The sequence below is a fragment of the Actinoplanes sp. TBRC 11911 genome (assembly GCF_012933445.1).
GTDB lineage: Bacteria > Actinomycetota > Actinomycetes > Mycobacteriales > Micromonosporaceae > Actinoplanes.
On the sequence record NZ_JABBNC010000013.1, the window covers coordinates 1 to 57,671 of the forward strand.

At 68.1% G+C, this 57,671-nt stretch carries 49 protein-coding genes and 1 pseudogene (1 of these 50 running past the window's edge); 26 read left to right on the top strand and 24 right to left on the bottom strand.

Annotation, left to right across the window (positions count from 1 at the left end):
- Positions 1–483 (bottom strand): substrate-binding domain-containing protein (locus HH310_RS19340; protein WP_169176992.1); only part of this gene is annotated, 483 nt, incomplete at its 3' end.
- Between the two features lie 276 nt (positions 484–759).
- Here HH310_RS19340 and HH310_RS19345 point away from each other — a divergent pair.
- From HH310_RS19345 to HH310_RS19355, 3 genes are all read left to right on the top strand, one after another.
- Positions 760–966 carry a hypothetical protein gene (locus HH310_RS19345; protein WP_169176993.1) on the top strand — a complete coding sequence of 69 codons (207 nt, stop codon included), beginning with the start codon at positions 760–762 and terminating at the stop codon, positions 964–966.
- Positions 967–1,443: 477 nt separating this feature from the next.
- Positions 1,444–1,779: a hypothetical protein gene (locus tag HH310_RS19350; protein WP_169176994.1), complete on the top strand. Its 336-nt coding sequence runs from the start codon at positions 1,444–1,446 to the stop codon at positions 1,777–1,779.
- Positions 1,780–1,902: 123 nt separating this feature from the next.
- A complete protein-coding gene (locus HH310_RS19355) occupies positions 1,903–2,100 on the top strand; it encodes a hypothetical protein (RefSeq protein ID WP_169176995.1) in 198 nt (65 codons plus the stop codon).
- A gap of 57 nt (positions 2,101–2,157) precedes the next feature.
- Here HH310_RS19355 and HH310_RS19360 read toward each other — a convergent pair whose 3' ends face one another.
- Positions 2,158–2,607 carry a MarR family winged helix-turn-helix transcriptional regulator gene (locus HH310_RS19360; protein ID WP_169176996.1) on the bottom strand — a complete coding sequence of 150 codons (450 nt, stop codon included), beginning with the start codon at positions 2,605–2,607 and terminating at the stop codon, positions 2,158–2,160.
- A 166-nt stretch (positions 2,608–2,773) separates the two neighbouring features.
- On the opposite strand from HH310_RS19360, the gene HH310_RS19365 reads away from it, so the two are divergent.
- The 3 genes and pseudogenes from HH310_RS19365 to HH310_RS43870 all read left to right on the top strand — a co-directional run.
- Positions 2,774–3,346 (top strand): SMI1/KNR4 family protein, encoded by a 573-nt coding sequence (locus HH310_RS19365; RefSeq protein WP_169176997.1) that lies wholly within the window; start codon positions 2,774–2,776, stop codon positions 3,344–3,346.
- 337 nt (positions 3,347–3,683) lie between these two features.
- Entirely contained in the window at positions 3,684–6,530 is a 2,847-nt protein-coding gene (locus HH310_RS19370; RefSeq protein ID WP_248294164.1) for a M36 family metallopeptidase, read from the top strand.
- Positions 6,531–6,608: 78 nt separating this feature from the next.
- Positions 6,609–6,770 (top strand): annotated as a pseudogene (locus HH310_RS43870) (DUF742 domain-containing protein); the annotation flags it as partial.
- Positions 6,771–6,848: 78 nt separating this feature from the next.
- On the opposite strand, the gene HH310_RS19380 reads toward HH310_RS43870, so the two are convergent.
- Positions 6,849–7,865: a TIGR03619 family F420-dependent LLM class oxidoreductase gene (locus HH310_RS19380; RefSeq protein ID WP_211192363.1), complete on the bottom strand. Its 1,017-nt coding sequence runs from the start codon at positions 7,863–7,865 to the stop codon at positions 6,849–6,851.
- A gap of 383 nt (positions 7,866–8,248) precedes the next feature.
- Here HH310_RS19380 and HH310_RS43875 point away from each other — a divergent pair, with 383 nt between their 5' ends.
- Complete coding sequence (locus HH310_RS43875; protein ID WP_248294165.1) at positions 8,249–10,435, top strand: ricin-type beta-trefoil lectin domain protein; 2,187 nt, start codon at positions 8,249–8,251, stop codon at positions 10,433–10,435.
- A 30-nt stretch (positions 10,436–10,465) separates the two neighbouring features.
- On the top strand, positions 10,466–11,473 hold the full coding sequence (locus tag HH310_RS19390; RefSeq protein WP_169176998.1) for an LLM class flavin-dependent oxidoreductase: 1,008 nt from the start codon (positions 10,466–10,468) through the stop codon (positions 11,471–11,473).
- 157 nt (positions 11,474–11,630) lie between these two features.
- On the opposite strand, the gene HH310_RS19395 is transcribed toward HH310_RS19390, so the two are convergent.
- The 12 genes from HH310_RS19395 to HH310_RS19445 form a co-directional block, all read right to left on the bottom strand.
- Positions 11,631–12,647, bottom strand: coding sequence for a hypothetical protein (locus HH310_RS19395; protein WP_169176999.1), 1,017 nt, complete (start codon positions 12,645–12,647; stop codon positions 11,631–11,633).
- A gap of 187 nt (positions 12,648–12,834) precedes the next feature.
- Positions 12,835–13,953, bottom strand: coding sequence for a CapA family protein (locus tag HH310_RS19400; RefSeq protein WP_312034212.1), 1,119 nt, complete (start codon positions 13,951–13,953; stop codon positions 12,835–12,837).
- 137 nt (positions 13,954–14,090) lie between these two features.
- Positions 14,091–14,738 (bottom strand): LmbU family transcriptional regulator, encoded by a 648-nt coding sequence (locus HH310_RS19405; RefSeq protein WP_211192365.1) that lies wholly within the window; start codon positions 14,736–14,738, stop codon positions 14,091–14,093.
- Between the two features lie 162 nt (positions 14,739–14,900).
- The gene (locus HH310_RS19410) at positions 14,901–16,148 is read right to left on the bottom strand and encodes an MATE family efflux transporter (RefSeq protein WP_312034221.1); all 1,248 of its coding nucleotides are present in this window, start codon (positions 16,146–16,148) and stop codon (positions 14,901–14,903) included.
- Entirely contained in the window at positions 16,075–17,340 is a 1,266-nt protein-coding gene (locus tag HH310_RS43880; RefSeq protein WP_248294166.1) for an acyl-CoA dehydrogenase family protein, read from the bottom strand. The genes HH310_RS19410 and HH310_RS43880 overlap by 74 nt, the downstream gene beginning before the upstream one ends.
- Positions 17,337–17,915, bottom strand: a complete 579-nt coding sequence (locus tag HH310_RS19415; RefSeq protein ID WP_169177002.1) for an acyl-CoA dehydrogenase family protein — start codon at positions 17,913–17,915, stop codon at positions 17,337–17,339. Before HH310_RS19415 ends, HH310_RS43880 begins: the two co-directional genes overlap by 4 nt.
- Positions 17,908–18,699: a hypothetical protein gene (locus HH310_RS19420; RefSeq protein ID WP_169177003.1), complete on the bottom strand. Its 792-nt coding sequence runs from the start codon at positions 18,697–18,699 to the stop codon at positions 17,908–17,910. The genes HH310_RS19415 and HH310_RS19420 overlap by 8 nt, the downstream gene beginning before the upstream one ends.
- A gap of 70 nt (positions 18,700–18,769) precedes the next feature.
- A complete protein-coding gene (locus tag HH310_RS19425; protein WP_169177004.1) occupies positions 18,770–19,699 on the bottom strand; it encodes a ketoacyl-ACP synthase III family protein in 930 nt (309 codons plus the stop codon).
- Positions 19,696–19,941 (bottom strand): acyl carrier protein, encoded by a 246-nt coding sequence (locus HH310_RS43885; protein WP_169177005.1) that lies wholly within the window; start codon positions 19,939–19,941, stop codon positions 19,696–19,698. Before HH310_RS43885 ends, HH310_RS19425 begins: the two co-directional genes overlap by 4 nt.
- Before the next feature lie 16 nt (positions 19,942–19,957).
- Positions 19,958–21,664: an acyl-CoA dehydrogenase gene (locus tag HH310_RS19435; RefSeq protein ID WP_169177006.1), complete on the bottom strand. Its 1,707-nt coding sequence runs from the start codon at positions 21,662–21,664 to the stop codon at positions 19,958–19,960.
- A gap of 1 nt (position 21,665) precedes the next feature.
- Positions 21,666–23,354, bottom strand: coding sequence for an acyl-CoA dehydrogenase family protein (locus tag HH310_RS19440; protein ID WP_169177007.1), 1,689 nt, complete (start codon positions 23,352–23,354; stop codon positions 21,666–21,668).
- The gene (locus HH310_RS19445) at positions 23,351–25,099 is read right to left on the bottom strand and encodes a fatty acyl-AMP ligase (protein WP_169177008.1); all 1,749 of its coding nucleotides are present in this window, start codon (positions 25,097–25,099) and stop codon (positions 23,351–23,353) included. Before HH310_RS19445 ends, HH310_RS19440 begins: the two co-directional genes overlap by 4 nt.
- Positions 25,100–25,263: 164 nt before the next feature.
- Here HH310_RS19445 and HH310_RS19450 point away from each other — a divergent pair, with 164 nt between their 5' ends.
- From HH310_RS19450 to HH310_RS19480, 7 genes are read left to right on the top strand one after another with little or no spacing between them, the layout of a single operon-like run.
- A complete protein-coding gene (locus HH310_RS19450; protein ID WP_169177009.1) occupies positions 25,264–26,259 on the top strand; it encodes a beta-ketoacyl-ACP synthase III in 996 nt (331 codons plus the stop codon).
- Between the two features lie 27 nt (positions 26,260–26,286).
- Complete coding sequence (locus HH310_RS19455; protein WP_169177010.1) at positions 26,287–27,222, top strand: 3-oxoacyl-[acyl-carrier-protein] synthase III C-terminal domain-containing protein; 936 nt, start codon at positions 26,287–26,289, stop codon at positions 27,220–27,222.
- 18 nt (positions 27,223–27,240) lie between these two features.
- Positions 27,241–28,068, top strand: coding sequence for a hypothetical protein (locus tag HH310_RS19460; RefSeq protein ID WP_169177011.1), 828 nt, complete (start codon positions 27,241–27,243; stop codon positions 28,066–28,068).
- 27 nt (positions 28,069–28,095) lie between these two features.
- Positions 28,096–29,442: an ATP-grasp domain-containing protein gene (locus tag HH310_RS19465; RefSeq protein ID WP_169177012.1), complete on the top strand. Its 1,347-nt coding sequence runs from the start codon at positions 28,096–28,098 to the stop codon at positions 29,440–29,442.
- The gene (locus tag HH310_RS19470) at positions 29,439–30,776 is read left to right on the top strand and encodes a type III PLP-dependent enzyme (RefSeq protein WP_169177013.1); all 1,338 of its coding nucleotides are present in this window, start codon (positions 29,439–29,441) and stop codon (positions 30,774–30,776) included. The genes HH310_RS19465 and HH310_RS19470 overlap by 4 nt, the downstream gene beginning before the upstream one ends.
- Positions 30,709–30,945, top strand: coding sequence for an acyl carrier protein (locus HH310_RS19475; RefSeq protein ID WP_169177014.1), 237 nt, complete (start codon positions 30,709–30,711; stop codon positions 30,943–30,945). The genes HH310_RS19470 and HH310_RS19475 overlap by 68 nt, the downstream gene beginning before the upstream one ends.
- A 57-nt stretch (positions 30,946–31,002) precedes the next feature.
- A complete protein-coding gene (locus tag HH310_RS19480; protein WP_169177015.1) occupies positions 31,003–32,211 on the top strand; it encodes an acetyl-CoA carboxylase biotin carboxylase subunit family protein in 1,209 nt (402 codons plus the stop codon).
- On the opposite strand, the gene HH310_RS19485 is transcribed toward HH310_RS19480, so the two are convergent.
- The 4 genes from HH310_RS19485 to HH310_RS19500 are packed head-to-tail and all read right to left on the bottom strand — an operon-like array spanning position 32,202 to position 36,087.
- Positions 32,202–33,827, bottom strand: a complete 1,626-nt coding sequence (locus tag HH310_RS19485) for an amino acid adenylation domain-containing protein (RefSeq protein WP_169177016.1) — start codon at positions 33,825–33,827, stop codon at positions 32,202–32,204. The two genes, HH310_RS19480 and HH310_RS19485, sit on opposite strands and share 10 nt — an antisense overlap.
- Positions 33,824–34,843, bottom strand: coding sequence for a 2,3-diaminopropionate biosynthesis protein SbnB (gene sbnB, locus HH310_RS19490; protein ID WP_169177017.1), 1,020 nt, complete (start codon positions 34,841–34,843; stop codon positions 33,824–33,826). The genes HH310_RS19485 and sbnB overlap by 4 nt, the downstream gene beginning before the upstream one ends.
- Positions 34,840–35,820: a 2,3-diaminopropionate biosynthesis protein SbnA gene (gene sbnA / locus HH310_RS19495; RefSeq protein ID WP_169177018.1), complete on the bottom strand. Its 981-nt coding sequence runs from the start codon at positions 35,818–35,820 to the stop codon at positions 34,840–34,842. Before sbnA ends, sbnB begins: the two co-directional genes overlap by 4 nt.
- 15 nt (positions 35,821–35,835) lie before the next feature.
- Complete coding sequence (locus HH310_RS19500; protein WP_169177019.1) at positions 35,836–36,087, bottom strand: acyl carrier protein; 252 nt, start codon at positions 36,085–36,087, stop codon at positions 35,836–35,838.
- 167 nt (positions 36,088–36,254) lie between these two features.
- Between HH310_RS19500 and HH310_RS19505 the strand changes: the two genes are divergently transcribed.
- The 6 genes from HH310_RS19505 (at position 36,255) to HH310_RS19530 (ending at position 45,435) form a co-directional block, all read left to right on the top strand.
- Positions 36,255–36,929: a response regulator transcription factor gene (locus HH310_RS19505; protein WP_169177020.1), complete on the top strand. Its 675-nt coding sequence runs from the start codon at positions 36,255–36,257 to the stop codon at positions 36,927–36,929.
- A gap of 165 nt (positions 36,930–37,094) precedes the next feature.
- Positions 37,095–37,766 carry a 4'-phosphopantetheinyl transferase superfamily protein gene (locus HH310_RS19510; protein WP_169177021.1) on the top strand — a complete coding sequence of 224 codons (672 nt, stop codon included), beginning with the start codon at positions 37,095–37,097 and terminating at the stop codon, positions 37,764–37,766.
- 3 nt (positions 37,767–37,769) lie between these two features.
- A complete protein-coding gene (locus HH310_RS19515; RefSeq protein ID WP_169177022.1) occupies positions 37,770–41,639 on the top strand; it encodes an amino acid adenylation domain-containing protein in 3,870 nt (1,289 codons plus the stop codon).
- A 29-nt stretch (positions 41,640–41,668) separates the two neighbouring features.
- Positions 41,669–43,870, top strand: coding sequence for an ATP-dependent RecD-like DNA helicase (locus HH310_RS19520; RefSeq protein WP_169177023.1), 2,202 nt, complete (start codon positions 41,669–41,671; stop codon positions 43,868–43,870).
- Positions 43,871–44,032: 162 nt separating this feature from the next.
- Positions 44,033–44,689: a fibronectin type III domain-containing protein gene (locus HH310_RS19525; RefSeq protein WP_169177024.1), complete on the top strand. Its 657-nt coding sequence runs from the start codon at positions 44,033–44,035 to the stop codon at positions 44,687–44,689.
- A 35-nt stretch (positions 44,690–44,724) separates the two neighbouring features.
- A complete protein-coding gene (locus HH310_RS19530) occupies positions 44,725–45,435 on the top strand; it encodes a hypothetical protein (RefSeq protein WP_169177025.1) in 711 nt (236 codons plus the stop codon).
- Positions 45,436–45,580: 145 nt separating this feature from the next.
- Here HH310_RS19530 and HH310_RS19535 read toward each other — a convergent pair whose 3' ends face one another.
- Together HH310_RS19535 and HH310_RS19540 are read right to left on the bottom strand one after the other, a co-directional pair.
- Positions 45,581–46,249 (bottom strand): FCD domain-containing protein, encoded by a 669-nt coding sequence (locus HH310_RS19535; protein ID WP_211192366.1) that lies wholly within the window; start codon positions 46,247–46,249, stop codon positions 45,581–45,583.
- Between the two features lie 9 nt (positions 46,250–46,258).
- Positions 46,259–47,428 (bottom strand): CynX/NimT family MFS transporter, encoded by a 1,170-nt coding sequence (locus HH310_RS19540; protein WP_169177026.1) that lies wholly within the window; start codon positions 47,426–47,428, stop codon positions 46,259–46,261.
- 429 nt (positions 47,429–47,857) lie between these two features.
- Between HH310_RS19540 and HH310_RS19545 the strand changes: the two genes are divergently transcribed.
- Entirely contained in the window at positions 47,858–48,787 is a 930-nt protein-coding gene (locus HH310_RS19545) for a hypothetical protein (protein ID WP_169177027.1), read from the top strand.
- Positions 48,788–48,865: 78 nt separating this feature from the next.
- Complete coding sequence (locus HH310_RS19550; RefSeq protein WP_312034213.1) at positions 48,866–49,615, top strand: SGNH/GDSL hydrolase family protein; 750 nt, start codon at positions 48,866–48,868, stop codon at positions 49,613–49,615.
- An 82-nt stretch (positions 49,616–49,697) separates the two neighbouring features.
- Here HH310_RS19550 and HH310_RS19555 read toward each other — a convergent pair whose 3' ends face one another.
- Complete coding sequence (locus HH310_RS19555; RefSeq protein WP_169177028.1) at positions 49,698–49,967, bottom strand: alpha/beta fold hydrolase; 270 nt, start codon at positions 49,965–49,967, stop codon at positions 49,698–49,700.
- A gap of 593 nt (positions 49,968–50,560) precedes the next feature.
- On the opposite strand from HH310_RS19555, the gene HH310_RS19560 reads away from it, so the two are divergent.
- Entirely contained in the window at positions 50,561–51,088 is a 528-nt protein-coding gene (locus HH310_RS19560) for a SigE family RNA polymerase sigma factor (RefSeq protein WP_211192367.1), read from the top strand.
- A gap of 2 nt (positions 51,089–51,090) precedes the next feature.
- A complete protein-coding gene (locus HH310_RS19565) occupies positions 51,091–52,470 on the top strand; it encodes a hypothetical protein (protein WP_169177029.1) in 1,380 nt (459 codons plus the stop codon).
- A gap of 112 nt (positions 52,471–52,582) precedes the next feature.
- On the opposite strand, the gene HH310_RS19570 is transcribed toward HH310_RS19565, so the two are convergent.
- Complete coding sequence (locus HH310_RS19570; protein ID WP_169177030.1) at positions 52,583–55,198, bottom strand: PQQ-binding-like beta-propeller repeat protein; 2,616 nt, start codon at positions 55,196–55,198, stop codon at positions 52,583–52,585.
- A 180-nt stretch (positions 55,199–55,378) separates the two neighbouring features.
- Positions 55,379–56,437, bottom strand: a complete 1,059-nt coding sequence (locus HH310_RS45400) for a cytochrome P450 (protein WP_169177031.1) — start codon at positions 56,435–56,437, stop codon at positions 55,379–55,381.
- Between the two features lie 382 nt (positions 56,438–56,819).
- On the opposite strand from HH310_RS45400, the gene HH310_RS19580 reads away from it, so the two are divergent.
- On the top strand, positions 56,820–57,671 hold the 5' portion of the coding sequence (locus HH310_RS19580; RefSeq protein ID WP_169177032.1) for an NAD(P)H-binding protein. The gene runs 60 nt beyond the window's last position; the window shows 852 of its 912 coding nt (coding positions 1–852); its start codon is at positions 56,820–56,822; its stop codon lies off the right edge, out of view.

Consider the following 57,671-nt stretch of genomic DNA (forward strand, 5'->3'; position numbering starts at 1 on the left):
GTCGGTGAGGCACTGCACCAGGCCCTGGCCCTGCAGCTCGCCCACCTTGACGTTGTCGAACGACACATAGTAATCCGCGCCACCGTTGAGGGTGAGGCGGTCGTAGTCGATCGTGGCGATACCGGCCTGCTTGGCCTTGTCGAGCACGGCCTTACCGGAACCCGAGTCCAGGTTCACGATGATCAGGACCTTCACACCGCTCGAGATCATACCGTCGGCGATGGTCTGGAACGTGGTCCTGTCGCCCTGCGCGTTCTGGATGTCGACCGGTACACCGGCCGCGTCGAACGCGCTCTTCAGATCCGTGGGGTCGAAGGTGCTCCAACGCTGCGAGCTCTTCGTGTCCGGAAGGATCACACCGACCTTCCCGGCAGCGGCGCCACCTCCGCCGTCGCTGCCCGAGTCACTGCCGCCGCCACAGGCGGCGAGACCACCCGCGGTGAGGACGCCGGCGACCGCCACGGCGAGAAATCTTTTATGCATTACAGGATGTCCTTTCAATGCGACCGAAACCCTGCTCGCATCCGCCGCGGCGGGAGCAGCCGGTCGTTAAGCGCGATAAGCTTGAGGAACGGTAAACCGTGTCACGATGAACTGCCACATATGAGTTGTAGGAGTCAGGAACTGTATTTATTTAATTGCATGGACAAGCAATCATACTGAGTGTTCTCTGTCACCTTCGCTAGGTGGACTTACAGGTCCGGTTACAATTAGGCGGCGCCATATTCGAGTCGGAATCAACGGCGCGGTGTGGGTTGGGTGTTCGCTGGGCAACGGCCGACAGTCACGCGTGCCGAGAAGCTCAAACCACAGGCTGGGCTGCGCTTCGAGCTGCCCGGCGTTCGCTTGAGCAAGGCGCTGCCGGCCATCCAGGTACTGGTTTCTGGATGGCCGGCGGCGATCAACCAGAATCTCCCCGATAACACATGGAAACAGTCCCGCAACGCCGAGATAGGTGACGTGTGACCTCTTCTCCTGGGGAGGGGTCTATTCGTCTCCGTGCTTCGATCTGTAACCGATGAGATCAGCCGCTGCCCTCGCAGAAACGGTACATGCGCAGACCCGGAACTCGGCAGAACGTTGGACGCCGGCGAGAATGTAGTCTCCAGCGACCGGGGGTTACGCCGAGCGAGATATACGCTCCGGCAGCAAGCCACGGCCGACCCCGAGTTGCGTGAGCAGGCGGCCCGCCGGTACCCAGCGTCCCCGGCGGCGGCTGTCCGGGCGGTCGCCGATCGCGGGTTCATCCCGAGGCGTTGCGGTTTGGATGACTCAGATCGAGACAGACCCCAGGCACCTACGCCGTATTCAAAGCTGGTCGAACGCCGCAATGACCGAGCACAAGCAACTGTCTACTGTGCCACAAACGTGAAGAACCGTGCTTCGAGCGCGTCTACGAAGGTCTCCGTCACCACGTAACGGCAGCGAACGAAGGGCCTACCAATGACAACGCATGAATCCACCTCAGCCGGGAGCCGACCGCGCAAGCACTTCGGCCGAGCCTTTGGAATCGGCATCCTCACCGAAGTCGCCGCCGCTGTTGTGACAGTCATCTCTGTCATAGTCAACTTCGACGAAGAGTTCGCGCTGCTGGATGATTTTCAGTACGCGCTGCTGGCGAACCTCATCGCACTTGTCATCGATGTCGTTCTCGCGGCGGTCCCGGCACTCCGCAGAGGCGTAGGGTCAGCGCCGGGGGTGCTGCTGGGCTGGCTGGTCGGTCTCATCCTGCAGGTCGTCGCGCTGGTGATTTTGGTGCTGGCGGGGAGCTTCACCTGAGAGTTCGTCACGCTGTGGGATAAAGCGCGCGGACCACACCCCAATACCTAACTGCACGCCCTGCATCGCTCCTGGACACCCGAAAAGCTCGTCGCCGACCTGCTGGACGCTTGCCAACCCGTCGTGCTGATCGCCTCCGGCACCGGCGCAGACGGCCAATTCGCCGAAAGGCCGGCGATTATCGGTTCGACGGGCGACGGGTTCTTCCACCGACCGGGACATGGCGGGATTCTCTCGACGGCGCCGCGGGTCGATGTGGACGAGGCCGAGTGGCTGTTGCGAGACGCGAGTAACGGCACCGAACCACCGCCGCACCTCTAGGCAAGAAGGGTCGGTGCCATGGACGTCTTCGGCGTCGCGATCGGCTGAATGTTCTGATCAGTTCGCCGTGATCGAGGCCAGCAAGCTCGACAGGAAGCGTAGCTGCTGGTCGTTCAGATGATCGAAGAAATTGCGGCGAGCACTCGCGACATACGCATGCTCACTTTGGGTCAGGCAAGTACGGCCCACACCCAGGAGGACGGCGTTCCATCCACGGTGGTCGTCGTCATCCGGTTCCCGGACGACGAAACCACGCTTTTCGAGCTTCGCCACCACCCGGGAGATCCGGCCCGGAGTCACCCTGAGCGACGACGCCAATTCCGCCAGTCGTAGGCGTCCGTCGACTGCCTGCGACAGCCGCCACAGCGCGACATACTCCGACAGGCTCAAGTCGCTTTCCTGGCTGAGGTCGTGATCGACCATTCGCTGAACCGCCTGCGCGACTTGGACAAAGCGCCCGAGAACGGCCCGTTCCTCGGAAGTCAGCAAAGACCTGTTTTGCGTCACTGCCAACCGACCTTGGACCGAGCTTCGAAATCCATGATAATAGTCCTCAGAACGTGAGAAAGAATCGGGCTTCGAAGTTTTCTATCGTGTTACTGCGGCCATTGTCAAGGGCAGACGATCTATGCCACCTCGGTGAATCATCGAGGGCGTCAAGCGTTCGGACGGCATGACCGAAAAACATTTCTCAGCGATCAGCATGACGTCGGAGCAATGGCAAATATGGATCACCGACTACAGCGATCAATGGTTTGAGACGGCGGACGATGACGACCTCGAGCGTGCCGACCTGACGGCCACGGGACTCACCAGCCCCTCGGCCGGAGATGATGCCATCGCGAGGGTCGAAGCTCGGCTTGGGCAGCGGCTGCCTCCGTCGCTGCGGTCCTTCTATCAGGTGACCGACGGGCTGCTTGAAGCTGATGCGTTCGGTGAACGGGTCCTGTCGCTGACGGAAGTAGGCTGGATGCGCGACAGGTATGCCGATCTGCTCGACACATGGCCCAGCAGTAGTTCGGACGTCGAACCCGATACGCTGGAACTCATGCGGCGGGCGCTGCAGATCGGTGACGACGACGACGGCGCCTACTGGCTCCTCGACCCCGAAGAGCGGACCGGCGATGAATGGGTCGCCTATGCTTTCCGAACCACTGACGGCACTGAACCGGAACGCTACGACAGCTTTGCCACCATGATGTTTGCGCAGCGGACGGCGCTCGACGAGCTTCGCAACCGGGAATGACCCGTGAAGGCGATTACCGGGAAGCTGGCGGTCACCAGAGGACGACCCCGCCGCGCTCACCGTATTCCACACATATGACTAAAACCACAAGGCGTTCCTGCCGGCACCACGCCCATCAGATGACCTGCACGAATGCGGTGCGAGATCGCTTTTCTTGACTCCTACATTTCATCAGTGGCTGTTTTCGGGGAGTAGGCGTAAAGCCCTCGACATGGACACTGATGGGTGTCCTTTGTGGTGAGTAGCCCCACAGAGATGCTGCTGAGTTTCTAGCTTCAATGTACGTCTCCTTCTCGCCGGGACGGCTTGAGTCGTTCCGAGCGAGAGGAGATGAGTCTTGAAACCGTCATCCGCAGCACGGTTGCTCGGCGTTGCGACGGCAAGTGCCGTCCTCGCGACGAGCACCGTGTCCACACAGGCGTTCTCCGCGCCGCCGAAACCCGGATCGGGCGGCACGAATGCGCAACGCCATGCCGATTACGACAGCCGCGAGTTCGTCCGCGTCGCAGAGGCCCCGGGGCCGACGGGCCGGATCGTCCCGTGGCCGTCCGCGACCGCCGTCACGACACTGCATGACCAGCTCGGTGTACAGGGGATCGTCGCGATCGACCACGCGACTGATACTCCCCGCCAGGTGGCACGACTGGACGGGTTCCTGACCGGGCCCAGCAAGAAAACGCCGGTCGACGTCGCGCTTGGCTACATCGCCGCACACCAGGACGTCTTCGGTCTCGATAACGCGGGGATCGCCGCCCTCAGGTTGCGGGATGACTACACTGACATCGAGGGCACTCACCACCTCAGCTTCGTCCAAGAAGTCGGCGGCGTGCCCGTCTTCGGCAACGGTTTGAAGGCGCACGTCGTCAAGGACGGCAGCCTGCTCCAGATCGACGGGGCTCCACTGAAGTCGCTGCCCGCGGCTGCCGGCAGCCCCATGCTCAGCGCCACGGCCGCCCACGCGAAGGCTGTCGCCGACGTGTCGGGCAAGGCCACCGCCACGGTTACGAGAACCTCCTCCGACGCAACCCGGGCTGCCAGCTTCAGTGACAGCGGCGCGACGTCGCTGGTCTACTTCGCGACCGCGGCTGGGCCGCGGCTGGCGTGGCAGACGCTCGACCTGGCCAACGGCTACCAGGAGGTGATCGATGCGACGTCCGGCGACACCCTCTACCGTCACGACCTGACCCAGGCGGACGCTGCGGACGACGGCAGTGTGTGGGCCGACTACCCCGGTTCGCCGCGCGGCGGCACCCAAACCACGGTTGACCTTAGCCGCTGGCTACCACCCCGTGCTACGACTCTTGACGGCAACGTCGCGCACGTCTACTCCGATGTGAACGACGACAACGTTGCGAACCCGAACGAAGAGGTTCAGACGCAGGGTCGGCGGGAGTTCAACTTCCCGTTCCAGAGCTTCGCCAAGACTGTGGGACAGCCATGCTCTGCGGCGTTCGAGTGCTCCTGGAACTCGACCGTCCCGAAGTCGTGGCAGGCCAACCGCCAGCAGAATGCTGTGCAGTTGCTCAACTACGTCGGCACCTGGCATGACCACCTGGCGGCCGCGCCCATCGGCTTCACCCGGGCGGCCGGCAATTTCGAGGCGATCGACGGTGACGCCCTGCAGGCCCAGTCGGATGACGGCGCGAACACCGCGAACGGTCTGCCGGATGCCGCGCATGCGGACAACGCCAACATGATGACCCCGCCCGACGGTGTCTCTCCAGTCATGCAGATGTACCTTTTCCGGAGCCAAGACGGTTTTCTGGCCGGCAACGGGGGCGACGAGGCCGACGTGGTCTTCCACGAATACACACACGGTCTGTCCAACCGTCTCATCATCGACGCGGAGGGCAACTCCACTCTCTCCGGCAGCGAGTCTCAGGCGATGGGTGAGGCCTGGGGGGACTGGTACGGCCTGGACTACCTCGTCGATCAGGGACTGGAGAGGGATACCGCGACGATCGGCGACCTGCGCGAGGGCAAGTACCTGACGCACGGCGGCACCGTCCGTAGCGAACCGACCGATTGCACTGTCGGCTCGCCGGCGAGTGCCTGCCCAGGGACGCCGGCAGCGGGACCGGGCGGATACACGTACGGGGACTTCGGAAAGATCTTCTCCGGTGGGCCGGAGGTACACGCCGACGGTGAGATCTGGGCGCAGACCCTGTGGGACCTGCGCACGGCAGTCGGCAGCACGAAGGCCGAGTCGCTGGTGACCCGAGCCATGGAGCTCTCGCCGTCGAACCCGTCATTCCTCGACGAGCGCAATGCGATTCTCGCGGCCGACCTGGTGGTCGACAACGGTAAGCTGCAGAAGACAATCTGGTCGGTGTTCGCCAAGCGCGGCATGGGCTACTTCGCCGCGAGCCTGGATGGCAGCGACTCCCAGCCGGTCGAGGATTTCTCGATGCCGCCGGCGCCGAACACGCCGCGCGGAACCGTGACCGGCAAGGTGACCGACGAGGACAACGGCAAGCCGGTCGACGGACTCACCGTCGCCTTCGCCGGGCACAACTCGGGCTTCGCCGGTGACTATGCTGCCGCCACGACTGCCGATGGCACCTACCGGATCGCCGGCGTCCTTCCCGGCACGTACGGGAAGGTCTTCGCGCGCGGCGCCGGATACGACCTGACGACCAAGACCTTGACGATCAAACCAAACGCCACGCTGCGTACGGACTGGCAGGTGCGTAAGGATTGGGCCGGATCCAGCGGCGGGGCCTCGGTGGTCAGTGCCACCGGCACCGATGCCACGGCGTTCGGCTGCGGCCCGGGCCAGCTGATCGACCAGTCGCAACAGAGCGGATGGAGTAACGATGCCACGCCGACGGGTCAAACCGTCGTGCTGCACCTGTCCGGCACGATGAACGTATCCGAATTGATGATCAACCCGTCCGCAGTCTGTGGTGACGACCAGACGGCCGCTACCGCCGGCTACCGTGTGGAGACCTCGGCCGACGGGACCAACTGGACGGTGGCCGCCGTCGGCACCTTCCCGAACGGCGCGGCGACGCCGACTCCCATCACCTTGGCGGCGGGTACCGGTAATGCCATCGGGTTTGTCCGGTACACCGAGGTGACTTCGCAGGCTCAGGCCGCCGGCCAGTGCGCCACCGACCCCGGGCAGAGCGGTTGCCTGTTCGTGGACTCCGCGGAGCTGTCCGTCTACGGCACCGCTGCCTGACCGTACGACCGTTTCTCCGGCCGTCTCCAGCGGCCGGAGAAACGTCGAGCGCGGTTTGCCACGTAAAACGACATCAGCAAGCTTGAGATAGCGCTCGAAACCCGGGTCGAGACCACTGTGCGCGGCCGAGCGGGCAGCGGCGGCAGACGGGGTGGAAGCGAGCATCAGTACATCGCGGCGATGGGTGACGGCGGCCGAGTGCAGTCGCTCGCGGAAATCGCCGCACGCATGCAACTGCCGTCCCGCTGCGCGACGCGTGACAGCTGAACGTGCGGGATTCTCGGTACCGCGAGGAGCCAGTCGTCCGCCGCCGGTCAGTCACCAGGACGACGTGGGCAGCCAAGGGCGGAACTCGAGACTCTGTTCGCGCGTTGGGCCTCCGTTGGGTATCTGGCCGGCGAGGTCACGACCTCGCGGGACGACACCAGCGTTCACGGCGTACTCGTGCAACTTCTCAGCCGCATCGATCAGTGCCCTGACATCCGTCACCGCATCCGAGAGAGTCACGTAGGCGTGGTCGACGCCGCCGTCAGCAAGGGTCACGAGGTCTTCCGTAATCTGCGCCAGGCTTCCGGTGTATGGCGAACGTCTGCTGGTCGCGACCTCCACGGTGCCGGAGTAATTCACCTGCACCAGACATTGCACCGCGAATCCGGCCTGTTCCCGTATTTCGCCGAGCATCCGAACGATCAGATCCGGCGGAATCACGTTCGGCAGCCAGCCGAGCCGTCGCCGCACGACCCGGCGGAGCACCGGCGGCGTAGCACCACCAAGAAAGATCGGGATTGCTCCGACCGGCTTCGGACCGACGCGGCTCGGAGCAAGCTCGAACACGGAACCTTGGTATGACACCGGATCCGGGCCCCAGATCACGCCCGCGACGTCGAGGAACTCATCAAGGGCCTTGCCACGCTCCCGAAATGGTCGAGGCGCGACCGCGGCGTACTCATCCGGCGACCAGCCAGAGCCGATCCCGGCGATCAATCGTCCGCCCGAGGCGACGTCAAGCGAGGCCAAGCCCTTAGCCAGCCACACCGGGTGGTGCAGCGGCGCCGGGATCAATCCCGTCCCCAACGCGATTCGGGACGTTACCGCAGCCGCCTGAGCGAGCGTGACCAGTGGGTCGGAGACACGGTCGTAGTAGTCGGGCCATGGCAAGTCGGGTATGCCGTAAGCGCCGTGCTCGCCGCTCTGGTCGACAGGGGCAAGCAAACGCTCCAGCGCCCACAGACTGTCGTAGCCGATGCGCTCCGCCGCGGCCGCGAACACCGGCACATCGGCTGCAAGCCGGTATGGGGCCGCCTGAGGAAGGCTGACGCCCAGCTTGATCGACATGTTTGACGGCTCCTCGAACAACTACTGGCCTGGCTTCGCGCCAAACAATTTCTGGTGTTGGCCACGACGGCATTGCTGGGTTTCTGCCCGCACGACGGGACCGGGCCAGCCCACCGTAGATTGCCGAGAGCGAAAAGCATCCGTAGTTTGCCTTACCCTGCGATTTGCGCGCCCGCCATGATCGTCCATGTGCCCAACAAGCTGGCCAAATGCCGAAATTCAATTCGATGGTCTGATAATCCATATGACCCTGACGCGTCACGTAGATGGCAGGTTGTAAGCGCAGCCCTGAGCGCTGCGTTATTTGATTAGTCCTCTTAGCCACGAGGTGGCGTATGCATGCGGTGTTTAAACGGGTCTTCTCCCCGTTGGGCGGGATTACGTTGGGCCTGGCCGGGACACTGATTTTCTCCCATGGTTCCGGGAGTCCGGCCTTCGCCGCCGGTCTCGCGTCTGCCGCGGCTGGCGCTTCGACACCTTTCGTGACGGTCGAGGCCGAGTCCGGAACGCTAGGGGGCGGAGCCCGGGTGCGTGACATCGTGCCGGGCGGACCGGTGCCCACCTCGGCTACGCTGGAGACGGAGGCGTCGGGCTACGGGCTGGTGGAGCTGAAAAGCACCGGCGACTCGGTGACCATCACAAACAACACCGGCAAGCAGTCCAGTTCACTTGTTCTTCGCGCCTCGATACCGGACGCGCCCAACGGTGGCGGCCTTTCCGCGTCGCTCGATCTCTATGTGAACGGTCAGATGCGTGGCCCGATCTCGTTGAGCTCGGCACAGGCGTGGAATTACCAGAACTCGACCACGACCCCCGACGATCCGCACGGCGGCGGGCGGGCCATCGAGTTCTACAACGACTTTCCCCTCTTCCCGCTGCCCGGGGGACCGATCCCGGCGGGTAGTACGGTCACCCTACGCAAAGACTCCGCCAATACGGCTGCCGTCTACGACATCGACTCGGTCGACTTGGAGGACGTCGCGCCGGCTTTGACCCAGCCGGCCGGCTCGCTCAACGTCGTCGACTTCGGCGCCGATCCAACCTTCACCCGAGACTCCACGGGCGCCATCCAGAACACGGTTGACGCCGCCCGCGCGGAAGCCAAGACGGTGTGGATTCCGGCCGGCAAGTTCATGATGAACAGCCTTGCCTCAGGCGACCTGAACATCACCGGGGTGGACGTTCAGGGGGCCGGCATGTGGTACACCACGCTGTATCGCAAGGTTCCGCTGCCCACCCCGGCGATTTTCTCGTCCCAGACCCTGCTGGGTTCGGGCAGCACGCTCAGCGATGTCCAGATCGACGGCAACGCGCGCTGGCGAGGCACGGGCGGCGGTGCGAGCTCCGGCGTCCAGACCATGGGAACCGGATGGCACGTGAACCGGATCTGGACTCGGCACACCGACGCCAACTGGCTCTCCGGCAGCAACGGTGTGGTCGAGAACAGCCGCAGCAGCGACTCGTACGCCGACGGCTTCAATATCAACAACTCGAACGCCCCGAACCCGGACAAGCTTGGCCTCAACATCACGGTCCGCAATAATTTTGTTCGCGGAGCGGGCGACGACGGCTTTGCCACCGCATCCGACGCCGGCGCAACCGGGACCAACGGGCAGGTCGACGGTTCGAAGATCCTCAACAACACGGCTGTAGCGATCGTCTGGGCCAACGGCATCCGGATCGCCGGCGGCCGCAACATCCAGGTCATGAACAACCTGGTGAACAGCGTGTCGTCGAACAAGGCCATCGAGATCGGCGTGTTCGGCTCCACCGGGCGCCCGCTCGAGTCCGCCACGGTCAGCGGCAACGTAACGATCGGCGGTGGTGGCTGGAATGGGTCCCAGCCCGGCGGAGTTCGAATCTTCTCGCCGGACAAAAACTCGATGTTCCCGAACGCGACCACCAACGTCACGATGACCAACAACGTGCTGCGGGGCTCACTCACGGCCGGCCTCGTCATCGACCCCACGAATGTGAACGCCACACTCAACGGCAACACGATCGACGGGCCGGCCAAGGAGGGAGTTCTGATCAATGCTGGTGTCAACGGGAGCGGCATCTTCAGCGGCAACATCGTGCAGAATCTGCGTTCCGGGCAGACCGCTTTCAGCAACGGCTCGCCGAGTACCTTCGCGCTGAGCGGCACGAACAACAGCTGGCAGGATGGCGGCACGTCAAGCGTGCGGACCGGACAGATCACTGGATACGGCGGCAAGTGCATCGACGACGCCGGCGCGAACACCGCCGACGGCACCGCGATCCAGCTGTACGACTGCAACGGCAGTGCCGCTCAGAAGTGGACGGTGGAGTCGGACGGTTCACTGCGGGTCCTGGGCAAGTGTATGGACGTCAACGGTCAAGGAACCTCGAACGGCTCGATGATTCAGCTCTGGTCGTGCACCGGTGGTGCAAACCAGAGATGGCAGGCAACCGCGTCGGGCACCCTGGTGAATCCCGTATCGGGACGTTGTCTGGACGCGACGGGCCCAAGCAGTGCCAACGGCACCCGCTTGCAGATCTGGGACTGCACCGACGGTGCCAACCAACACTGGGCCCTACCCAAATCTTGAACGTTCACGGTGCTTGCGCGGAGATGAGCGATGGTTGCATTGTCCATACTCGACCTGGTGGATGTGGAGACCGGCGTGGAGCCCGCCGAGGCGCTGCGACGCAGCGTCGAACTCGCCAGATCCGCCGAGGCGTGGGGATATCGTCGTTACTGGGTGGGCGAGCATCACAGCTATCCAGGCTCGGCGAGTTCGTCTCCGGCGGTGTTTCTCACCCACCTGGCCCACGTCACCAGCAGAATCCGGCTGGGCTCGGGTGGGGTGATGCTTACCAATCACGCGCCGATTGTCGTGGCGGAGCAGTTCGGGATACTGAGCACATTCTTTCCCGGCCGCATCGATCTAGGCGTTGGTCGAGCGCCAGGCGCCCTTCCCGCGGTCGCGCAGGCGCTGCGGCGAAGTGCGGACGACGGTGCCCCCGACGCCTTCGCCGGTCGGGTGTCGGAGCTGCTCGGATTCCTCGGCCGCGGTTTCCAGCAAGAGCACCCGTACGCCCGTGACCACGTCTTCGCGATGCCGCCGGCACCCGGTGTTCCAGTATGGATGCTCGGCAACAGCAAGACCGGCGGCGAGCTGGCCGGCCTGCTCGGACTGCCGTTCGCGGCGGCATGGCACATCAACGCGCAGTCAGCCATCGAAGGCATCGAGGCATACCTGTCGTCCTTCCAACCGTCGCCGGCGTTGGTCCTGCCCTACGTGATGGTGTCCGTGACCGCGGTATGCGCGGACACCGGTATCAAAGCAATGAGGCTGGCCCGATCCGGGCCGTTGATGAGAGTGCTGATCCGCAAACAGCAGCAAACAGCCGTTCCCACTCCGGAGCAGGCGGCCCGCTATCGCTACTCGGCCGATGAACGCAGATTCGTCGACCAACTGCTCGGCGACGCGGCGATCGGGACGCCGCGGACGGTGCGCGCCCGGCTCACCGAGATTCAGGCCCAGACCGGAGCCAACGAGCTGATGCTCACGTCAGTAATTCCCGGCTTCACGCAGCGAATGCATTCCTACGAACTCATCGCCAAGGAGTTCGCCCTCTCGTAATGCCGACGCTCGTGGCAGGCAACACCAACGCCGCGGGAACGCGCCGCCGACCTGATCAGCAAGTGAAACCCGACGAGCTGGTGGATCGCGCAACGGTACGATGGGATCCACCAGCCGTATCTCGCCAATCATACGAGTGCACAGCGCCGCATACGCGCTATCGGAGTGTCTTCTGGTACGCGTGCCATTCGTTGGGTCCATCAAAAATCTCGGCCCGGATACTGTCGTCGAACCAACCCACAAGGGTCGGAATCACGTACAGCGTCCAATTCTGGTTATCCCGGCCCCAGTTCCCCCAGACGATCAACGTGTCGCCGTTCTCGTCGACCTCATATCGCTCAGGACCGATGTATGCCAGCACGTTGTCCTGAGTTCGGATGGCTACCCGGAGCTCGTCGCCGCTCGAAGCGATGCGCGGACCGAAGTTACTCTGAAACTCACCAAGAGGCGTCCAGCCGTCAGCCGGGAACCATTGCCACGGACCGGTCTGGTGCTGAACCAAGGAATAAATCCTGTTATCGGTTCCCCGGATGGCGATCACGGCCTCAGCCTCGGCCTGGGGACCGTACTCCTGCGGCGGGAGCGGCGCTATGGATGGAGCGCTGTCGGTCACGACTCCCGGAGGATCTTGGCCGTCGTAAGCGAAGATTCCCTGACCGTCAAAGCTGAAGGTCGAGACACCGTGGTTGACGCTGTCCACATACGCGACATGTAGGGTGCCGTCGCGCGTGGTCATCACGGACGGGCTGGTAAAGGTCCTGACCTGATCCGGGAATTGAGTCCTCGCAGACCCCCATTGCCCGGTGACCAGGTTGTATTCCGCCCAATATATCTTACTGTCCGTGCCGGTGAAGACGATCGTTGGCGCACCCCTGAGCAAGGCGATAGCCGGTGCGAAGTTGGACCTGGCGCCCGGGATCGCAACAGGGGATCCGTTGTTCAGCGATGCCCAAATCTGCGTATCGGTACTCGACTTGTACGCGAGCATCCACTGGCTTCCACCGAAGTTCACCATAGCCGGTGAGTCGTGGGACGTGACGGTGGACGGCGTGCCCACCGGTTCCCAAGTGCCTTCGGTGCCCGCGAATGCGGGGGTGGCTCCAATCGACGCCATCACGGCGGCGGTTGTAATTGTTACGGCGATTCTTCGCCAACTCTTACCGGCGAGAGCCATTACGGCACCTTTCAAACGACGCTTATTTTTGGTCGCGGTACGTCACGACTACATTAGGCATCTCTGAAGAAACCATGCACTTAGGAATCAGGCGAGCCACGGAATGAACCACGTCGCCGCGCGCCGCGAGAGCTGCTCAGTCTGGCGCTGGCGCTCACGTAGCTCTGCACTGTGGCGGATGATGCGATCACACTTTCGGCGGGCGAATCGAACCATCCGAGCCGATAACCGCGCCGGTGGCGCCGAAGTCGTCGGACGTCAACTGGGCCACCAGCTTGCGGCCCATCTCGTCCTGGGTGTCCCGTGTCGGCAGCCCGACCGAGTTCATGTACGTCGACAGGAACTTCCCGGAGACGTACCTACCGTCCCGGGTGAGGGTGACGTGCAGGATGCCGCCGTACTTCAGCACCCCGTTGCGGGAGAGAGTTCTGCCGCCGCCGGCGAAGTTGCCGAGGCTGTACGCGATGAGCTTGTGCTTGTAGAACTCCATCGCACGCAGCACGTGCGGGCTGTGTCCGCAGATCAGGTCGGCGCCGGCGTCGATCATCGCGTGGCTGAACTTGATCGGGTCGCCGCGGTTCTCGCCGTAGAAGATCTCGTCGCCCGGTTTCACGTGCTGATACGCGGCACCCTCCGCACCCATGTGAACCTGGACGATGACCAGGTCCGCCTCGCTCTTGGCCCGGCGCACGAGCGCGGTGGCGTGCGGCAGGTCGTTCACGTTGTTCAGGCCGTCGTACGGCGCGAACCCGATCACCGCGATCTTGATGCCTTTGACCTCGGTCACGGTTATCTCGTTCAGCTTGCCGGTGGCCAGGACCCCGGCCGCCGCCAGCGCCGTACGGGTGTTGCGGGCACCCGCAGAACCGAAGTCCTCGGCGTGGTTGTTGGCCGTATTCACCAGATCGAACCCGGCCTCCTTCAGGTGCCGCGCGTAGGACGGCGGCGATCGGTAGGCGAAACAGTTCGCGGCCGGCGGCGAACCGCATTTGGACACCCCGGTGTCGTTGGTGAGCGGCTGTTCGAGGTTGCCCATGACCAGGTCGGCAGCGAGAGCGGGCCGGACCGAGTCGAAGAACCCGTCGCCCTCATGCGGCGGCAGCTCCGACGGGGTGTTGCTCATCATGATGTCGCCGGTGGCCGAGAGAGTGACCGTGTCGCCGAGCTTCGCCGCCGTAGAAGCGGATGCGAACGCCGGGGGCATCGAGATCTGTAACGACGTGACGGTGTGCTTGAGGCCGTGGATCCCGTAGGCGAGGCTGCAGGCGCCGAGAAATACCGATGCGGCCACCAGCGTCGTGGTCACGAACCGCTTCATACCCGCCAGACGCAGCCGCAGAGGCGTGCTTCAGGTGCCAGGCGATGGTCACACTACTGAACGTGCGATCTGCGACACGGGTCTGGCCCTACCGAAGGCGGGCCTCTGGTGATGAACGGTGCAGGTCACCGGATGGAGCCTGCCGACGCCACGACCGAGCTTTCGTTGTCGTGGGTGTGCAGCGCCTGCTGCAGCACCGCGCCGGCCCACTCGCTGAGGCTCAGGCCGTAGTACTCGGCCACGCGAGCGCAGCCGTCCAATTCCTCGGGCGGCAACTCGATCTGGATCGCCGTCCGGCCGGTGGTCTTCGGTTCCGCCTCACGGTGTCGCTCGGCCAGGCTGGCGCGGATTTCCCGGCGAAGCTGGTTACGAGACCAGCCGTGTTCCTCGGCCCGGCGTAGCCAATAGTCCTGTTCGGGCTGCTCGAGCCGGGCAACCTCACTGTAGTGCGCGAAGCTCAGACGGTACTGGCGGCGGCTGTGCTCGAAGCGCCGCGCCACCCAGGCGTAGTTACGCAGCGTCTGATACACCAGTCCGGTACGCTCGACCGCCTCCTTGTAGCGGCCGGTATACGCGGTTTCGCCGAAGACCAACCAGTCGCCGAGCCACCATGACGACGAATCCGATACGCCGCGAAGCCGCTGGCCGATCCGCTCCCAGGCCGCGAGTGTCACCGGTTCGGAGAAGACGATTCCGGTACGGTGGATCGACACCGCCGGGTCGAAGGATCGCATCGATACGAAGCTCTCGAGCGAAGCCGGTGGTCGCGTCACGATGAACTCCTCCGCCGACGAAGGTGATCTCCTTCGTGTGGAGATCGGTGAGGCTCCGAGGTTCGCTCGGGGACCTTGTCCGATGATCATCGTACTGATTATCAGCCCGGTCGTACACGGGTCGATTCCAAAGTGGCACGAACCCCTCGCGTTCCGTATCGGTCAGCGGGCGAGTTTGCGGGTCACGATCGGCAGGACGCCCACCGCCAGCACGTTCGCGACGGCGACGACCAGATACAGCGGGTCCGGATGGTGAGCGTGCCGCGCGAGCCATCCACCGCCGCCGAGCGTGACGAGCACGTACGTTCCGTTGAGCGTCACCGCCAACGCACCCGCGCCGAGCTGCTCCATGATGGTGAGTGCCACCAGTGCCAAGCCCATGCACAAGTACGTGGGGCCGACCACGGCCAAATAGTGCCGGGCTTCCGAAGCTGCGGCCGCATTCCCGGTCACCGCCCGCATCGTCGGGCCGTGCGCGGTGGCGAACACGACCAGGGTGGTGGTCACCAGGTAGAAGATGGCCGATATCCGCAGCCCGGCATCTAACACGCCCGGCAGCCGATCGCCCCGGCCGGCACCACGGTGCTCGTTCATCAGGATCGCCGTCGCGGACCCCAGGGCGATCGCCGGGACGACCACCACGCTCTGCACGGTGGCCGCGGTGGCGAAGCCGGTGACGACATCCGGCCCGAAGGCGGAGACGACCCAGGTCAGACCAAGGTTGCTGACGAAGAGTATGAGGAGGGATCCGGCGACGGGAGCGCCGATCGAGAGCAGCGACCCGACGACGGCGGGCCGCCACGCCAAGGAGGTACCCGGTGGCCAGGCGCCGAAGCGGCGAAGCAGGACCACACCGGCCACCGTGCCGGCGACGTTGGCCGCAGCGATCGCCGCCGGAACCACCAGAATCCCGGCGTGTACCGCCACCCCGATCGCGGTGAGTCCGATCTGTATGGTCGCGACGCCGGCGATCACCGCCCCGGCGGCCCAGGGCCGCCCGCCACCGCGTAGTGCCGACACGCACACCGTCGGTCCAAGCACGCATACGTAGGCAAGCCCGGTCCACCGCACGAATTCGACGAAGTCGTCGCGCGCGGACGGCTGCGCCGACAGCAGATGAGCCAGGGTGGGGGCGAGCACGGCGAGCACGCCGGCGAGGACCAGCGCGGCGGGCAGGCCGACGCGCACGATGCTCGTGACCCGGCCGGCGACCTGGTCGAGCCGTCCCTGACCCCGGGCGACGGCGGCCGCCACCTGTGTGGTCACGCCGAGGCCGGTGTGCAACGCCAGGAACAGAAAGGCCAGCGGGGTGAACAGCGAGCGCACATAGAGGGCCTCAGCGCCCATCCGTCCCATCAGGATCAGCGTCGCCATCGGCAGGAACACGTCGACCAGTTCGGCGGGGACCATCGGCCACACCAGCCGCAACAGGCTGCGGTGCTCCGGCGCGATCCGTCCCGCGACCTGCGAACCTGCCATTGATGACTCCTTGACTGGCGTTCAGACGCTGAATGTGGCGGGTGCCTTCCATGAACTCCACGCCTCGGGCATCGCGGGCCAGCTTGTCCAGGTAGGGATGGTCGAGGCGGGCACCCGGACCCAGCAACGCGAGGGCGCCGAGGGTCGCTTCCTCGGCCAGGCGCACCGCGCGTGCCTTGGCGGCCGAGGCGAGGTAGCCGTCGCGGGGATTACGGTCCACGGCGACGGCCGCCGCCCAGATCAGCTGCCGGACCGAGGCGACCTCGGACTCCAGCCGTTCGATGCGGTCGAGGTCCGTGCCGTGCGCACCGGGGCGCTCGGCGCGGATGTACTCGACGGCCGCGCGGGCGATGCCGAGAGCGATCGCGGCGACCCCGGGGCGCAACTGGTTGAAGGTCTGCACCGCCGACCACAGGCCCCGCGCTGACGGCGGCAGGTGACGTCCGAGAACGTGCTGCGGTGCGACGGCCACGTCGGTCAGGTCGATAGCACAGATCTCCAGGCCGCGCAGTCCGATCATCGGTAGCGGGACGGCCTGGAAACCCGGGTCGGCCGCGTCCACGAGCACCGCGATCACGCCGAGCGGGCCCGGACGCGTACGGGCGAAAACCGTGCCCAGACGCGCGCGCCGAGCGCTGCCGACGAAGCGCTTCACACCGTTCAGCCGATGATTTCCGGTCTCGTCCACGGTAGACAGATCGGTGGACAGACCTCCGGCATCGGAGCCGCCGGACGGTTCGGTCAGCGCGAAAAACGTCCACAGCCGCTCCTGCCGGACACGGCTGAAGAAATACTCGCGCTGGGCCGGGTCACCGAGACGGGCGATCAGGACGCCGGACAGCGACGGGCCAGGGGCTGCGAGGGTGACGCCGGCGTCACCTCGGCAGAGTTCCTCGAAGACGACGACCCGTTCGAGTGCGGCAACCCCGTCGAAGCGGTGGCCGTCCACCACGAGCGGATCCTCCGGGACCAGAACTCGCTGGAGGTATCGCACGGCCATGCTGTCCAGCGCACGCGGCACCGCCGGGTCCGCGTCCAGGTCCATGGCGTACGGGCGCAGTTCCCGCCCCCATTCGTGAGCGTGCCGGCGCAGGGTGGCCAGGCGGTCGTCGAGCTTGATCATCGCGGTCCCCCGCCGTAGACGTCGGCCAGTAGTTCGGACAGGTAAGCGGCCTGGCCCGGTCCGTCGCCGAGGAAACCGCTGCCGCCGAGCAACCGCAGCAGCGAACGATCGGTGCGGGTCAGCACGGTGTGCAGGTCCGGGGTTGCGTACGGGTCGTCCAGGTACGCTTCGACCACGGCGTGGTCGGTGGCCGCATCGGCCAGGTCGGCGCGCACGAGCTGCTGGTTCACCAGCAGCTCGTCGCCGGACCGCCGCGTCGACAAGTAGGTGACGGCCTGGTCGAGGAGCCACTGGGACTGTCCCAGACGCAGCCAGAGCAGGCCGCGCCGCCACGCGAGCGGCGCCGGCGGCGCATCGGACGGGCCGCGCAGCGCCACCCAGACGGTGGATTCCACCACGATGCGGCGAAGCTCGATCGCATCCGGGTCGCAGCGCCGCAACACCGCCTCGGTCACGAGAGCGTGACCCCGATCGCCGTACGGGATCTCGGTTGTCCGATGCAGGCGGCCGAACGCGGTGGCCAGGTCTCCTCGTCGCGCCGTCGCCCGGCAGGACGGTCCGTCGAGGTCACTCATCCGGTCGCGCCCGCAGGTCGATCTCCGCGAGGCTCAGGCTACGCAGAGTCGCGTCGTAGTCGGCCAGCAGCACACGTTCGTGTCCTCCGGTCATCAGGCCGGGCAGCTGCGCCCACGCCGACGTGCACAGCAGGCCCGGGGCGGTCGCGATCAGTGGTACGCCCAGCCGGTCGTAGTCGCCGGCCGGCATGCCCTGGCCGAGCACCGCCGGCGTATCCGGCGCGAACGATGTCAGCACCGGCACCACCTCGCCCGGGGTGACGCCCGCGTGGTGTTCCCACCGGACGCCGCTGCCGCCGGTCTCGAACAGCAGGGCCACCACGGCGTCGACGGCCGGTACGTCGGTGGCGTCCGGCACTTCCCAGGGCACGACGCTCTGGTCAAGTACCAGCACCAGCACGCGGCCCCGCGCCGGGAATGTGCCGGCCAGCAGCAGCGCGGCGAACGCTGAGGTGCGGCCCTGTTCGGTCACCGAGAAGGTGGTGCGCACCCCTGGCAGCCGCTCGGTGAACACGCAGCCCGCCGACGCGCGAGGCTCGCCTTCCGGCGTCGCGTGGGCCAGGACCACCAGGTCGATCGGGCCCGGTGCGAGCTTGGCCAGCAGGGGCGCGGCCAGGACGTCGAACGCCACCGGGCGCGCCAGCGTGAGGGTGTCGTCGCGCAGCGAGCGGCCGTAGCCGGCGGCGGCGTCGTGCCAGTACCGGCGCAGGTCGTGGTCGGGAGGCCCGGCGGTGGTCGCGAACGTCTGGTGATGCGCGCCGGTCAAACGGAGCGGCAACGACACCGTCGGGGTGTCTCTTCGAGTTTCCGCCATGGCCGGCGGAGCGGCGACGTACATCGTCCTGCCTCTCGGATCAGTGTTGCAGCACCATGGCGGAGAAAGTGGCGCCGAGGCCGACCGCCGCCATGAGGTAGTGGTCACCGGCTCGGAGACGGCCGAGTTCGATTGCGGTGGCGTAGTTGATGAACGGATCGGCGCCGAAGCAGTGCCCGGTGAGCGGGACGTTGTCGAGAAGAACCCGGTCGACCGGGAGACCGATCCGCCGGGCCAGCCGGATCCAGGAGAGCCGGTTGACGTTGTGCGGCAGGACCAGGCTCAGCTCCGACGGCGAAACCCCGGCGTGGCTGGTGGCGGCCTGGATGACCTCGGCGAGCGCGTCGAGATACCGCAGCTCGAACTCCTCGGCTGCCGGCCCGGTCAGCAGCAGGCCGTCGGAGAACCGGCCGTGCGATCTGGTCGCATAGGACACCACCCGGTCGCGGGTGCCGCCGTGCCGGATCAGAACCGCCGCCGAACCCTCACCCATCACCGTGGTACCGGGGATCTGCCGGGCGATCGGGGTGAATGCCTTCTCCCCCACGAACAACAGAGCCAGGCCGTCGGGGTCGCCGCCGGCGGCGAGCAGCCGGCCTGCCAGGTCGACGGCCAGCAGCCCGGAGGCGCAGGCGTGCTGCATCACGGTGAAGGCGGCGGCGTGCCGCAGGCCGAGCGCGTCACGGACGTCGTGCACCGGATTCACCGGATATGGCGGGCATTCCAGTGTGCGTGCCTGGATGACATACCGGACCTGGTGTTCGCGGCCGCGCAGCGCGTCGAGTTTGCCCGCCGCGCCCAGCATCAGATCGGTCAGCGTGCCGCCGGGGTCGAGGCAGACCGTGTCCAGCCCGTAGTAGCGGCGGTAGAGCGCGGCCTGCCGGTCACTGAGCCCCAGTTCGGCGGCCAGTTCCGTGATCGGGACCCGGGCCGGCGGGAGGTACGCGGAGACGGCCTCGATCGCGGTCACGGCTTGGCTTCGGCCACGGCGCCGGACAGGTACGTCAGCAGCGCGTCGATGGTCGGGTAGTCCCACACCGCGGTCGGGTCGAGCCGGACACCGAGATGGTCCTCGATGTCGCCGCAGAGGGCGAGCGCGAGCACCGAGTCAAGCCCGTGGTCGGGCAACGACATGTCGGTCTCGATCGTGGCGGCGTCGCGTTCGAGATAGTAGGCGACGCGCTCGGTCACGTACGTACGCAAGGCGTTCATGGTGGCTTCCCTTGAGTCAGACGGGCAGCGGCCGGTCGGCCAGGTCGAAGGTGCGGTGGCCGGCGAAACGCGCGGCGAGCTCGATGTACAGGGCCGGACGGCAGGTGGCGGCCAGGCCCGGATCAACCGGGAGACGGCCGGCGCGGGCCAGGCGATGCAGCGCGGCGACGGCCCACGTGGGGTCACCGAGGAACGGGTCGTCGCGCTCGTGCCGCCAGACGTTGAGGCACGCGGAGGCGGCAAGGACGGTGGCGTAGCGGGACGCCACAGCGAGCGCCTCGGGCTGGGCGGCGGGACCGAGGTCGCGCGGCTCGAGGGTGGCACAGGACTCGGTCAGCGCGGCCAGTTCGGCCACGAAGGCCGTCGCCAGCCGGTGCAGCCGGGGATCGGCCACGGCCGTGGCCTCGGCCGCCGCGTGCAGGGCGCCGGTGAGCGAGTCACCGCCCTTGGTGCGTACGGCGAGCGCGTCGAACGACAGCGGCGGCAGGTCGGCACCCCGCCGGTAGATCGCGGCCGGCGCGTCGACGGGCGGGTTCGCCCACGCCCGCCGCGCCAGGATCGGCAGTTGCGGGAGCATGGTGACCAGGCACGCCACCCGGGCGGCGTGACCGAAGCCGGCCGGTGCGAGGTCGCGCAGCAGCTTCTGGAAGATCGCGTATTCGCCGTCGCGGACGTAGAAGTGGGCACCCAGCACCCGGGAGAGCCGGTTCATCGCGTCGAGCAGACGGCGCGACCCGAGAAACTTGGTGGCCGACGCGGCCACCACCGTCTCCTCCGGCAACGCGTGGATGGCGCGTGCCGTGGACATGGCGAGGGCGTCGACGATGAGCAGGTCGGTGAAGGCGTCGGCAAGCTCGGCCTGGACCGCCGGCAGCGACGCGACCGGCCGGCCGTAGAGCCGGCGGTCGCCCGTGAAACGCATCGTGGCCCGCAATCCCGTGTCCAGGACGCCGGCCGCCATGGCCGGCATCGCGGTGCGGGTGAGCTGAAACGAGCGCAACGCGACCTCGATGCCGCGCCCGGGTTCGCCGAGCACCGCGCCGGCCGGCACCCGGTAGCCGTCGAAGTCCACGCCGGCCAGCATCAGGCCACGCATGCCGACGGTCGGGTAGCGCGGCAGGTCGGTGATGCCGTCGGCGGGCAGGGCCGCCCGGTCCACGAGGATCTGCGAAATGCTGCGGCTGCCCGGCTCGGCGGACGTGCGGGCGAGGACGACCAGGGCGCTCGCCCGGCCGACGTTCGTGATGATCGCCTTGCGCCCGTGCAGCGCCAAGTGGTCCGGGCCGTGCGGGCGGGCGCTGACCTCGATGCGGGAGAAGTCGTTGCCGTGTTCCAGCTCGTGGTACACCGACGACAGCTTGGCGTTGCCGAGCAGCAGTCCGGCGGCGCGACGGCACTGACCGGGTGTGCCGGCCGCCCAGATGTTCACTCCCGCGATGAACGACGCGAATCCGTGGCCGAGACCGAGGGTCGGATCGCGGCGCCACACCGCGCGGCTGAGGGTGAGGAAATCGTCGAGACGATCCAGGCGGCCCCCGTACGCCACCGGAACGAACTCGGCGCCGAAGCCGAACTCGTCCAGCAACTCCTCACCGCGGGTGCTCATCTCGGACCGTTCATCGGCGGCCAGGATCACGTCGTTCGTCAGCGGCGCGTCCGGCTGCCACGGGTCGCCGAGCAACTGTTCCAGCCGGTCCACCCGGGTCGTCACCGTCGCTGTCATGTCACTCGCCCTCCATGTCGGCAGCGGGCAGGATCGAGGGCCGCTCCGCGATCGTCAGCGTGCCGGCCAGTTCGTCGAAGACCTGCTCGGCGCCGGCCGGCAGCGGCGCCCGCAGCCGGTCCAGCGCAAGCGTGAGGACGCCGCGCAGCCAGCGGTCGTCGCACCACCAGGGCTCGGTGGATCGCCGGTCCCGATTCGCCACCGCCACATGCACCGCCGCGGCCGCCGCGAAGGCCCACTCGTAGCGCTCGACCAGTTCGAACGCCTCGGCCGGCACGTCGCGCACGCTCGGGCGCACCCGACCGGCCTCGGTGCGCAACCGTTCGGCGACCGTGACCAGCGCGTCACCCAGCTCCCGTGCGGGGCCGCGCAATTCCGCCACCGCCGAGGGCAGCGTCCGCAACACCGACGTCCCGGTCCGAGACCGCAGCGACAGCTCACCGATCGGCGGCAGCGGCCGGTCCAGCGTGGCCGCGTGCCGCACCGCGGCGGCGAACTCGGCGCCGTCGCCGTATCGGGCCAGCGCCGGGAGGTGGTTCACCACCGCGTTGCGGTTGACCGCCATGTTCCCGTCGAAGATGGCCACGATCCGGTGGTCGCGTTCGAGTTTGGCGAAGGCTCCGTCGGCGTAGACGGTGGTGAGGAAGGCGCGTGCGCCCAGTACCTCGGCGCCCACCGAGATCAGCTCGTCCACGACGGCAGGTACGAACGCCTTCACGAGTGCCGAGGTCACCGCGAGCTCGCCGGTCAGGGTGTGCGCGGACCGGGACGCGAACATGCTCACCGCCTCCGCCAGCAGCAGCCGGGCGCAGCATTCGCCCAGCGTCCGCCGCACGTGGGGCATCTCGATGAGCAGTCGTTGGTACAGGAAGCGCTCCCGGACGTACTCGTGGATCAGCTGCAACGCCTGGTCGGCCGCGCCCAGCGACAGGCCCGTACACATGACCCGGGTCAGCTGCAGGGCCCGCAGGACGGTGTCGAGGCCGGTCCCCGGCTCGCCCACCAGCGCGTCCGGCCCGGCCGGGGCACCGGACAGGCGCAGGCCGCTGATGTCGGCGCCACGGATGCCGTGCGTCGGCGTCTTCGGCAGGCATTCGATGGTGCCGGGCGGCAGCGTCCGCTTGTCGAGCAGGAAGAGGCTGAGCGCGCGGGGACCGCGCTCAGCCGTCTCGCCGGTGCGGGCCAGCACGCACATCAGGCCCCCGCGGGTGGCGTTGTTGATCGGCCACTTCACGCCGGTCAGCCGGTACCCGCCGGGGGCGCGCTCGGCGGCGAAGCCGGTCGCCACGAGATCGCTGCCATGGTCCGGTTCGGTCAGTCCCCAGGCCACCGGCACGCCGGCCAGGACGTCCCCGGCGAGGCGGGCGCGTTGCCCTGCCGAACCGGTCACCCAGACGCAGGCCGCGCCCAGGAACGTCTTCGCGTGGGCCACCGCCACCGTCAGGTCGCGGCGGCTGATCCGCCGGACGACGTGCACGAGCGCGGCATGGTCGTGCAGGCGGCCACCCTGAGCGACGGGCACGTACTGTGCCGGCAGTCCCAGACGGTCGAGGTCCCGGCAGATCGCGGCCGGGAACTCCTCCTCGACGTCGAGCCGGGCGCATTCCGTACGGGAAAAGGTGTTGTCCGGGTCGAGGAACGAGCCGAGCGCGGAAACGATCGCGGCGGCGTCCGGGAAGAGCGCGGTCATCTAGCCACCGCCGGCGCGGGCTGCTGGACGGTCCGCCGCACGCGCGCGGTCAATCGGGCCACCAGCGGCTCGATCTCGCCACGCAGGAACCGCTCCCGGACCAGGCCTCGCTGTACCTTGCCGCTGGTCGTGCGCGGCACCGAACCCGGGCGGGTGAGCAGCAGGTTCACCGCCACGCCGAACTCCCGCGAGAGGCGGCGGACGATCGCGTCGGCCAGCGCGGCCTGTTCGGCGTCGTCCATCCGGCGTATCCGGCATTCGTGCACCACGACCACTTCCTCATGCGGCACCGGAACCGTGAAGGCCGCGCCGGCCAGGTTCGCCAGGCTCGCGTCGACGGTGCGGGCCTCGGCCTCCAAATCCTGTGGGTAGAGGTTGCGGCCGTGCACGATCAGCGTCTCCTTGATCCGGCCGGCCACATGCAGCTCGCCGTCGTACATGGCACCCAGGTCGCCGGTGCGCAGGAACCCGTCCTCGCCCTCGGCGGTGACGGCGCCGAACGTCGCCGCCGTCGCCGCCGGATTCGCCCAGTAGCCCGGGCACACGCTCGGGCCGCGCAACCAGATCTCGCCGATCCGCCGGTCCGGCAGGGTCGTCGCGGTCGCCTGGTCGACGATGCGCACCTCCGGCCCGGTGACCCGGCCACAACCGACGATCCGCACGCTTGACGACGTCGCCGCGCTGATCTCCCGGCGGGCGAACGGTTCGCTGTCCACCGGCGTGATCATGGCCGCCGCGTCGTGCGGGCTCATGGTCACCGCTAGTGTGGCCTCGGCCAGACCGTACGCCGGGCACGCTGCCTCGGCCCGCAGACCGGCCGCGGCGAACCGCCGGGTGAATGCCTCGACGGTGCGAGCTTGCACCGGCTCGGATCCGTTGACGGCGACGCGAAGCCGGGACAGGTCGAGGCCGGCCAGCTGGTCATCGGTGACCCGGCTGGTGAGCAGCTCGTACGCGAAGTTCGGTCCGACGGTGACGTCCAGGTCGTACCGGTCGACCAGCAGGAGCCAGGACACCGGCCGGCGGAGGAAGGCCGTGGACGGCATCAGCACACTCGTCCCGCCGGAGAAGATCGGGGTGATCATGCAGCCGATCAGGCCCATGTCGTGGTGCATCGGAACCCAGCCACCGACGCGCACCGGACCGTCCACACCGAACATACGCAGCAGGATGTGCGCGTGCGCGACCAGATTCCGGTGAGTGACAACGGTCCCGCGCGGGTCGGCGGTGGAGCCGCTCGTGTACTGCAGGAAGGAGATCACCTCGTCGCTGTGTTCGCGCGGCACCCACGGCGTCTCTCCGGCCGGCTCGTCGGTGACCACGATCGGGATATCGGGCACGTCGGTTGCCGAGGTCCACGAACGCACCTCGGGGGCCGCCGACGCCACGGTCAGCACCGCGGCGCTGCCGCTGTTGCGCAGGATGCTCCGCAGGCGTCGATCGCGGCTCTGCTGACCGTCCGGCACCGGCGCGGGGACCGCGATCAGCTCGGCGTACTGGCAGGCGAAGAAGGCGACCACGAAGTCCGGCCCGGACGGGTAGAGCAGTAGCATCCGATCGCCCGCCGGGTGACGCGCTCGCAGCCGTCCGGCCAGCGCCCGCGCCGCCGCGTCGAGCTGCGCATAGGTCAGCGAACGGTTCAGCGACGGCTCCTCGGTGTCCGCCACGAAGACCAGGGCGTCCTGGTCGGGGCGAGCCGCGGCGAGGCGCCGTAACTGCCCGGTCAAGGTGTCAGCCGCATCCATGAGATCCACCGTGGCCGCCGACCGTCCCGGTCACCAGCCACCGTCGCGCGGTCGTTGGGAGCTACCTGACCGGGTACCTCCCATCGAGGTCATTGATCGGTGACGACACCCGCGCCTAGCGTTCGGCTCAGCCGGCTCACGACCGTACGAGCACAGGGGTTTCTATGCGGAATTCTTCGGCGGACCCGTCGCCGGGCTCGCGCATTCTCGGCGTCGGCGCCTACCGGCCCGCCCGGCGGGTGACCAACGCCGAGGTCGCCGGGCCGATCGACTCCTCGGACGAGTGGATCCGCAGGCGCTCGGGCATCGTCAGCCGCCGCTTCGCCGGCGAGGGCGAGACCGTCGTCGCGATGGCCGTGGAGGCGTCGGTGAAGGCGCTGGCCCAGGCAGGTGTGGCGCCCGAGCAGGTGGACGTCGTGGTGCTGGCCACGATGAGCCATCTGAACCCGGTGCCGGCCGCGGCGCCGCAGGTGTCACACCTGATCGGCACCCGCGGTGCGGCCGCGTTCGACCTGGACGCGGCCTGCTCCGGCTTCTGCCACGCGCTCGCCGTGGCCGACGCGTTGATCCGGACGGGCGGTGCCCGGCATGTCGTCGTAGCCGGTTCGGAGCGGATGACCGACCTTCTCGACCCGGCCGATCGCGGCACCGCGTTCATCTTCGGCGACGGTGCCGGCGCTGTGGTTCTCGGGCCGGCCGCCCAGCCCGGAATCGGTCCGGTGGTCTGGGGTTCGGACGGCTCCCAGCATGAGCTCATCACCCTCGACCGTCCCTGGGACGACGTGCGGTCCCGGCCCGCGCCGTGGCCGACGATGCGGATGGCCGGCCCCGAGGTGTTCCGCTGGGCGACCGGCACCGTGCCGGAGTTGTGCCGGCGTGCGCTGACGGTGGCCGGTGTCGATGTGACCGAGCTTGCCGCCTTCGTCCCGCATCAGGCCAACGGCCGCATCGTGGATGCCACCGCGAAGGCGCTCGGCCTGAGCGAGCACACCGTGGTGGCACGCCACGTCGAGGAGCTGGGCAACACCTCGGCCGCGTCGATCCCGCTGGCCCTCGACGACCTCCTGGCACGCGGTCTGGTGCCCAGCGGTGGCTACGCGTTGCTGGCCGGCTTCGGTGCCGGCCTGACCCAGGCCGCGTTGGTCGCCCAGCTTCCCTGACCACTCGTACAGAATGTGAGGAGTGCTGTGACGTCCCTGGCCGCCGTGTCGACCTATCTGCCGTCGCATCGGGAGTCGGTCCACGACTATCTACGCGGGTTCGCGATGAGCGACCGCGAGATCAGAATCTACAAGCAGTACTACGGATTCTCCGAGATCCGTCGCGATCCCGGACGCACGATGGCCGAGCAGCTCATCGCGGCCGGACGTATGCTGCCGGGCCTGGATGAGCAGCGCGAGAACATCCGGTACGTCATCCAGGCGCGCACGATGCAGGTGGCCGCGCCGTACCCGGCCGATCCGCTGCACGAGGCGCGCGCGGCGCTCGGCCTCACCAACGCCATGGCGTTCTCGCTGAGCCAGCAGGCGTGCGCCTCGGCGTTGATGGCGGTGGAGATCGCCGGCCGGCTCCTGGCCGAGGACGACGAGCCGGACGCGCTGGCGCTGGTCTTCGTAGGTGAGAAGACGTTCACCAGTGACGCGGCCGTGCTCGGCGTGACCGCGGTGATGGGCGAGGGCGTGGCGGCCGTCCTGGTGCGGGGCAGCGACGTCCGCGACCGGGTGCTCGGCTTCGCGTCCCGGATCCACGGCCGTTACCACAAGGGTCCGCGGATGACGGACGAAGACCATGAAGAGTGGGCCGGCCTCTACATCGATGCGCTCGCCGAGGTGATCACCACGGCCCTCGACCGGGCCGGCCTCACCGCTCGCGACATCGACCTGATCCTGCCCCACCACGTCAACCGGCTCTCCTGGTACAAGCTGCTGAAGGCGATGGGCATCGACGACAAGAAGCGGCTCTACACCGAGAACCTGCCGACGGTGGGGCACTGCTTCGGCGCCGACCCGTTCCTCAACTACCAGACAGCCCTGGCGAGCGGGGTTCTCCAGCCCGGCGATCGGTATGTGATGACCGCCGTGGGTCTGGGCGCCACCTTCTCCGCCATGGTCTTCGAGCATTAGCCACAGAAAGGCGAACCGATGTACGTCGGACCGTCGGCGACCGGCGTGGCCACCGGCCTGCGCCTGTCCCTCGTCCACCATTCCACGTTCACCGGAAAGCTCCCGTACGACGAATACAACGCACCGTATTACAGCGATCTGTGGCGTCTTTTCGGGTTGCCCTGGAAGGATGAATTTCTCGCCGGTGGCCGGTGGTGCTTCGACGACATGATCGACGTGCTGACCGGTCGTTTCGGGTCGCTCTTCGACGATCTGGACATGGCGGTTCTCGCGCACGCGGTCCCGGACGCCGAGCCGCGATACGCGATGCCGCGCATGGCCGAGACGTCCGGTGGGATCGACACCGTCTTCGGCGTCTCTGATCAAGGCGCCACCGCCGGGTTCACCGCGCTGCGGCTCGCCGGCACCACCATGCCGCGCGGCCGCCACGGGCGGGTGCTGGTCGTCGTGATGGATCAGGCCGCCGCGATACCCGGCCTCGACGTCCCGGCCGCCGTCCGGGCCGAGCACGACTCGGCGGTTCTGATGCTGCTGGACACCGCCGGAACACTCGGCACGCCCCGCGTCCGGCAGCGCGCCGCACCCACCCCGGACCAGATCGTCGCTCACCTGAGGGCCGAGGCCGAGGCCGCGGCCGCCGGAGCCATCGTATGCGGGGCCGAGCTGCAGCCGTTCTGGGAGGCGACCGGCCTTTCCGCGGACGTCATCGAACCGGTGGCCGGGATGCCCGGCACCGGGCACTGGGCGGCGCTGGCCGGCGTCGTGGAGTCCACGTCCGGCCCCGTGGTCGTGGCCGACTACCGAGCCGGTTCCGGCTACCTGAGTACCTGCGCGTTCCATGCCTAATTCAATTCATCAATCTGGGGTTTCGACATGAGCGCATTTCTCGACAGGTTGCGAACGGCACTCGGACGTGCCGGGCAGCCGTTCGTCCTGCTCGGCAATTTCGAGGTGGAACGCCACTGGGGCGAGGGTGAGCTGGGCCTTCCCACGTTCAATTCGCCCGGCTCCGACCTGGTCGTCAATCGCATGGACGAGTTCGCCCTCACGCTGGCCGGGCCGGACGACGTCGTCGTGCTCAAGTCCCAGCCGGACGCGGGCTATCTGGAGTACCTGACGTCGCTGGGCTTGACCCTGCCCCGGATCCTGACCCCCGCCGTCAGCAATCCGGCCAACGACGTCACCGGGGACGCCTTGGCCGACGAGTCGCTGCGGCTGCTCTTGTCCAGGCTGCGTGACAGCGGCGCGGCCATCCTGCCGCACGGGATCTCCGAGCGCGAGGAGCGGCTCGCCGAGACGACGGGTGTCCCGCTGGCCGGTCCATCGGCGGCGGTGGCCAAGGCGGTGAACGGCAAGGTCTACAGCCGCCGCCTGACGGAGGAGCTCGGACTGCGGCAGCCGGCCGGCCGCTGGTGCGACAGCATCGACCGATGGCGGGAGGCCGTGACGTGGGCCCGCGATGTGCTCGCCGCGGGCGGCCGGGTGGCCGTGAAGGATTCCTTCGGCGTTTCCGGCAAGGGCATCCTGGTGATCGCCGACGCGGGCCGCCTCAACCAGCTCGACCGGATGTTCACGTCCCGGGCCACGCGTCGAGGCACCGAGGCGCTCGGCGTGGTGGTCGAGGAGTGGGTCGAGAAGTCGGCCGACCTCAACTACCAGTTCACGCTGGGCCGGGACGGCGCCGTCCGGGTCGACTTCGTCAAGGAGGCGCTGACCGAGTCCGGTGTACACAAAGGACATCTGGTGCCGGCGCGGCTCGGCACGGGCGTACGGGAGGAGATCGAGGAATGCTGCCGGCGGGTCGGCGCGGCTCTGGCCACCGAGGGTTTCTTCGGCGTCGTCGGCGTCGACGCCATGCTCGACCCGGACGGCCGGCTCTACCCGGTGACCGAGATCAACGCGCGCAACAACATGTCGACCTACCAGGAGACGCTGCTGGAGCTGCTCGAGCTGACCGGCCGGACCGCCCTGGCCCGGCACTATCCGGTCGTCGTACCGGGCGGTGTGCCGTTCGCCGGCCTCCGCGACGCGCTCGGCGATCTGCTGCTGACCGACAAGAACGCGAGTGGCATGGTCGTCAACAACTTCGCCACCGTGACCGCCGCCGAATCCGGCCGGTTGTACGGCATCCTGCTCGGTTCCGGCCTGGACGCCGTACGCGACCTGGACGACCGGCTGACCGGCGTCCTCGATGAATGGCAGAAGGAGACCGTGGCATGACCTTCGAGATCCAGAACCTTTCCGTACGCGACCTCGCCGACCGCTTCGGCACTCCGCTCTACCTTTACGACGGCGACGTGCTCGCCGGCCAGTACCAGGGGCTGCGGGCACGGTTGCACGGCGACGTCGAGATCTTCTATTCGATGAAGGCGAATCCCAATGTGGCCGTGTGCCAGCTCCTGCACCGGCTGGGGGCGCGCGCCGAGGTCTCCTCGATGGTCGAACTGGTCACCGCGCAGCGCGCCGGCGTCCCGGCCGACGAGATCATGTTCCTGGGCCCGGGCAAGAGCGAGGAGGAGCTGGCCGCGTGTGCGCGCGGCGAGGCCGGGTTGTTCGTGGCCGAGTCCTTCGGCGAGCTCGACCGCTACGACGCGATGGTGGCCGAGGCCGGTGGCCACGGCCGCACGCTGATCCGGGTCAACCCGGCGTTCTCGGTCAAGGGCGCGGGACTGACGATGGGTGGCAAGGCCCGGCAGTTCGGCATCGACGAGGACCAGCTGATGCGGTCCGGTCCGGCCGCCGAGCGATGGCCGCATCTGCGGATCGCCGGGGTCCAGGCGTACATGGGCACGCGGATCCTTCAGGAGGCGGCCGTCGTCGCCGACACCACCCAGATCATGGCGATGGCCGAGCGGATCACGGCGGCGCTGGGGTGTGCGCTCGACGTGGTCGACGTGGGCGGCGGGCTGGGCATCGCCTATTTCGAGGGCGAACGCGACCTCGACGTGGACGTGCTCGCGGCCGGCCTCAACCCCGTGGTCGACGATTTCCGGCGACGCCATCCGCACACGCGGGTGCTGATGGAGCTCGGCCGCTACCTGACCGCACCGGCCGGCACCTATGTCGTGCGGGTCCGCTACGTCAAGGACTCGCACGGCGAGCCGTTCGCGGTCGCCGACGGCGGCACCAACCATCACATGGCGGCGGTCGGGATCGGCTCGTTCGTCAAACGGAACTTCCCGGTGGCTCTGCTCAGCCGCGACGCGGCGGACGACAACCGGCCGTGGAACATCTCCGGTCCACTGTGTACGCCGAACGATCTGCTCGTGAAGCGGGCGGTGCTGCCCGCGCTACGGCCGGGTGACCTGCTCGGCATCGGCCGCTCCGGTGCCTACGGCCCGTCGGCGTCGCCCGGTCTGTTCCTCAGTCACGGCTTCCCGGCCGAGGTGCTGGTCCTCGACGGCGTCGCGCACCTGGTCCGCCGCAGGGACGCGGTGGCCGACCTCATCCAAACGCAATTCGTGATCGACCTCGAAGGGAGAACCGGTGATTCAGGAGAGCGACGTCATCAAGGTGCTGGAGCAGGTGCTGGAGCGGGAGCTGCCGGACGTTGACGGCGGCACGCGGCTGCTCGAGGAGCTGAGCCTCGACTCGACCGCGGTACTCGAGGTGCTCATGGCCATCGAGGAAAGCCTCGGCGTCTCATTCGACCCGGAGGACCTCGAACCGCAGCACCTGAACTCGGTGAGCGCGCTGACCGAGTTCGTCCGTAACCAGAACTGACCCGTCCCAGGGCCCCGCCGGCGCGGCGGGGCCCTTTTCCGAACTGGAGACACTCCCATGGCCGGCACCCCGAAACTCGGCATCGTCTACGACCTGGGCGCCGCCCGCCCGGTCGACATCCTCGCGGCGGCACGTCGCGTCTTCGACCCGGTGTTCGTGTTCACCAGGGCGACTTCGGCACCGATCCCCGAGGGGTCGGTCGACGTCACCGGCCTCGACGCCGCCACCGCCGCGGGCAAGCTCACCGCGCTCGGTGTCGAGCACATCACCACTTTCAGCGACCTGCAGCTCGTGGCCACGGCCGAGATCGCCGCGGCCGGCCGCATGCCGTTCCTGTCGGTCGCCACCGCGCGGGCCTGCCGCGACAAGCTGGTCCAGCGCAGGATCCTCGCCGACGCGGGTGTCGACGCCGTCGCCTCGCGGTTGCTGACCCGCCCCGGCGACCTGCCCGCGCTGATCGACGAGATCGGCCTGCCCGTGGTGGTCAAGCCGCGCGAGGGCCGCGGCAGCATCGACACCCAGCGGATCGACACGCCGGGCCAAGCCCGGGAGTGGATGCGGCAGCACGCCACGACCACGACGGACTACGTCGTCGAGGAGATGCTCGTCGGTGATCCGCGGCACGCCGGCGCCGACTGGGGTGACTTCGTCTCCGTCGAGTCGGTGATCGAGGGCGGTGTCGTGCGGGACGTCGGCGTCTCCGGCAAGTTCCCGCTGCATCCCCCGTTCCGGGAAGGCGGCCTGCTCATCCCGTCCACGGTGAACGAGGACATGGCCCGGCGCTGCCGGCACCTGGCCGAGGCGGCCGTCCGGGCGCTTGGAATTCACATGGGAGTCACGCACACCGAGATCAAACTCACCGCGAGCGGCCCGCGGATCATCGAGGTGAACGGCCGCGTTCCCGGCTACATGCCCGAGATGATCCGGCGGGCCACCGGATTCGACCTGGTCAAGGCGGCGTGCAAGGTGGCGCTCGGCATCCCGGTCGGGGACCTCCCCGAGTTGCCCGCCGGGGTGCACTACCAGCGGTTCATCCAGCCGCCGCCGGGTGCGACGCGACTCGTGGGCATGGCCGACCCGGCGGTGGTCACGGCGGTACCGGGAGTGCTGCGCTTCGACCCGTACGTGACGGCCGGGTCGGCACTCGACTGGCGGGCCGGGACCAGCGATCACATCGGCGTTCTGCACGGTGCGGCGGCCGACCACCGCGGGGCCCTGGCCGCGGTGACGGCCGCCATCGAGGCGCTGGCTCTGGATTACTCCTGATCGGCGAGCTGAGCCAGCCGCCGGTGGTCGATCTTGCCGTTCGCGGTGACCGGCAGCGCGTCGACCAGGTGCCACCGCCGCGGCACCAGAGCCGCCGGGAGGGCGCGGGACAGGAAGTCACGCAGTTCCTCCGGCGGCACCGGGCCGTCGCCAGGCACGTAGTAGGCAACCAGCCGCTTGCGGTCGCCCTCCCCCGCGGTCACCACGGCTCCGTCGGCGACCGCGGGGTGCGCGCGCAGCGCCGCCTCGATCTCGCCCAGTTCCATCCGGACGCCGGACACCTTGACCTGCCGGTCGAGCCGGCCCACATAGCTCAGCACCGTCCCGTCCACACGGACGGCGTCGCCGCTGCGGTAGAGCCGGCCGGTCGGCGACTGCGGATCCAGCACGTCGCGGAAGAACCCCGCGGCCGTCGCCCGTTCGTCGGCCAGATAGCCGCACCCCGGTGCCAGCCCACCCACGAAAAGCTCGCCGAGCTCACCCGGTTCGACGGCCCGCCACATGCCGCGGTCGTCGCGGGCCAGCACGTACAGCACCGTGTTGGGGACCGGAGTGCCCACCGGCAGCCGCGGCCGGTCCAGGTCGTCCGGGGTCACCACGTGGTGCGTGACGTCGTCCGAGGTCTCGGTGAAACCGTACGCGTTCACCAGCGTCACGCCGGGGAAACGCTCGAGCAGCCGACCGGCCAGCGGCGTGCCGAGTTCCTCACCGGTCGACACCAGGCAGCGCAGGGCACGTGCCCGGTCCCGGCCGGCCGGCCCGGCCAGCCACTCCAGTGCGGTCGGTACCAGCTCGAGCACCGTCGTCCCGGTCCGTTCGGCCCGGGCCAGCAGCGTACGGGGAAATGCCATGTCCCGATCGTCGAAAACCGCTACCGTGCCGCCGACCAGCAGCGGCGCGAGCATCTGCCAGATGGCGATGTCGAAGGTGAGCGGCGCGGTCAGGCCGAGGACATCGGCCGGACCCAGGTCCAGATCCAGCACCTTCGCCCACAGATGGTTCATCATGCCGCGGTGCTCGTTGAGCGCGCCCTTGGGCGTTCCCGTGGTCCCCGAGGTGTAGAAGACGTAACGCGGCTCGCCCGGGTCGGCACATCGCCGCCGCAGCGTTGCGGGGTCACCGCCGGCCGGCACCACGAACGGAATCACCGGTACTCCGGCGTCGGGTGGCCGCGGGCCGCCGTAGTGCAGCACGCGCCCGGCGTGCGCGCGGGCGAGAATGCCGGTGAGCCGCTCGGCCGGCCACGCGGCGTCCACCGGCAGGTATGTCAACCCCAGGCTCTCGAACGCCAGCAACAGGATCACCGACTCGGCCGAGCGGGGCCCGCACGAAGCCAGGACCTCGCCCGGGCGGCATCCGGCCGCCAGCAAAGCCGCCTCGGTGGCCGCCACCCGGGACGCCAAGTCTCGGTAAGTCACCGTTTCATCCGGTCCTGCGATCGCGACGTCCTGCGGCGCCGTCTCGGCGAATCGCAGTACGTGCCCGGTCACCGTCTCCCCCACGTCCACCGGATGGTCGCGTCGCAGACTCCACTTGCTGGCACGGGCGGCCTCCTCGGACACGATCGGGAGGTCGGCGAGCTCCGGGACGAATCGGCGCGCGTCGTTCGTCGTCACCGCGTCACCCCGTACGTCTCGAGGTCGCTGAAGAAGCCGTCGACAACCTGCCGGTCACCGGTCCGGTACACGAACTCGCCCAGCACGATGTCGAGCACGCCGAGCCCGAACGGCGAGAACAGCACCGTCCGGCCGGTGGGCACGGTGTAGTCGCCAGCCAGCACGTCGTACAGGGTGGCGTGCAGGAAGTCACGATTTCCGGTGGCCTGCTCGGTGAGGTGGACCGAGGTGTTCGCCTTGAGGCAGTGCTCGACGTCGTCGACCACATTTACCGACGACAGCACCACGTCGGCGGACACATCCCGTAGCGAGATGTTCAGGACCAGCGGGGCATGGTCGAACCAGCCGGGGTCGGTGACATGCGGCGTCCCGGCGGTGGTGGCGAAGACGATCACGTCGCTGGTGCGGATGAGGCCCTCCAGGTCGTCGAAGTGCTCCACGGGCGTGTCGCAGACGCCGCGCAGGTAGTCGCCGAAGCCACGGACCCGGTCCGGCGAGTGGTCGTAGAGGCCGATACGCTCCATCGGGTGTCCGGTTGCGGCCAGATAGCGGTGGATGTAGCGGGCGATCAGGCCGGTGCCGACCAGACCGATCCGGCCGCGCTGCTCCCGGCCCCGGCCCAGCACCAGGGCGGCCAGCGCCGCCGACGCCGCGGTCCGGGTCGCGCTGATGATCGAGCTTTCCAGGCAGGCGAACGGGTATCCGGTGGTGCGGTCGTTGAGCAACAGGACGGCCGAGGCGCGAGGCAGCCCCTCGGCGACGTTGGCGGGGAAGCTGGAGATCCATTTGAGGCCCGCGGTGTCCACCTCACCGCCCACGGCGGCGGGCAGCGCGATGATGCGCGCCTCGGGGCGGTCCGGGAAACGGAGAAAGTAGGACGGCGGGTTGACCGTACGCCCCGAACCGTGCAACCGATATGCGGACTCGATCAGGTCCATCACCTCGGCCTCCCGGCCGGCCAGCGCGGCCTGCACGGCCGTGCCGGGAATGACGGCGAACGACGGGGACTGGGTCATGACGGGTCCTCCTCGAGGACGAATGGGGGGACGGGCCGGCCGAAACGCTCCTGGACCCAGGCGTCGCTGTAGATCGTGTCGATGTAACGTTCACCCATGTCCGGCGCGACCAGGACGGCCCGGTGCCGGCGTTCCGGGTCGTGCCGGCGCAGCCAGGACACGGCGCCGCTGAGGACCGTGCCGCTGGATCCGCCGAACAGGAAGCCGTGGCGTGACATCAACCGGCAGGCGCTGATCGTGTCCATCTCGCCGACGTGGACGATGTCGTCGAAGAGGCCGGGGTCGACCAGCGGCGGCCGCACCCCGGCACCCAGGCCCGGAATGTGCCGCGGCGCTGCGGGCGTGCCGAAGGTGACCGAGCCGGCCGCGTCGACCGCGACGACCCGGACGTCCTTCATGGTGTCCCGGAAGTAGCGGGCGCAACCGATCGCGGTGCCGCCGGTGCCGACCCCGACGAAGAGCACGGTCAGGTCGGGCACGTGTTTGGCGATCTCCGGCGCGGTGGTCTCGTAGTGCGCGTTCCAGTTCGCGGGGTTGCCGTACTGGTCAAGCCACACGTAACGCGGGTCGTTCGCGCACAATTCGCGCACCCGGTCGAGACGCGCCTGCAACAAGCCGCCCGTCGGATGCGGCTCGGTCACCGTCTCCACCTCGGCGCCGAACGCGCGCATGACCAGAATCGTGGCGGCGTTGCACCGGGCGTCGGTCACACATCGGAACCGCAGCTTCTTGTCGGCGGCGACCACGCTCAACGCGATTCCGAGGTTACCCGACGATGATTCGACGATTATCGAATCAGATCGGATCAATCCGTCGCGTTCGGCCGCGGCGACCATGCCGACCGCCGACCGCAACTTGATCGAACCACCGAAGTTGAGACCTTCGGTCTTCATATACATCTTGCGGCCTAGCATGCGCTCGAGGTCGATGTATACCTCGGACTCGAGGAGATCCTGCGGCGCCGCGATGATGGGCATCCCCTTCTCCTCGTCTCAGTCGGTGGCCGGTACGGCACGGGTGGCGAACGCCCGCCACAGCCCCGCGGCAGTGCGGAACACCGTTTCGTCCAGGGCATCGTCGGGCAGTTCCACGGCGAACTCCGACTCGAGCTCGGCCAGCAGCCGGACCGCGCCGAGGGAGTCCATGCCGAGGTCGGCGAGATCCTGGTCCTCGGCAAGCGGTGCACCATCGTCGAGACCTGGCAGGTTTCGCCGTACGACGGCGTCAAACCGTTCCTTCTCCATGCGCACTTCACCTCACGTTAGATGCCGCCTGTCCCGCCGGCGGGACAGAACCGGTGCCATTTCCCATTGATCGACTTCATGGCATATTGCTATTGCCCGGTCCCCCTACCGGCGTCAACGGCGACGCCGATCCGGTGATGAACATTTGCTGTTGCGGAGGAAAACAAATGACAGAGTCGCGATCCTCAATCCTCGAACAATCCGAGGTCACCGACAAAGTCGATGTCGCACTACTGGTTGATACCGAAGTTCTGCTGCGCGGCCTCGAATCACTGCTCGCACAAATCCCGAACGTGCGGGTAGTGGCACGGTTCGTGGACGTCCCGTTGGCGTGGCCGCCACACGACGCGAACACCCGGCTGGTGATCACGACGGTGCGGTCGTGGCCGCTGCTGGGCCACCACCATGGCATGACCGGTCCGGACCGGCCCCGGGTGCTTCTGGTCGGCGACGATCTGAGCAGCGACGACATCTCGGGGCACGGCGAGCTGCCCTGCGACGGGGTGCTGCTGCTGGCCGACGCGACCGTCACCACGCTCGGCGATGTCCTGCGGCAGGTCGTCGCCGGGGCCATGCCGATGCCCGCGCCGCTGACCCGTCAGCTGCTGACCACCGGTCCGGCTCGGGCCCGGCACACGAACGGCCGGCCGGTCGCATTGACGCCGCGGGAATCCGAGATGCTCAGCCTGCTCGCCCGCGGTCTCAGCAACAAACAGATCGCAAAAACGCTCGGCATCTCGACTCATGGCGTCAAACGGCTGGTCGGAACGGTTCTGCTCAAGCTCGGCGCACCGAATCGGACCACGGCCGTCATCACCGCGATGACCGAAGGTCTCGTGTAAGTCATACCGAACGAAGCTAACGACTCGGACGCCGGGACGGGATCTCCACAAGATGGCATGCCATTATCGGCAGCTCCCGTTCCGCGCGGACGAGAATGGACCCGGCCGATTGGGGCGCACTTAGGTATACGGTTCGCGGCCGCCCCGGTCGGCATGATGGACGACGTGACCGCGCCCATCGATGTCGTCGAGGTCTGGACCGTCCCGGTCCGCCGATCGCCGGAAAGCGAGCGAATGCTCGCCTCCGTTCTCGACGTCCAGGAGAAAACGAGACTGGCCCGAATGGACGACGATGCCGTTCGTGCCCGCTTCATCGCCGTCCATGGCGCCGCACGGTTCATTCTCGCGGCTCGGCTGGCAGTGCGTCCCGCGGATATCCGGTGGCGGATCGGGCCGCACGGCAAACCCGAGATCGCGGGCGGGCCCAGGGTCAGTCTCAGCCATTCTGGCGACGGCGCCCTCGTCGCGGTGGCCGAGCGGCCCGTCGGCGTGGACATCGAGCGAATCCGTGCGCGCTGGAACGTCCGTCCCCCGACCCGGCTGTTTCCGGCAGCCGAGGCACGGGTGGTCGCGGGCGCGGAACCGGGCCGGCGAGCCGCGACATTCGTCCGGCTCCACGTCCGCAAGGAGGCATGCGTCAAGGCGTCCGGCACCACGATGCTCCCGTACGGCGTCCGGCTGCCCGCGCTCGGCGCCGCTCCGCTGACGATGCGCTTCGGCGGTGAGTGCTGGCGTGTGCACGACCTGAGCGCCGCGCCCGGCTACGGAGCGGCGGTGGCCGTGCGGGGCGCGGACGACTTCGTGGTGCGAACGCGCACCCTCGACAACTTGGAGTGAGCTGTGGCAGAACAATCGGGGCCGTCGCACAGTCAGCGCCGCCTGTGGATATTGCAGCAGCTGGACCCGGCCAGCTACGTCTACCACGTCCCGCTGGCACTGCGGTTCAACGCCGGCGTACGCGAGCCCGCGCTGCGCACCGCCCTGGACCGGCTGAGCGCGCGCCACGAGATCCTGCGTACCAGCTATCCATCCGACGAGCACGGCAACCCGCTACGCGTCGTGCACCAGCGCTCCGCGATCGACCTGGAGATCGTCGAGGTGCCCGCGGACACCGACTGGCAGAGTGTCGCGAGATCGGTGTCGCATCGTCCGTTCGCGCTCGCGTCGGGGCCGCCACTGCGGGCCGCGCTGCTGCGCTGCACGGAGGGGACCGACGTGCTCGTCCTGGTCGCCCACCACATCGCCCTCGACGGCTGGTCGCGGGCCATCCTGGAAAGGGACCTGGCGTCCCTCTACGAAGCCGCCGCCGACGGACGCGACGCCGCCCTGCCACCCGCCCGGGCCACGTTCGGCGACTACGTCGACGACCAGCGGGACGTCGTTGCGGACCTCGACCACTGGCGGTCCGTGCTCGACGGATTTCAGCAGCTGGAGCTGCCGCTGGACCGGCCTCGGCCGGCGCATCCCGACGACCGGGCCGACTCGGTGCGCTTCGCGCTTTCCGCCGAAACGACCCATGCCCTGAAAACCCTTGCGCTGCGGTGCCGCAGCGCACCGTCGAGCGCGCTCGCCGCGGCGTTCCAGGCCGCCCTGGCCAGGTGGACCGGGCAGCGGGACGTCACCATCGGCACCGTGCTGGCGGGCCGCAGCGATCCCCGGTTCCAGGAGGTCGTCGGCTTCTTCGTCAACACCGTCGCGCTGCGGGCCACCATCGAGGAGCCGGACAGCTTCCGTAGCCTGCTTCGCCGCGTACACGCCACGATGACGACGGCCCACCGGCATCAGGACGTGCCGTTCGACGACGTGGTCGCCGCGGTCGCATCCGGTCGGGACGTGAGCCGCGGCGCGGTCTTCGACGTGCTGTATGTCCACGGTGGCGACGAGCGGGACGCCCCGGACGGGCCGTTCACCCGGGAGTTCTTCGAGGATCGGACCGCGTTGTGTGACCTGCAGCTGGACACCGGTTTCACGGGCGACCGCCTCACCGGCCGGGTCACCTACCGCACCGGTCTGTTCGACCGTCGCACCATCGAGGCGTTCACCGCCCGTCTGGTCCGCCTGCTCAACCAGGTGGTCGTGCAGCCCGACGAGCCCCTTTCGACGCTGCCGGTCATGGATGCCGCCGAGCGGGCCGAGATCCTGGCCCGGTCGGCCGGAGATCCACTGCGCGCCGCGGCTACGACGCTGACGGCCGCGTTCGAGGCTCAGGTGGCGCGCGATCCCAGCGCGATCGCGGTCGTGGCCGGCAACGTCACGCTGACCTATGGCGAGCTCGACCGGCGGGCCAATCGGGTGGCGCGCGACCTGATCGACGCGGGAGCCGGTCGTGACCGCGTGGTCGGAGTGCTGATGGAGCGCTCCGAGCACCTGGTGGTCGCACTCCTGGGTGTCGTGAAATCCGGCGCGGCCTACTGCCCGCTTGCGGTCACCGACCCTCCCGTACGCCTCGAGACCGTGCTCGCCGAGTCCAGCGCGGTAGCGCTGCTCGTCGACCAGGACTCACTCGGTCACGCGGCGGCTCGCCGCGACGACGGTTTGCCGGTGGTGGCGGTGCCGACCCGTGCCGACGCGGTCGCCGACGATCCGGGCGTCACCGTCGACCCCGATCAGCTCGCCTACGTGATCTACACGTCGGGCTCCACCGGCGTACCCAAAGGTGTCGCCATACCGCACCGCGCGATCACCGAGCTCGCCGGCGACACGTGCTGGGACACCGGTGCTCACGAGCGGGTGTTGCTGCACACCCCGCAGACCTTCGACGTCATGGAGTACGAACTGTGGGTGCCGCTGCTGCGCGGCGGGCGGGTCGTGGTGGCGCCACCCGGTATCCTCGACGTGGCTCAACTGGACGAGCTGATCTCCAGCGGTGACATCGACGCGGTGTGGCTCACCTCGGGGTTGTTCCGGTTGATGGCCGACGAACGGCCGGCCTGTTTCGCCGGGGTGCGTGAGGTGTGGGCGGGTGGCGACGTGGTGCCGCCCGAGTCGGTGCGCCGGGTACTCGAACACTGCCCGGACGTCACCGTGGTCAACGGCTACGGGCCGACCGAGACCACCGTCTTCGCCACCAGCCACCGCGTACGGCCACCGGTCGACCGGGACGTGCCGGTACCCATCGGACGCCCGCTCAACGGGACCAGGTGCTACGTGCTCGATCCCCGGCTTGAGCTGGTCCCCGATGGTGTCCTGGGCGAACTCTACATCGGAGGCAGCGGGCTGGCACGTGGCTACCTCGGACGGGACGACCTGACTGCCGAGCGGTTCGTCGACGACCCCCACGGGCCGCCCGGCGGCCGGATGTACCGGACCGGGGACCTGGTGCGCCGGCGCTCGGACGGCTGCCTGGAATTCGCCGGCCGCACCGACCATCAGGTGAAGATCCGCGGGTTTCGCATCGAGATCGGTGAGATCGAGGCCGCGGTGGGGCAGCATCCCGGTGTCACCCAGGTCGCGGTGCTGGCCCGCGAGGACGCTCCAGGAGACCGGCGGCTGGTGGGATACCTGGTCGGGGACCTCGATCTGAACGTCGAAGACGTACGCGCGTTCGCCGAGGCCCGACTGCCCGGCTACATGGTTCCCGGCGAGTTCGTCGTGCTCGACGCCCTGCCGCTGACCGCACACCAGAAGGTCGATCGGCGGGCGCTGCCGGCCCCGCGCCGCATCACCCAGGCCGGCCGGGAACCGCGCACCGAGCTCGAACGTACGTTGTGCGCTCTCTTCGCCGAGGTGCTCGACCTGGCCGAGGTCGGCCGGGATGACGACTTCTTCCAGATCGGCGGGCACTCGCTGCTCGGCATCCGGTTGGTCAGCCGGATCCGATCCGGCCTTGGCGCCGAGCTGAACATCCGGACTCTGTTCGAGGCCCCGACGGTCGCCGCACTCGCCCGGCGCATGGCGGAGGGCGGCCTGCGTGACCCCTTGGAGGTGCTGCTGCCGCTGCGCGCCGACGGCGACCTGCCCCCCTTGTTCTGCGTCCATCCGGCGGCGGGCATGAGCTGGGTCTACTCCGGACTGCTCCGCCACCTCGAACCGGGCCGGCCGGTCTACGGCCTGCAGGATCCGGCTCTCGGCGGCAAGGCCGGCCTCGAAACGGTCGAGACAACCGCGGCGGCATTCGTCGAACGGATCCGGTCGGTGCAGCCGCGCGGCCCGTATCACCTGCTGGGCTGGTCGTACGGGGGTCTGGTCGCGCACGCGATGGCCAGCCTGCTGCAGAGCCGGGGCGACGAGGTCGGCCTGCTGGCCCTGGCCGATTCGTACCCGTTGATCGGACGCAGCTGGGCGGAGTCAACCGATCTGGACACCAGCGACCTCCTCACGATGGTGCTCGACTCCCTCGGACACCGGCACGCCGCGCGCCCGCTGGACTACCCAGAGTTCGTCGACACGCTGCGCCGCGCCGACCCGGTGCTTTCCGAACTCGATCCGCACGTCCTCGCCAACGTCGCGCCGGTGTTCGCCCGCAACATGGACCGGGCTCACCGCTTCCGGCCCGGCGTGTTCGACGGCGATCTTCTGCTGTTCGCCGCCACCAAGGAGGCCGGACCGGGCGCGCCACAACCGGACGACTGGATGCCCTATCTGACCGGCTCGCTCGACGTGCGCCCGGTCGTCGCAAGCCATGGCGACATACTGACCGGCCGGCCGTTGACCGAGATTGGATCCATGCTGCGGGAAAGCTTGGAGAAGGTGCGGCCGGCGGTTCGCTGACCTATGCGTAGCAGGGGAGGATATGTGTTGTGGCGGCGGGTGTTTCGTCCCGGCCGGTGCCGCAGGTGCTCGAGGCGGTGCTGGAGCGGTTGACGTATGTGAACGAGGAGACCGGATACACGGTGGCCCGGGTGGCGACCGGGCGCGGGTCGGACCTGATGACCGTGGTCGGCGCGCTGCTGGGGGCGCAGCCGGGCGAGAGCTTGCGGATGCGGGGCTGGTGGTCCTCGCACGCCCAGTACGGGCGCCAGTTCGAGGTGGTCTCCTACAGCACCGTGCTCCCGGCCACGATCCAGGGCATCCGCCGCTACCTGGGCTCGGGCCTGATCAAAGGAATCGGGCCGGTGTTCGCCGAACGGATCGTCGACCACTTCGGCGAGGACACCCTGCGGGTCATCGAAGAGGAGGCGGCGCGGCTGGTCGAGGTGCCGGGGCTGGGGCCGAAGCGTACGGGAAAAATCACCGCGGCCTGGCAGGAGCAGAAAGCCATCAAGGAAGTGATGGTATTCCTGCAAGGCGTCGGGGTGTCCACGTCGATCGCGGTGCGGATCTACAAGAAGTACGCCGAGAAGTCGATCGACGTGGTCAAGACCGAACCGTACCGGCTGGCCGCCGACGTGTGGGGCATCGGCTTCAAGACCGCCGACACCATCGCGCAGGCCGTCGGGATCCCGCACGACAGCCCCGAACGAGTGAAAGCCGGCCTGCAATACACGCTGTCGCAGGCCACCGACAACGGCCACTGCTACCTGCCCGCCGACCAACTGATCGCCGAGGCCACCAAAATCCTCGACGTGCCCGCCGGGCTGGCCGCCGAATGCCTGGACGACCTGGTCGCCGACGAAGGCGTGGTGCGGGAGGAGCTGCCCGGGCCGACCGCGGCGATCTACCTGATCCCGTTCCACCGGGCCGAGCTGTCGCTCGCGGGCTCGCTGTTGTCGCTGTTGCGCGACCGCGACGACCGCATGCCCCACTTCGCCGGCGTAGACTGGGCCAAGGCCCTGACCTGGCTGAAAGCCCGCACCGGCACCGACCTGGCCGCCGAGCAGGAACAGGCCGTACGCCTCGCCCTGACCGCCAAGGTAGCGGTGCTGACCGGCGGGCCCGGCTGCGGCAAAAGCTTCACCGTCCGCTCGATCGTCGAGCTCGCCGCCGCGAAGAAAGCCAAAATCCTACTCGTCGCCCCCACCGGCCGCGCGGCGAAACGCCTCGCCGAGCTCACCGGCCAGCCCGCCGCGACCGTGCACCGGCTGCTGAAGCTGCAACCCGGCGGGGAAGCCAGTTACGACCGGGACAACCCGCTGGATGTCGACCTGCTCGTGGTCGACGAAGCCTCCATGCTCGACCTCATCCTCGCCAACAAACTCATCAAGGCCGTCCCGCCCGGCGCGCACCTGCTGCTGGTTGGCGACGTTGACCAACTCCCCTCCGTCGGCGCCGGGGAGGTGCTGCGTGACCTGCTCGCCGCCGACACCATTCCCCGCGTACGCCTGACCAAAGTGTTCCGGCAGGCCGCGGACTCCGGCGTGGTCAGCAACGCCCACCGCATCAACGCCGGAAAGCCCCCGATCCTGGACGGCATGCGCGACTTCTTCCTATTCGCCAGCGACGACACCGAAGCCGCCGCGGAACTGACCGTCGACGTCGCCTGCAACCGCATCGCCGCGAAGTTCGGCCTCGACCCGCGCCGCGACATCCAGGTTCTGGCGCCCATGCACCGCGGCCCGGCCGGCGCCGGCGCTCTCAACACGCTGTTGCAGCAGCGACTCACCCCGCCACGGGAGGGTTTACCGGAACGGCGGGCTGGTGGACGAGTGTTCCGTGTCGGCGACAAGGTCACCCAAATCCGCAACAACTACGACAAGGGCCAGGCCGGCGTCTTCAACGGCACCCTCGGCGTCATCACCGCCCTCAACCCCGACGAGCAAACCCTGACCGTACGCACCGACGAAGACGAAAGCATCGACTACGACTTCGACGAACTCGACGAACTCGCCCACGCGTACGCCATGACCATCCACCGCTCGCAAGGATCCGAATACCCCGCCGTGGTCATCCCGATCACCACCAGCGCCTGGATGATGCTGCAACGCAACCTGCTCTACACCGCCGTCACCCGCGCCAAAAAACTCGTCGTCCTGGTCGGCTCCCGCCGCGCGCTGGCCGCCGCCATCCGCACCGTCAGCGCCGGCCGCCGCCACACCGCCCTCACGTACCGCCTTGCCCGATAGCACACGGACCCGCAACACAAGCACGTCCTGGACCAGCGGCGTGCACCCTGGCCGCACCCGGTCCGCCCCGCACCCCGCACTGCCGAGTCCTCAGCCGCGCTGACCGCGAACCGATCCTGCTGGGCGTTGCCCACCCGCCTCCCGGCAAGGACGGACGCTTCGATGAGACGTTTACGCACGCTCAGCGTGCTGCTCGCCGCCGGCACCACGCTGCTGGCCGCGGCCGGCTGCACCCACGGCACGGCCGCGACCACTTCGCCCGCGGTTGCGGCGGCGACGGCGGCACCGCTGCCGAAAGCGTGGACCGTCCAGCCCGCCCCAGCCGTGACCGTGCCCGCCGCACAGGTCGCCCCCGGTGCCTGGGCTCCGTCACCGACACCGACCTGGGGGTTCCTCAAGACCGGTAAACCCGTCCCGGTGGTGTCGCGATCGGTGCCGGCGACCTCGCCGGTGTGCCCGGCCACCCTCGGTCCCGCCCCGAACCTCCCGGTCACCGCCACCGCCGGCACCGGCAGCGTCACCGTGAGCTGGCCCGGCCTCGGCGATCGGCGGGTTCAGGCCTATCGCGTCGGCGCCGTTCCACAGGGCTGGAGCAAAGGCCCCGGCACCACCGGATCGCTGGTCCAAGCCCCGGGACGCTGGCACACCGTCACCGCGGTACACACCTGCGCCACGGTGACCTATCGGTTCACCGGCCTGACCCGCGGCACCGCCTACGAATTCTGGCTCGACGCCGTGCACACCACCGACTCCTACGGGGCACCGACCGCCACCCAGGAAACCATGATCGGCCGGTCCAGCCCGGTCGTCGTCCACTGACCCAGCCCAGCCCAGCCGACCCGACGGAGAATCCCATGCGCCCCACCGCCCTCGCCCGCACCGTCGCGCTGCTCGGCGCCACCGTCGCGACGATCGCCACCACGACCGGCTGCACCACCAGCACGACCACGCCGGCCCCACCAGCAGCCGCCATGACCTCGGCCCCCGCCGTGCCGGTCGCCGCGATCCCGATCGCCGCGAAACCGGCCACCCCGGCGCCTGCTCTGAAGAACACCGGCACCGCCTGGCCCACCGTGATCGGCTCCATGCTCACCTACGGACAATGGCTCGTCGCCAACCCCAACCCGGCCCTGGCCGGCACCATCACCGAGCCGGGCTGCGCCAGCGCCACCGCGCTGACCGCCCAACTGCAGTCACTGCTCGACCAGAACGCCCGCGTCCAACCCGCCGCCATCACCCTCACCAGCGTCACCGGCCCCTACCCGGCCACACCCGGCACGACCACCACCGCAAAAACCACCGCCACCACCGCGCCGGTCGGCAGCATCGCCGAGATCGACGTTCAAGCGGCACGCGCCGCCGAGCCGATCATCGAGCACTCCATCACCGCCGCCAAACCCGCCACCGCCAGCAGCGCGATCATCGAACTCGCCGACCAGCCCGCCCTCGCACCGACCACACTGCACATCACCCTGAACCTGGGCTCCGACAACCGATGGCGCTTCTGCACCATCGCCGACGCCATCAACGACCCCGACGGCGAAGCCATCACCACCGTGCTGTGACAAACCGGCACACCCCGCGTCCAGGCAGCAACACGAGCCCAACCTTCTCGACCATTCAGCCAAAGGCGGCGGTTCGCCTCCCGGGCCGGCGCACCAGCACTGCGGCCACGTCCCTCCAGTGCGCGCCGGTCTGCGCAGCAGCGATTCAGGAGTCGTTGATCAAGGGCTGCAGCAGCGCGGACATGGTGGCCGCGGCTCGTTCGGGGTCACCGTCGACGATGGCTTCGACCAGGTCGGTGTGCAGCCGCGCGAGGTCGTCGGCCGCCCCCGCCACGTCGTGGAGCTGGACCTCCTCGAACACCTCGAGAAGTCCGTCGTACACCTCCTGCATCAACGCGTTCCGCGTGGCGGCCACGATCGCTCGGTGCAGGGCCGAGTCGGCGCGCAAGCGCTCGTGCACGTCGCCGTTGGCCCACGCGTCACGCCGCTCGCCGAGAAGGATGCGCAGGCGCTCGGCGTCGGCCTCGCTGCGGCGGGCCGCGGCGATCCGGGCGGATGCGGCATCGAGTGCCAGCCGCAGTTCCAGGCTGTCCCGGCGGGAGGTGACCGCGACCCGGCGCGACACCGACGAGCGCAGGTCGGAGGTCGACACCACGAAGGTTCCCCGCCCCTGTTCCCGCCGCAGGATGCCGGCCTGGACCAAGGAGCTGACCGCCTCGCGCACCGTGTTGCGGCCGGCGCCACTCCACTCGACCAGCTCGGACTCGGTCGGGATCTTGCTGGCCAGCCGCCACCGCCCGTCGGTGATCTGCGCGCGGAACAACTCGGTGACGCGAGCGACGAGGCCGGTGCGATCCAGGTTCGGGCTGGGCACAACAGAAGCCTAGACCGGCCGGCAGGCAACCGAACCGGCGCCCAGCGTGATCAGCAGCGTCGCGGCAAGCAGCACATAGGTCACATTCCAGCCGTGACTCGCCTGGTGGATCACGCCGAGCGCCAGCGGACCGACGCAGCCGATGCCATAGCCGATGCCCTGGACCACACCGGAAAGCCGCGAGGCATCGTCGGGGTTCGCCGACCGCGCGCCGATCAACGTCAGGCAGAGCGGGAAGGTACTGACACCGAGGCCGAAGGCGGTCGCCCACACGAAGGCGCCGGCGGCGGGGGCCGCGAGCATGCCCGCGTAGCCGATGCCCATCAGCACCACACAAACCACGACGATGGGGTACGGATTACGCAGTCGCCTGGTCAGCGGCGGCACCACGAAGGCAGCGATCAGCCCGAGCCCCGCGAACCAGGACAGCAACAGCGCGCTGGCGGTCGAGCTCAGCCCGGCGTCCCGCAGCATGGTCGGAAACCAGGTCACCAGCGTGTAGACGTGAAGCGTGGTCATCGCCATCAAACCGATCAAACCCACGACCAGCCCCGTACGCCACGAGAAGCGCGACGGAAGCGTTCTGGCCGCCGCGGTCGGCGGGGACGACCGGGGAACCGTCACGTGCCACAGCACCGCCGCCACCGCGGTCACCACCGCCCATCCGCCCGCGGCCGTCCGCCACCCGTAGGCGTCAGCCAGCGGCAACGCGATCAGCGGTGCCGCCAGCTGTCCGACCTGGAGCAGCACCATGTACATCGTGCTGACCGTATGCAGCCGCTGCGGAAAATGCTGCTTCACGATCGGGATCAGGATGACGTTGGCCGCGCCGACTCCGGCGAACGCGATCACCGAGGCCACGATCATGACGGTCGGCGACCATGCTGCCGCTCGCAGCAGAATGCCGGCCGTCGTGGCGGTCACCGCCACCGCGGCGGTGCGTTCCAGGCCGAACCGACGGGCGAGCGGCGGGGCGACGAACGCCGCGACCGCGAAACAGGCAGTCACCACCGTACCGATGGCCCCGGCAATGATCGGTCCAAAGTGCAGGTCGGCGGCTGCGTCGCCGGTCAACACGCTGAATCCGGTCACCGCGGTCCGCAGGTTGAGGGCGGTCAGGGCGACGGCAAGCAGGATGCCGCGGTGCAGCCGGGCGGGGCCGAGCACGGTCGTGGACACGCCACGAGTGAATCATGGGATGATGGGATGAATCCAGTGGCTAGATCCTATGTGGCCCCCGGACGTCGACGCCGTCGGCCATGTCGTGGACGTGGGACTCGCATGCATCTACCTTTTACCGCACCACGTAGTGGGTACCCAAAAGCTTTCAGAAACGACATCGCTCGCACCGGCGAATGCGGGACCCCGGCGTTCACCGGAGTGGCGTTTATTTTGGCGACGTTCGTTACAGGCAAAGGCTGCGACGAGGTCTGGAAATCTTCTCGACCCGAGCAATAACGTATCGGCGGAGTCCACGGTTGCTTGTGGACGCCGCGTCTTCGCAGCCCGTGGCGGCGCTCCTTTGAGGCTCACGAAAGGGATTTCATGTCAAGGCCAGTGATCTTTTTCCGGATGCGGAGATGGCAGGTCGGTGTTATCGCGGCCGCCATGGCTGCGTTAACCATTCTTACCCCGGGCACCGCGTTCGCGAATTCCAAGTGGATCGCGGACGACCTGCCATACCCCGACAATCAGGTCCGCACCGCAGGTACGGTCGCTTTTGCGGTGCAGGATGCTTACGACAATGGTCCGTCGGCGCAGATCTGGCGAGCCGACAACCCCACCGGCTCCATGCTGATCTCGATAAACAACGGCACGCCGTTCACGCTTCCGGGATCCAGCGCGTATTCCCCGGTGATAGCACCGGCCGCGAACAACCGTTGGCTGATCGCCCACACCGGCGGTGGCGGCCAGATCTATTGGGGCTGGTACGGCCCTAACCCCGGACAATTCACCGGCTGGGCGCCCGCCCGGGGGTTCACCGCGAGCGGTCCGCCGGCGATCACTCAGATCCGAAACGACAGCCGCGCCTTCATGGTCTGGCGGGCCAGCGATGGTGGGAACAATGTCTGGGGCTCCTACTTCGACGGGAGCGCGTGGGCACTCGCTCAGGAGCCCGGCGAATGGGTGGGGCAGACCAACGATTCCCCCTCGGTCGCGTACAACGACGCATCCGATGTCATTTATGTGGCCCATAGGGGCACGAACGGCCACGTCTACTACACGGGCCAGCCATATGGCGACAGATACTGGGGCCCATGGCAGGACGCTAACACTCCCTACAACTGGCCCTCGACCGGATCGCCGTCCATCGCCGAGATCCCGGACAGTTACAACATGGAAATCGCTACTCGTGACGACGAGAACACCCTGCAATTCATCCAGGTCACACCGAACGGCGTGGCCGGCGCGCGCTGGATCCGCGACGATGAGGGCTGGCAGACCCCCTACAACGTCTACATCACCAGGGTGCACGACGTCATCTGGGCCTTCCTGACGGGCCGTGACGGCCACTGGGGCTACGTCAAGCAACTGTGATGCCACCGCCAGAGCCCAGTGTCGCAGCGCCTGAAGGACGCTCGACCACCAAGACGGGAGGCCGCGTTGATTCGGTTTGTGGCTGTCGGTGACAGCTTCACCGAGGGGATGGCGGACGGCCGTCCTGATGGGACGCTACGCGGCTGGGCTGATCTTGTCGCGGCGGGGCTGGCGTCCAGCGAGGGGGAGGCGGTCCGGTATGCGAACCTGGCCGTTCGGGGACGACTCCTCGAGCCGATCGTCGACGAGCAGCTCGAAGCGGCGCTTTCCCTTGACCCGCCGCCTACGCTGATCTCTTTCAACGGCGGCTTCAACGACATGATGCGGCCGCGCGTGGACATGGCCGGGCTCACGGTGCGCACCGAGCGGGCCATCCGGCGGAGCGCCGAAGCGGGCGTACGGCTGGTGCTGCTCAGTGCGCCCGACCCCTCCGAGCGGCTGCCGTTCGGCCGGGTGATGCGACGGCGCGGCGAGATTCTCGCCGCGGCCGTTGCCGGATTCGCCGTGACATACGATGTCCCGTTCGTCGATGTTTTTCATGATGCCGAGATTCGCCGGGTACGGTACTGGTCTCCGGATCGCCTGCACCTGAATGCGGCCGGGCACCGCCGGGTCGCGAGCCTGGTGCTGAATGCCCTGGGGTGTCCGACCGCGGAGCATGTCGCCGGCCCGGGTCGGAGCGAGCGGCGCGGTGTGATGGCGGAGGCTCGGTTCTATCGTGAGCACGTTCTGCCATGGGTCATGCGCCGCGCCGGACGACGCTCCTCCGGCGACAACCGTTCCGGCAAGATCGAGGACTGGATACCGATCGAGGCCACGGTTCAGTGAGCCTTGGCCCGCGAATCTTCGCCAAGGTGTCCGACGGCGGCGGAATCGGGCTCCCGGGGTTCGCCTCCAGGCCCGCGTCCGGTTATCGCTGCCGAAGGAACGCCGCGATGGCGTTGGCCATGTCGATCGGGTGCGTCACCATCGCGAGGTGGTCGGCTCCGTCCACCCACTCGATCATGGTTCGCGGGAGGTTCTCGTCGAGAAAACGGGCCGCGTCGACGTGATGTGCGGGCGTGTTCGAGCCGAGCAGCAACAACGTGCGCTGGTCGATTGTCTTGAACCCGTCGAGGTTGCCGACGAGCGAGTCGATGACGCGGAGTTCCCGGACCCACGTGGGGACGAGTGCCACCATCTCGGGCCACATAGCGCTTTGCCGAAGAGCCTCGATACCCACGGCGGGCACCCGGATGCACATGAGGTGGTGTGCATGACGCGCGATACCGTGTACATCAATTCCCCTATATTCGCGACCAACACATTCTTGGCGGACTGTGCCGCCCGTCAGAAACGTGCAGAATTCTCTGCCACGATCCGGGATCGCGCCACACCATTGTGTGGGTACCCAAAAGGCACACGAACGACCGGCCGCTCCCTGGCACTTTCACGACGTGCACCGAACAGGGGGAACACCAGGAGCGGTGACGTGAATCCCATAGCTCCCGGTGCTCCCCGCTAGCCGGACGCCGCGGGGGGAATGCGACCCGCCCGGCCACCGCACAAACGATAGCGACGCCGCGAAAATCAGCCAGAACGCTGTGCCGCTTCTCACCACGGTAAATGTTCCGCCGGAGGTGAATTCGTTTTGCAACCCCACGCCCGATTGAGGCTTCTTAGGGTAACCATGGCATGGGGTGGCGCCGATATCAGAATGAACAAGACTTGGTGGCTCACGCTGCCGAACCTTCGACTCTCAACCTTGTTCGGTGCGCACCGCGTTCTTGGAGCATGAGATTGGGATCGGACGATGACGACGGCTTCCGGGCCTTCGTGCGGCAGCAATGGGATCCGCTGACCCGGACGGCGTACCTGCTGACCGGTGACCACAGCTATGCCGAGGACCTGGTGCAGACGGCGCTGGAGAAGACCCACCGCCGGTGGCGAAAGGTGTCGGTGATGGACTCCCCCGCCGGCTACGTGCACCGCGTGATGGTGAATACCGCGATCTCCTGGCGTCGCCGGCGGAGCTGGGGCGAGATCGCGCTCACCCCGCCCGACCGAGCCCGCGGCGACGACCCGTACGCGGGTGTGGAGCAACGCCAGCAACTCGTCATCGCACTCCGGAAGCTACCGCCGAGGATGCGTGCCGTGCTGGTGCTGCGCTACTTCGATGATCTGAGCGAGGCCGACGTCGCCGAGGTCATGGGCTGCTCCGTCGGCACCGTCAAGAGCCAGGCCTCGCGCGGCCTGCAACGTCTTCGCGAAGAGATCACGCCCACCGGAATGTCACCGTCCGTCAGCCTGCAGGGGAGCTGAGCATGAACATCGAGACCGAACTGCGCGCCGGACTCATCGAAACCGCCGGGGAGCTGGACCTGCGCCTCGACCCGTGGACGTCTTTCCAGCGGCGGGAGACCCGGCACCGCCGCAACCGGCTGATCCGAGCCGGCGTAGCAGCCGCGGCGGTGACCGCCCTGGCCGGAATGCAGGCCGGGGTGGTGCCGGTGCCCGGCTGGGCGCCCACCATCGCGCTGGCCGTAGGCAACGAGGCGCTCCTCAACGGTCCGGTCCGCGGTTCCCTCGCCGGCGACACCGCGTTCCTCGCCGGGATGCGCGCGCAGATCAGGGACATCGACAACCCCGACCAGAACTGGCGCATCGGTGACCGGAGCAAAATCCGATTCCTGTACGCCGCGGACGTCGGCGACAAAAGGGTGGTACTCGCGTACGTGCCGCTGCGATTTGGTTTCGTGACCAAACCGCAGTTGCTCTGGTACGACGGCGCGGCCGGGTCGGACCCCGCGGAGATGGTGGCGGTGGCCAACGTCGACCCCGCACAGCGGGCCACCCAGTACGTCATGGCGTCGTTCGACGATCCGGGTGTCGCGGTGCTGGTCGGACCGCCAGGCAGCACCGCGACGATCAGCCCCGGTTACGAGTTCGGCGCGGACGGCCGGGTGCATGACGATCCGGCTGTCTCGGGTGTGCCGGGAAGCGGGATCGCCGAGACGGTTCTGCCCCCTGCCCCGGGCGACCCGGGCGTCACGATGACACTGACCCAGGACGGCCGTAGCACGGTGGTCGCGCAGGGCGAGGGCGGGTCGGGCGGCTCGCTGCCCGATGAGAAGGTGTTCGACGCCGCGCTGAGCAAAGCGCTGGGCGACCGCGTGCTCGACCACAATCTGCTGCGGCCGTGGGTGCAGATGGGCCTCGACACGGGCCAGATGCGCTTGGCGGACGCCCGGCTGGTGGTGCGCTGGACCGGGGAGGTGAACGGGCAGCAGGCAGTTCTGTTCACTCTGCAGAAGGCCGGCGGTGGGGTACTCGCCTTCGCGTGGCACGGCTCGTCCGCGGGGTCACGCGAGGATCTCCGGTTGCTGCTCCCGGCCGCGGGCTCCGACCGGCGGCCCATCGCGTGGCGCATGTATGCCGAGGGATCGCAGGTTCCGACCGACCAGGTGATCGTGATCGCGCCGGCGGGCGCAGCGCGGGTGACGCTGACCTCGGTCTCCGGTGACCCGGAGAAGGTCGCGATCGACCACTCGGGGAAAGGGAAGGCCACGGTCGCGCCGGGCGCCGCCGCGACGGTGACCGCGTACGCCGCGGACGGGTCCGAGATGGGGTCGACGCCGGTGCCGCCGTTCGACGACGGGACCGGCATCATCGGGCAGACGCCAGGCACCCGCGTCGTTCCGTAGGCTCGCCCGGATTGTTCGAGCTCAGCCCGGCGAGGATGCCTGATCGCCGGGCTGAGTTCGAAACACGCGATATCTGCGGCGGCTCAATCGACCGCCGGCCCCGGATGTCGAATCAGGCTGCCGAGACCGAGACGTCAACTCCGGTGAATGTGTTCGCCGCAGCTCCCGACACGGTTACCGGGCCGGTGGTCCGGATGCCGAAATGATCGTTCGCGATGTTATTGCCGGTCACCTGGATCGACAACGGACTCACCGTGGCAACTCGCACCCCGGTGGTCTGCTGCGACCCCGCCTTGACGTTGTTCGTTCCGATCGTGTTGGACCCGTTGACAAGGTTGCCGCCGAGGTCCTGGCCGGCTTGCGAGACAACTGTCACGCCGGCGTCCCCGTTTCCGCTCACGGTGTTCGCGGTGACGGTGTTGCCGTAGACGGCGCCGCCGGCCACCGATGCGGACAGGACGATGCCGCCACCGCCGCCGGTCAGCCCGTTGCCAGTGACCGTGTTGGCGGTGATCGTGTTGCCTTGGACGCCGGCCGTGCCGGAAGCGCGAACCCCACCCGGTGCGGCGGCCTGGTTACGGCCGGCCAGGATCACGCCGCCCGAGCCCGCGTTGTCCTGCACCGAGTTTCCGCTGACCAGGTTGCCCGTCGCCGGGCCCGTCTCGTCGCTGAGCACGATACCGGCGGCGTTGCCGCGGACCGTGTTGTTCACGACTTTGGAGCCGGAGCTCCCGATCAGGTGGATGCCGCCACCGCAGTCGCCGGGCGTCACGCACGCGATGTAGTAGGCCGAACCGGTGCCGCGGTTGTTCCCGCTGACGATGTTGACGCTCAATGTCGCGTTGTTCACGCCCTTGACGAGGATCCCCTCACCGATCGCGTTCTGCACGGTGAAACCAGAGACCGTCACGTTGGGCGCGGCGACCTCGATGCCGTTGATCAGACCGCTCGCGTCGATCACCACGTTGCCGCTCACCTCGAGCGACAGCGGCTTGGTCACGACGACATTTTCTTTGTACGTCCCGGCGCAGGCGACGACCCGTCCCCCGCTTGCCACCTTACTGATCGCCGCGTTGATCGTCTTGACCGTCGCGGTCGCACACGACGTTCCGGCTGCCGAACCAGTCGCGCCCGGGGAGGCGTACACAAGCTGGGGTTGGGTGTTGGTTGGTGGGAGCGCGAAGGCGTAGACCCGATTGTTGCCGCTGAAGCCCACCGGCGAGAGCCGGCCGTAGCCGGAGCCCCAGAACACCATGCCGCCGGCGATCGCCGGGCCGCCGACCACCGAGCCGCCCGAGGCGTACGACCAGAGCGTCGCACCAGTACGGGCGTCGAGCGCGTACATCGTCGCATCGGAGACCGCGTTCGACATCGACCCGACGTACAGGACGCCGTTCGCGACCGACGGGGGCGCGAGGTCCTTGGTGGTACCACCGTGCGGGTCGGCCTTCTGCCAGACGATCGTGCCGGTGGCCGGGTCCAGTGCTGCGAACGAGCCGCTGGTGATCCGGGGGCCGGACGGCACGCCGTTCTGGGTCAGCTGATACGGCTGGCCACCTGAGTCGTTGGTCGTCACGTAGATGTAGTGGCCGTCGGTCGCTGTCCCCCACAACATGCCGCCGAGGAACTCGCCCGGTCCGACCAGGGTGTGCCACAACGGCTCCCCGGTCGCGGCGTCGAATGCCCAGTAGATTCCGCTCTTCTGGCCGAATCCGACGAGCCGGCGCGTCTTGCCGCCGATGGTCACGGTCAGCAGGTTGCCGCCGGAGCCGAAGTCAAAGTCGGGGCCCTTCGGGTCGGGACACCAGTCAACGCCGGATGGCACGTTCAGGCAGGCGGCCGTCCAGGTGTCGTGCGCGAACGTCTTGGAGGACCAGGCGATCGCGCCGGTGTCCATACGGAACGCCACCACCGCGTCGAAGTAGTCGTCGTCCGAGGTGCAATCCGTGCCGCCGTCGCGGATGCAGTCCTCCACGGACTCCGGCACGGTGTAGTTGTCACCGGTACCGACGATCACCAGGCCGTCGGCGACGTCGACCGTCGGGCTGCCCCAGATGGCATTACCCGAGTAGGCGTCGGTCTTCCCGCCGTTGTCCGGGATCGTGTACGTCTTCCACAGCACGGCGCCAGTCGCGGCGTTCAGCGCCACCAGCGAACCCCGGAAGGTGCAACAGGGGTAGCTCGGATCCGCGGCCGCGTTCTCCTCCTGGGAGGAGACGCCGACGTAGAGGACGCCGTCATGCTCCACCGGACTGGCCGTGATGACCGCGTTCGGGTGGTTGTCGACCTGCGTGCTCCACCGCTTGGCCCCGGTCGCCTTGTCGACCGCGAACACGGCGCCGGACAGGTCGGCCGAGATGACGGTGCTGCTGAGAATGAGCGGGCTGACCCGGGACACCGCAGCCGTACGCCCGTCGAAGTCGGTGACGGGCTTCGACCAGCGGGGCTCGCCGGTGTTCTGGTCGACGGCGTGCAGCAAGCCTCCCCAGTCCGGGAAGTAGACGACACCGTCGGATGCGGTGGGCGTGGCCGATACGTCGCCTCGAGTGCTGAACGTCCACTTCGGGGTCAGCTGGGCGGCGTTCGCTGCCGAGATCGCGGTCTCGCCGGGCTGGGACCGGTTGTTCGAGGCGTCGTAGCCGCCGGCCATCCAGGATGCGCTGGCTGCGGGAGCCGCCTGTGCGACCGATGTCAGTCCGAGCGGGGCCATCGCCACGGCGAGAGTCACCGCGGCGATGGTGAATCTTGATCGATGCTTCACGTACTGGCTCCGAATCTCCAAGATGGACCATTCGGCGCTCAGACGTCAGTCATCTATGGAAATTCATCACGGTACGGGGTGACGCAGGCCATCTTGCCGAGCGGCCGGATTGTCTTCACCCTGGACCACGGCCGATGCGGACGCAGGTTACGGCCGGGCGGTGGACACCGGCACGGACAGCGGACCGTAGGTGAAGAGAGACGGCGAATAGCGGATCTCGTGCGGCGCGACGGTCAGTTTCAGGTCGGGAAACCGCTCGAAAAGGCGAGCCAGGGCGATTTGTCCCTCGACGCGAGCCAGCGGGGCTCCGAGGCAATAGTGCGGGCCGTGACCGAACGACAGGTGCTCCCGCCGCTCGCGATCGATGTCGAAACGGTCGGCGTGGCCGCCATGCTGATCGGGATCGGTCGCCGCGCCGCCGATGCATACCACGACGGCGTCGCCGGCCGGGATGGTCACACCCGCCAGCTCGGTGTCCCGTAGGGCGTAGTGGAACGCCGAGGCGGTGACCGGTGGGTTCAGCCTCAGGGTTTCCTCCACCACATCGGCCCACCGGTTGCCCTGGATTGCCAGGGCCAGCTGCGCGGGGTGCGTGAGAAGGTTGACGACAGCTTGCCCGAGCATGTGCACCGCGGTTTCATGACCCGCGATCAACAGCAGGTAGAGCGAATCAATCAGCTCCCGGGCCGATAACGCGTCGCCGTCGTGCGCCTCGACGAGGGCGGTGGTGAGATCGTCGCCGCCCGTCCGGCGCTTCAGTTCGACGAGTTCGTGCAGATATCCGACCATGCCCTGCGCCGCAGCGATCACCTCGCCGGGCGTGCTCGTGTGCGCGAAGAGCACCCTGGTCCAGCCACGCATGCGGTGGCGATCGTGAACGGGAACGCCGAGCAGCTGGCTCGTCACCGCGACGGGCAGTTGCTCGGCGAAGGCCGGGACGATGTCCGCTTCCACCTGCTTCGCCATGCTGTCCAACAAGTCATCGACTATCCGCGCGATCCACGGACGCTGAGCGTCCACCCGCGCCGGTGTGAACGCCCCGGACACCAGACGGCGCAGCCGCCGGTGCGGCGCGCCGTCCTGGTGCAACATATGCTCGCCCTGCACATGGGGCTGCAGCAGCCAGTCGGCGGGCACCCGTCCGTCGCGAAGCGCGGCCCACTGCGACGGATTCTTCCCGAAAACCTTCCCGTTGCCGTTGAGCACCTCACGCACGGCCGCGTGCGTGGTGGCCGCCCAGACGGTGACCCCTTCGGGCAGCTCCAGCCGGAGTACCGGCCCGAGCCCGCGGAACCTGGCCAGCGTGCGCGGCAGCGCTTCGTCGACTGCGGGTAGGTGGTCTGGCTGCATGTCACCATTCTTACCAGCAACCACCTGCGGAAACACCGTTGCAGGCCGGTCCCGCTCGTAACGTGCGGATGGCCCAGCGGGGTGGATATCAGCTCAACAGGGGATAACGCGCCTGATTGCGTCCATCCACAATGATTGCGCTCAGTGAACCCATCGTCGCGTGAACGACACTTTTCGGTTGAATGCCGCGGTCTTCTCCACGTTTGTAGACCGAATGCCCCAGACCGAGGAGGAATACATGTCCACGTTCACAGTGAACGGTGTGGCCGGCGAGGTCGGCCTCGGGATCGTCAAGGAGCTGCTGATCCGTGGCGTCAGCCCGGCCGACGTCATCGCCATCGTGCACGACGTGCCGCCCCTCGGCGGCAGCGTCGACGAGGTCACCGACCTGGGTGTGCAGGTGCGGCAGGCCGACCTCACCAAGCCGGACGGCCTGGCCGACGCGTTTGCCGGCACCACCCAGTTTGTGATGGTGCCCTACGTCGGCTTCGAAAACTTCGAGCCGAACACCGACGACAACCTCGTACGCAACCGCAACGCGCTCAACGCCGCCAAGGCAGCCGGCGCCACCTGGGTCGGCTACATCAGCGGCCTGCGCGCCCAGCAGGAGAACGCGGACATCTTCCCCGCGCACAACACCACCGAGAACCTGATCCAGAGCATGTTCCCCGGCTCGTTCACGATCATGCGGGCCGGGCTTCAGTCGGAGCGTTACACCACCGGGCTGTTCACGCTCGGACTCGACGGCAGCGAGCCGCAGGTCGCGGGCCTGGCGCCAGACGGGCCGGTGTCCACCATCGCCCGGTCCGACCTGGCGAGCGCGGCCGGGCAGCTGTTCGTCACGCATCCGCATGTCGGCCAGACGCTCGAACTCGTCGCCGAGCAGACCTTCACCGAGAACGACTTCGTCAAGTTCGCCAGTGACCAGACCGGCGACAACGTCACCTTCCGCGAGGTGACCGAGGCCGAGTACCGGACGCTGGTGGGCACCATCGAGACCAACGACGTCGAGGCGGCGCTGGCGCTGGAGCTGGCCTGCCGCGACGGACGCCTCAAGTCGGACAGCAAGGACCTGCGCACCGTGCTCGGC

What these genes read in the sequence shown, in the direction of transcription:
- HH310_RS19350 (WP_169176994.1), top strand. Translation starts at nt 1,444, where the DNA reads ATGACAACGCATGAATCCACCTCAGCCGGGAGCCGACCGCGCAAGCAC.
- HH310_RS19365 (WP_169176997.1), top strand. Translation starts at nt 2,774, where the DNA reads ATGACCGAAAAACATTTCTCAGCGATCAGCATGACGTCGGAGCAATGG.
- HH310_RS19380 (WP_211192363.1), bottom strand. Translation starts at nt 7,865, where the DNA reads ATGTCGATCAAGCTGGGCGTCAGCCTTCCTCAGGCGGCCCCATACCGG.
- HH310_RS19390 (WP_169176998.1), top strand. Translation starts at nt 10,466, where the DNA reads ATGGTTGCATTGTCCATACTCGACCTGGTGGATGTGGAGACCGGCGTG.
- HH310_RS19395 (WP_169176999.1), bottom strand. Translation starts at nt 12,647, where the DNA reads ATGGCTCTCGCCGGTAAGAGTTGGCGAAGAATCGCCGTAACAATTACA.
- HH310_RS19410 (WP_312034221.1), bottom strand. Translation starts at nt 16,148, where the DNA reads ATGGTCCCCGCCGAACTGGTCGACGTGTTCCTGCCGATGGCGACGCTG.
- HH310_RS43880 (WP_248294166.1), bottom strand. Translation starts at nt 17,340, where the DNA reads ATGATCAAGCTCGACGACCGCCTGGCCACCCTGCGCCGGCACGCTCAC.
- HH310_RS19415 (WP_169177002.1), bottom strand. Translation starts at nt 17,915, where the DNA reads ATGAGTGACCTCGACGGACCGTCCTGCCGGGCGACGGCGCGACGAGGA.
- HH310_RS43885 (WP_169177005.1), bottom strand. Translation starts at nt 19,941, where the DNA reads ATGAACGCCTTGCGTACGTACGTGACCGAGCGCGTCGCCTACTATCTC.
- HH310_RS19435 (WP_169177006.1), bottom strand. Translation starts at nt 21,664, where the DNA reads ATGACAGCGACGGTGACGACCCGGGTGGACCGGCTGGAACAGTTGCTC.
- HH310_RS19440 (WP_169177007.1), bottom strand. Translation starts at nt 23,354, where the DNA reads ATGACCGCGCTCTTCCCGGACGCCGCCGCGATCGTTTCCGCGCTCGGC.
- HH310_RS19445 (WP_169177008.1), bottom strand. Translation starts at nt 25,099, where the DNA reads ATGGATGCGGCTGACACCTTGACCGGGCAGTTACGGCGCCTCGCCGCG.
- HH310_RS19450 (WP_169177009.1), top strand. Translation starts at nt 25,264, where the DNA reads ATGCGGAATTCTTCGGCGGACCCGTCGCCGGGCTCGCGCATTCTCGGC.
- HH310_RS19460 (WP_169177011.1), top strand. Translation starts at nt 27,241, where the DNA reads ATGTACGTCGGACCGTCGGCGACCGGCGTGGCCACCGGCCTGCGCCTG.
- HH310_RS19465 (WP_169177012.1), top strand. Translation starts at nt 28,096, where the DNA reads ATGAGCGCATTTCTCGACAGGTTGCGAACGGCACTCGGACGTGCCGGG.
- HH310_RS19470 (WP_169177013.1), top strand. Translation starts at nt 29,439, where the DNA reads ATGACCTTCGAGATCCAGAACCTTTCCGTACGCGACCTCGCCGACCGC.
- HH310_RS19480 (WP_169177015.1), top strand. Translation starts at nt 31,003, where the DNA reads ATGGCCGGCACCCCGAAACTCGGCATCGTCTACGACCTGGGCGCCGCC.
- sbnB (WP_169177017.1), bottom strand. Translation starts at nt 34,843, where the DNA reads ATGACCCAGTCCCCGTCGTTCGCCGTCATTCCCGGCACGGCCGTGCAG.
- sbnA (WP_169177018.1), bottom strand. Translation starts at nt 35,820, where the DNA reads ATGCCCATCATCGCGGCGCCGCAGGATCTCCTCGAGTCCGAGGTATAC.
- HH310_RS19500 (WP_169177019.1), bottom strand. Translation starts at nt 36,087, where the DNA reads ATGGAGAAGGAACGGTTTGACGCCGTCGTACGGCGAAACCTGCCAGGT.
- HH310_RS19505 (WP_169177020.1), top strand. Translation starts at nt 36,255, where the DNA reads ATGACAGAGTCGCGATCCTCAATCCTCGAACAATCCGAGGTCACCGAC.
- HH310_RS19525 (WP_169177024.1), top strand. Translation starts at nt 44,033, where the DNA reads ATGAGACGTTTACGCACGCTCAGCGTGCTGCTCGCCGCCGGCACCACG.
- HH310_RS19530 (WP_169177025.1), top strand. Translation starts at nt 44,725, where the DNA reads ATGCGCCCCACCGCCCTCGCCCGCACCGTCGCGCTGCTCGGCGCCACC.
- HH310_RS19545 (WP_169177027.1), top strand. Translation starts at nt 47,858, where the DNA reads ATGGCTGCGTTAACCATTCTTACCCCGGGCACCGCGTTCGCGAATTCC.
- HH310_RS19555 (WP_169177028.1), bottom strand. Translation starts at nt 49,967, where the DNA reads ATGGTGGCACTCGTCCCCACGTGGGTCCGGGAACTCCGCGTCATCGAC.
- HH310_RS19560 (WP_211192367.1), top strand. Translation starts at nt 50,561, where the DNA reads ATGAGATTGGGATCGGACGATGACGACGGCTTCCGGGCCTTCGTGCGG.
- HH310_RS19565 (WP_169177029.1), top strand. Translation starts at nt 51,091, where the DNA reads ATGAACATCGAGACCGAACTGCGCGCCGGACTCATCGAAACCGCCGGG.